49 protein-coding genes, 1 tRNA gene and 1 pseudogene (2 of these 51 only partly in view) are annotated in these 57,671 nt (G+C 68.8%); 3 read left to right on the top strand and 48 right to left on the bottom strand.

The window, feature by feature from the left end; translation table 11 throughout:
* The 14 genes from ELQ90_RS06560 to polA all read right to left on the bottom strand — a co-directional run.
* On the bottom strand, nucleotides 1-584 hold the 5' portion of the coding sequence (locus ELQ90_RS06560) for a phosphoglycerate kinase (RefSeq protein WP_128494469.1). It extends 631 nt beyond the left edge of the window; the window shows 584 of its 1,215 coding nt (coding positions 1-584); the start codon lies at nucleotides 582-584; its stop codon lies off the left edge, out of view.
* Nucleotides 585-591: 7 nt separating this feature from the next.
* Entirely contained in the window at nucleotides 592-1,596 is a 1,005-nt protein-coding gene (gene gap, locus ELQ90_RS06555) for a type I glyceraldehyde-3-phosphate dehydrogenase (RefSeq protein ID WP_128494468.1), read from the bottom strand.
* Nucleotides 1,597-1,741: 145 nt separating this feature from the next.
* Complete coding sequence (locus ELQ90_RS06550; RefSeq protein ID WP_128494467.1) at nucleotides 1,742-2,368, bottom strand: superoxide dismutase; 627 nt, start codon at nucleotides 2,366-2,368, stop codon at nucleotides 1,742-1,744.
* A gap of 120 nt (nucleotides 2,369-2,488) precedes the next feature.
* Nucleotides 2,489-3,469, bottom strand: coding sequence for a DNA-binding protein WhiA (whiA, locus tag ELQ90_RS06545; protein ID WP_128494466.1), 981 nt, complete (start codon nucleotides 3,467-3,469; stop codon nucleotides 2,489-2,491).
* Nucleotides 3,470-3,514: 45 nt separating this feature from the next.
* Nucleotides 3,515-4,393, bottom strand: a complete 879-nt coding sequence (gene rapZ / locus ELQ90_RS06540) for an RNase adapter RapZ (protein ID WP_128494465.1) — start codon at nucleotides 4,391-4,393, stop codon at nucleotides 3,515-3,517.
* Nucleotides 4,394-4,436: 43 nt separating this feature from the next.
* Nucleotides 4,437-6,344, bottom strand: a complete 1,908-nt coding sequence (gene uvrC / locus ELQ90_RS06535) for an excinuclease ABC subunit UvrC (protein ID WP_128494464.1) — start codon at nucleotides 6,342-6,344, stop codon at nucleotides 4,437-4,439.
* A gap of 2 nt (nucleotides 6,345-6,346) precedes the next feature.
* The gene (gene uvrA, locus ELQ90_RS06530; protein ID WP_128494463.1) at nucleotides 6,347-9,238 is read right to left on the bottom strand and encodes an excinuclease ABC subunit UvrA; all 2,892 of its coding nucleotides are present in this window, start codon (nucleotides 9,236-9,238) and stop codon (nucleotides 6,347-6,349) included.
* 131 nt (nucleotides 9,239-9,369) lie between these two features.
* The gene (gene uvrB / locus ELQ90_RS06525) at nucleotides 9,370-11,433 is read right to left on the bottom strand and encodes an excinuclease ABC subunit UvrB (RefSeq protein ID WP_128494462.1); all 2,064 of its coding nucleotides are present in this window, start codon (nucleotides 11,431-11,433) and stop codon (nucleotides 9,370-9,372) included.
* Nucleotides 11,434-11,475: 42 nt separating this feature from the next.
* Nucleotides 11,476-12,087, bottom strand: a complete 612-nt coding sequence (locus ELQ90_RS06520) for a pyroglutamyl-peptidase I (protein WP_128494461.1) — start codon at nucleotides 12,085-12,087, stop codon at nucleotides 11,476-11,478.
* Nucleotides 12,084-12,689 carry a dephospho-CoA kinase gene (gene coaE, locus ELQ90_RS06515; RefSeq protein ID WP_128494460.1) on the bottom strand — a complete coding sequence of 202 codons (606 nt, stop codon included), beginning with the start codon at nucleotides 12,687-12,689 and terminating at the stop codon, nucleotides 12,084-12,086. The genes ELQ90_RS06520 and coaE overlap by 4 nt, the downstream gene beginning before the upstream one ends.
* Nucleotides 12,690-12,692: 3 nt before the next feature.
* Nucleotides 12,693-13,349 (bottom strand): TetR/AcrR family transcriptional regulator, encoded by a 657-nt coding sequence (locus tag ELQ90_RS06510; RefSeq protein WP_166408872.1) that lies wholly within the window; start codon nucleotides 13,347-13,349, stop codon nucleotides 12,693-12,695.
* Between the two features lie 290 nt (nucleotides 13,350-13,639).
* Nucleotides 13,640-15,091, bottom strand: a complete 1,452-nt coding sequence (gene rpsA, locus ELQ90_RS06505) for a 30S ribosomal protein S1 (protein ID WP_128494458.1) — start codon at nucleotides 15,089-15,091, stop codon at nucleotides 13,640-13,642.
* A gap of 197 nt (nucleotides 15,092-15,288) precedes the next feature.
* A complete protein-coding gene (locus ELQ90_RS06500) occupies nucleotides 15,289-17,010 on the bottom strand; it encodes a DUF885 domain-containing protein (RefSeq protein ID WP_128494457.1) in 1,722 nt (573 codons plus the stop codon).
* Nucleotides 17,011-17,066: 56 nt separating this feature from the next.
* Nucleotides 17,067-19,721 carry a DNA polymerase I gene (polA, locus tag ELQ90_RS06495; protein ID WP_128494456.1) on the bottom strand — a complete coding sequence of 885 codons (2,655 nt, stop codon included), beginning with the start codon at nucleotides 19,719-19,721 and terminating at the stop codon, nucleotides 17,067-17,069.
* A 59-nt stretch (nucleotides 19,722-19,780) separates the two neighbouring features.
* Between polA and ELQ90_RS06490 the strand changes: the two genes are divergently transcribed.
* Entirely contained in the window at nucleotides 19,781-20,191 is a 411-nt protein-coding gene (locus tag ELQ90_RS06490) for a hotdog fold thioesterase (protein WP_128494455.1), read from the top strand.
* Between the two features lie 75 nt (nucleotides 20,192-20,266).
* On the opposite strand, the gene ELQ90_RS06485 is transcribed toward ELQ90_RS06490, so the two are convergent.
* On the bottom strand, nucleotides 20,267-20,872 hold the full coding sequence (locus tag ELQ90_RS06485) for an ANTAR domain-containing response regulator (protein WP_128494454.1): 606 nt from the start codon (nucleotides 20,870-20,872) through the stop codon (nucleotides 20,267-20,269).
* Nucleotides 20,873-20,909: 37 nt separating this feature from the next.
* On the opposite strand from ELQ90_RS06485, the gene ELQ90_RS06480 reads away from it, so the two are divergent.
* Both ELQ90_RS06480 and ELQ90_RS06475 read left to right on the top strand, forming a co-directional pair.
* Nucleotides 20,910-20,992 (top strand) — tRNA-Leu (locus ELQ90_RS06480).
* Between the two features lie 101 nt (nucleotides 20,993-21,093).
* A complete protein-coding gene (locus tag ELQ90_RS06475) occupies nucleotides 21,094-21,597 on the top strand; it encodes a hypothetical protein (protein ID WP_128494453.1) in 504 nt (167 codons plus the stop codon).
* A gap of 10 nt (nucleotides 21,598-21,607) precedes the next feature.
* Here the strand turns inward: ELQ90_RS06475 and ELQ90_RS06470 are convergent, their stop codons facing one another.
* The 33 genes and pseudogenes from ELQ90_RS06470 to aroB form a co-directional block, all read right to left on the bottom strand.
* Complete coding sequence (locus ELQ90_RS06470) at nucleotides 21,608-22,213, bottom strand: alpha/beta hydrolase family protein (RefSeq protein WP_128494452.1); 606 nt, start codon at nucleotides 22,211-22,213, stop codon at nucleotides 21,608-21,610.
* A gap of 97 nt (nucleotides 22,214-22,310) precedes the next feature.
* Nucleotides 22,311-23,744: a pyruvate kinase gene (gene pyk / locus ELQ90_RS06465; RefSeq protein WP_279432124.1), complete on the bottom strand. Its 1,434-nt coding sequence runs from the start codon at nucleotides 23,742-23,744 to the stop codon at nucleotides 22,311-22,313.
* Between the two features lie 64 nt (nucleotides 23,745-23,808).
* Entirely contained in the window at nucleotides 23,809-25,266 is a 1,458-nt protein-coding gene (locus tag ELQ90_RS06460; RefSeq protein ID WP_128494450.1) for a glutamate synthase subunit beta, read from the bottom strand.
* Complete coding sequence (gltB, locus tag ELQ90_RS06455; protein WP_128494449.1) at nucleotides 25,259-29,833, bottom strand: glutamate synthase large subunit; 4,575 nt, start codon at nucleotides 29,831-29,833, stop codon at nucleotides 25,259-25,261. Before gltB ends, ELQ90_RS06460 begins: the two co-directional genes overlap by 8 nt.
* Before the next feature lie 418 nt (nucleotides 29,834-30,251).
* Complete coding sequence (lgt, locus tag ELQ90_RS06450; RefSeq protein WP_128494448.1) at nucleotides 30,252-31,214, bottom strand: prolipoprotein diacylglyceryl transferase; 963 nt, start codon at nucleotides 31,212-31,214, stop codon at nucleotides 30,252-30,254.
* 54 nt (nucleotides 31,215-31,268) lie between these two features.
* Nucleotides 31,269-32,057, bottom strand: coding sequence for a tryptophan synthase subunit alpha (gene trpA / locus ELQ90_RS06445; RefSeq protein WP_128494447.1), 789 nt, complete (start codon nucleotides 32,055-32,057; stop codon nucleotides 31,269-31,271).
* On the bottom strand, nucleotides 32,054-33,265 hold the full coding sequence (gene trpB / locus ELQ90_RS06440; protein ID WP_128494446.1) for a tryptophan synthase subunit beta: 1,212 nt from the start codon (nucleotides 33,263-33,265) through the stop codon (nucleotides 32,054-32,056). The genes trpA and trpB overlap by 4 nt, the downstream gene beginning before the upstream one ends.
* A gap of 4 nt (nucleotides 33,266-33,269) precedes the next feature.
* Nucleotides 33,270-34,040 (bottom strand): indole-3-glycerol phosphate synthase TrpC, encoded by a 771-nt coding sequence (gene trpC / locus ELQ90_RS06435; RefSeq protein WP_128494445.1) that lies wholly within the window; start codon nucleotides 34,038-34,040, stop codon nucleotides 33,270-33,272.
* 4 nt (nucleotides 34,041-34,044) lie between these two features.
* Nucleotides 34,045-34,275 (bottom strand): DUF6704 family protein, encoded by a 231-nt coding sequence (locus tag ELQ90_RS06430; RefSeq protein WP_128494444.1) that lies wholly within the window; start codon nucleotides 34,273-34,275, stop codon nucleotides 34,045-34,047.
* Nucleotides 34,276-34,315: 40 nt separating this feature from the next.
* Nucleotides 34,316-34,909, bottom strand: a complete 594-nt coding sequence (locus tag ELQ90_RS06425) for a Trp biosynthesis-associated membrane protein (protein WP_128494443.1) — start codon at nucleotides 34,907-34,909, stop codon at nucleotides 34,316-34,318.
* A 4-nt stretch (nucleotides 34,910-34,913) separates the two neighbouring features.
* Nucleotides 34,914-36,443 (bottom strand): anthranilate synthase component I, encoded by a 1,530-nt coding sequence (locus ELQ90_RS06420; RefSeq protein ID WP_128494442.1) that lies wholly within the window; start codon nucleotides 36,441-36,443, stop codon nucleotides 34,914-34,916.
* Nucleotides 36,440-36,805, bottom strand: coding sequence for a phosphoribosyl-AMP cyclohydrolase (gene hisI, locus ELQ90_RS06415; protein ID WP_128494441.1), 366 nt, complete (start codon nucleotides 36,803-36,805; stop codon nucleotides 36,440-36,442). Before hisI ends, ELQ90_RS06420 begins: the two co-directional genes overlap by 4 nt.
* Nucleotides 36,805-37,566 (bottom strand): imidazole glycerol phosphate synthase subunit HisF, encoded by a 762-nt coding sequence (gene hisF, locus ELQ90_RS06410; protein WP_128494440.1) that lies wholly within the window; start codon nucleotides 37,564-37,566, stop codon nucleotides 36,805-36,807. The genes hisI and hisF overlap by 1 nt, the downstream gene beginning before the upstream one ends.
* A 12-nt stretch (nucleotides 37,567-37,578) precedes the next feature.
* Nucleotides 37,579-38,418, bottom strand: a complete 840-nt coding sequence (gene hisG, locus ELQ90_RS06405) for an ATP phosphoribosyltransferase (RefSeq protein WP_128494439.1) — start codon at nucleotides 38,416-38,418, stop codon at nucleotides 37,579-37,581.
* Between the two features lie 44 nt (nucleotides 38,419-38,462).
* Entirely contained in the window at nucleotides 38,463-38,726 is a 264-nt protein-coding gene (locus tag ELQ90_RS06400; RefSeq protein WP_128494438.1) for a phosphoribosyl-ATP diphosphatase, read from the bottom strand.
* The gene (rpe, locus tag ELQ90_RS06395) at nucleotides 38,723-39,418 is read right to left on the bottom strand and encodes a ribulose-phosphate 3-epimerase (protein ID WP_128494437.1); all 696 of its coding nucleotides are present in this window, start codon (nucleotides 39,416-39,418) and stop codon (nucleotides 38,723-38,725) included. Before rpe ends, ELQ90_RS06400 begins: the two co-directional genes overlap by 4 nt.
* Before the next feature lie 98 nt (nucleotides 39,419-39,516).
* Nucleotides 39,517-40,917, bottom strand: a complete 1,401-nt coding sequence (locus ELQ90_RS06390; protein WP_128494436.1) for an RsmB/NOP family class I SAM-dependent RNA methyltransferase — start codon at nucleotides 40,915-40,917, stop codon at nucleotides 39,517-39,519.
* Nucleotides 40,914-41,831, bottom strand: coding sequence for a methionyl-tRNA formyltransferase (locus ELQ90_RS06385; protein WP_128494435.1), 918 nt, complete (start codon nucleotides 41,829-41,831; stop codon nucleotides 40,914-40,916). Before ELQ90_RS06385 ends, ELQ90_RS06390 begins: the two co-directional genes overlap by 4 nt.
* The gene (locus ELQ90_RS06380) at nucleotides 41,828-43,777 is read right to left on the bottom strand and encodes a primosomal protein N' family DNA-binding protein (RefSeq protein WP_128494434.1); all 1,950 of its coding nucleotides are present in this window, start codon (nucleotides 43,775-43,777) and stop codon (nucleotides 41,828-41,830) included. Before ELQ90_RS06380 ends, ELQ90_RS06385 begins: the two co-directional genes overlap by 4 nt.
* Before the next feature lie 8 nt (nucleotides 43,778-43,785).
* Nucleotides 43,786-44,979, bottom strand: a complete 1,194-nt coding sequence (gene metK, locus ELQ90_RS06375; protein WP_128494433.1) for a methionine adenosyltransferase — start codon at nucleotides 44,977-44,979, stop codon at nucleotides 43,786-43,788.
* A gap of 161 nt (nucleotides 44,980-45,140) precedes the next feature.
* Nucleotides 45,141-45,398 (bottom strand): DNA-directed RNA polymerase subunit omega, encoded by a 258-nt coding sequence (gene rpoZ, locus ELQ90_RS06370; RefSeq protein ID WP_128494432.1) that lies wholly within the window; start codon nucleotides 45,396-45,398, stop codon nucleotides 45,141-45,143.
* An 81-nt stretch (nucleotides 45,399-45,479) separates the two neighbouring features.
* Complete coding sequence (gmk, locus tag ELQ90_RS06365; RefSeq protein WP_128494431.1) at nucleotides 45,480-46,403, bottom strand: guanylate kinase; 924 nt, start codon at nucleotides 46,401-46,403, stop codon at nucleotides 45,480-45,482.
* Nucleotides 46,400-47,227, bottom strand: a complete 828-nt coding sequence (gene pyrF, locus ELQ90_RS06360) for an orotidine-5'-phosphate decarboxylase (RefSeq protein ID WP_208020581.1) — start codon at nucleotides 47,225-47,227, stop codon at nucleotides 46,400-46,402. Before pyrF ends, gmk begins: the two co-directional genes overlap by 4 nt.
* Nucleotides 47,224-50,517 carry a carbamoyl-phosphate synthase large subunit gene (gene carB / locus ELQ90_RS06355; protein WP_128494430.1) on the bottom strand — a complete coding sequence of 1,098 codons (3,294 nt, stop codon included), beginning with the start codon at nucleotides 50,515-50,517 and terminating at the stop codon, nucleotides 47,224-47,226. Before carB ends, pyrF begins: the two co-directional genes overlap by 4 nt.
* Nucleotides 50,517-51,692: a glutamine-hydrolyzing carbamoyl-phosphate synthase small subunit gene (gene carA / locus ELQ90_RS06350; protein WP_128494429.1), complete on the bottom strand. Its 1,176-nt coding sequence runs from the start codon at nucleotides 51,690-51,692 to the stop codon at nucleotides 50,517-50,519. The genes carB and carA overlap by 1 nt, the downstream gene beginning before the upstream one ends.
* Nucleotides 51,689-52,204: a PH-like domain-containing protein gene (locus ELQ90_RS06345; RefSeq protein ID WP_128494428.1), complete on the bottom strand. Its 516-nt coding sequence runs from the start codon at nucleotides 52,202-52,204 to the stop codon at nucleotides 51,689-51,691. The genes carA and ELQ90_RS06345 overlap by 4 nt, the downstream gene beginning before the upstream one ends.
* Nucleotides 52,197-53,537 (bottom strand): dihydroorotase, encoded by a 1,341-nt coding sequence (locus ELQ90_RS06340; protein WP_128494427.1) that lies wholly within the window; start codon nucleotides 53,535-53,537, stop codon nucleotides 52,197-52,199. Before ELQ90_RS06340 ends, ELQ90_RS06345 begins: the two co-directional genes overlap by 8 nt.
* 1 nt (nucleotide 53,538) lies before the next feature.
* On the bottom strand, nucleotides 53,539-54,486 hold the full coding sequence (locus ELQ90_RS06335; protein ID WP_128494426.1) for an aspartate carbamoyltransferase catalytic subunit: 948 nt from the start codon (nucleotides 54,484-54,486) through the stop codon (nucleotides 53,539-53,541).
* A pseudogene (pyrR, locus tag ELQ90_RS06330) lies at nucleotides 54,486-55,028 on the bottom strand (bifunctional pyr operon transcriptional regulator/uracil phosphoribosyltransferase PyrR); the annotation flags it as partial. The gene ELQ90_RS06335 and the pseudogene pyrR, both read right to left, overlap by 1 nt.
* Nucleotides 55,029-55,213: 185 nt before the next feature.
* Nucleotides 55,214-55,627, bottom strand: coding sequence for a transcription antitermination factor NusB (nusB, locus tag ELQ90_RS06325; RefSeq protein ID WP_128494424.1), 414 nt, complete (start codon nucleotides 55,625-55,627; stop codon nucleotides 55,214-55,216).
* Complete coding sequence (efp, locus tag ELQ90_RS06320) at nucleotides 55,627-56,190, bottom strand: elongation factor P (protein WP_128494423.1); 564 nt, start codon at nucleotides 56,188-56,190, stop codon at nucleotides 55,627-55,629. The genes nusB and efp overlap by 1 nt, the downstream gene beginning before the upstream one ends.
* A 112-nt stretch (nucleotides 56,191-56,302) precedes the next feature.
* Nucleotides 56,303-56,740, bottom strand: a complete 438-nt coding sequence (locus ELQ90_RS06315) for a type II 3-dehydroquinate dehydratase (protein ID WP_128494422.1) — start codon at nucleotides 56,738-56,740, stop codon at nucleotides 56,303-56,305.
* A gap of 2 nt (nucleotides 56,741-56,742) precedes the next feature.
* A protein-coding gene (aroB, locus tag ELQ90_RS06310; RefSeq protein WP_128494421.1) for a 3-dehydroquinate synthase crosses the window boundary here: on the bottom strand, nucleotides 56,743-57,671 show its 3' portion. The gene runs 172 nt beyond the window's last position; 929 of the gene's 1,101 nt are visible here — the last part of the coding sequence; its start codon lies beyond the right edge, outside the window; it ends in the stop codon at nucleotides 56,743-56,745.

Genomic DNA, 57,671 nt, shown 5'->3' with positions numbered 1-57,671 from the left:
GTGTAGGGACGCTCGGGGTTCTCGGTCAGACGATCGAGGACCTCGAGCTCGGCGGCGATGAGCAGCCCGGCGGCGCTCGGCAGGGCCGATGCGAGCTCGAACACGCTCGCCTGCTTGCGGTGGACGACACCGAAGCCGTCCGAGACGAAGACGTCTCCGAACGCGGCGAGACGCTCGGCGAACGCGCGGCGCTCGTCCGCGTCCTTGCTCGTCTCGGCGGCGTTGAACCGGAGGTTCTCGAGCAGGGCGACGTCGCCGTCACCGAGACCGGCGACGGCTTCGGCGGCGGAGTCCCCCACCGTGTCGATAGCGAAGGCGACGGGCTTCCCGAGAAGTTCGCTCAGCCTCTGGGCGACGGGAGCGAGCGTGTACTTCTCGTCCGGCTCGCCGTCGGGTCGCCCGAGGTGGGAGATCACGACGACGCGAGCTCCCTGGTTGACGATCGCGTTGATCGTGGCGAGGGATGCCCGCACACGGCCATCGTCCGTGATGAGCCCGTCCTTCACAGGAACGTTGAGGTCACAACGGACGATGACGCGCTTGCCTGCGAGCGATCCCAGAGAGTCGAGGGTGCGCAGAGTCACGAGGAGCTCAGAGACGGTCTGCGACGTACTCGGTGAGGTCGACGAGACGGTTGGAGTAGCCCCACTCGTTGTCGTACCACGCGGAGAGCTTGACCTGGTTACCCAGGACGCGGAGGAGACCGGCGTCGAAGATCGACGAGTGCGGGTCGGTGACGATGTCGCTCGAGACGATCTCGTCCTCGGTGTACTTGAGGATGCCCTTGAGCGGTCCCTCGGCGGCCTCCTTGTAGGCGGCCTTGACCTCGTCGACCGTCACGGGCGTCTTCGTCTCGACCGTGAGGTCGGTGATGGAACCGGTGGGGATGGGCACGCGGAGCGCGAAACCGTCGAGCTTGCCCTTGAGCTCGGGGAGGACGAGGCCGATGGCCTTCGCCGCACCCGTGGAGGTCGGGACGATGTTGACAGCGGCGGCGCGCGCGCGACGGAGGTCGCTGTGGGGGCCGTCCTGCAGGTTCTGGTCGGCGGTGTAGGCGTGCACCGTGGTCATGAGACCGCGCTCGATGCCGAACTTGTCGTTGAACACCTTCGCGAGCGGCGCGAGGCAGTTCGTCGTGCAGGAGGCGTTCGAGATGATGTGGTGGTTCGCGGGGTCGTACGAGTCCTCGTTGACGCCCATCACGAAGGTGGCGTCCTCGCCCTTGGCGGGAGCCGAGATCAGGACCTTCTTCGCGCCGGCCTGGATGTGCTTGCGGGCATCCTCGGCGTTCGTGAAACGACCGGTGGACTCGATGACGATGTCGACACCGAGCTCCCCCCACGGGAGGTTGGCGGGGTCGCGCTCCTCGAAGACCTTGATGGACTTGCCGTCGACGGTGATCTGCTCTCCGTCGTAGTCGACCTCGGCGTTCAGTCGACCGGTGATCGAGTCGTACTTCAACAGGTGGGCGAGCGTCTTGTTGTCGGTGAGGTCGTTGACCGCGACGATCTCGAGGTCGCTGCCCTTGGCGAGGGCCGCGCGGAGGTAGTTACGGCCGATGCGGCCGAACCCGTTGATACCGATCTTTACTGACAAGAGTGACTCCTGTTTATGAGGCGCAATGCGCTGTTGTGCTGTCCGGGATGGACGGTGGTGAGTTCGGGACTCCGCGAGCGCCGCGTGGGGCGGGCGGAGAGGATCGGGCCGTCTCCACGGTGGAGCCCGGAGACGGCCCGATCGATTAAGACAGTACCAGCAGGCCGTTCGTCTTCTCACGAGCGGCGGTGAAGCGCGCCTGAACGTTCGACCAGTCGACGATGTTCCAGAAGGCCTTCACATAGTCGGCCCGCACGTTCTGGTAGTCGAGGTAGTACGCGTGCTCCCAGACGTCGAGCATGAGCAGCGGGACGAGACCGAGCGGGACGTTGCCCTGCTGGTCGAAGAGCTGGAAGACGCTGATGCGCTGTCCGATGACGTCCCAGGCGAGGACGGACCAGCCGGAGCCCTGCACGCCGAGAGCGGTCGCCGTGAAGTGGGCCTGGAAGGCGTCGAACGAGCCGAACGAGTCGTCGAGCGCCGCGGCGAGCTCGCCCGTGGGCTTGTCTCCGCCGTTCGGGGACATGTTCGTCCAGAAGATGGAGTGGTTCACGTGTCCGCCGAGGTTGAACGCGAGGTCCTTCTCGAGCTTGTTCACGTTCGCGAGGTTTCCGGTCTCGCGAGCCTCCGCGAGCTGGGCGAGGGCCGTGTTGGCCCCCGTGACGTAGGTCTGGTGATGCTTCGAGTGGTGCAACTCCATGATGCGTCCCGAGATGCTCGGTTCCAACGCACTGTAGTCGTAAGCCAGATCGGGAAGTGTGTATTCAGCCATCGATATCTCCTCTTTCCCGCCCTTCACCCGAGTCGGCGGAGGGCCTTTGAGCGACGAGTCGAGTCTACTCGCGCGTGTGGTCGCCGCTGCCGGGTTGAAACTCCCGCGACGACCGACCGGTCACAGGTCGTCGAGGTCCGCCGGCAGGTTCGCCGACGTGCCAGGAAGGCCGAGATCGGACGCTTTCTTGTCCGCCATGGCGAGGAGCCGCCGGATGCGACCGGCGATGGCGTCCTTCGTCATCGGCGGGTCCGCATGGTGGCCGAGCTCGTCGAGGCTCGCGTCGCGGTGGGCGAGCCGGAGGCGACCGGCGTAGGCGAGGTGCTCGGGCACGTCGTCTGCCAGGATCTCCATCGCGCGCTCGACGCGCGCGCACGCGGCGACGGCGGCTTGCGCCGAGCGGCGCAGGTTCGCGTCGTCGAAGTTGACGAGGCGGTTCGCCGTGGCACGGACCTCACGGCGCTGCCGCATCGCCTCCCAGGACGCGACGGTCTCCGCTGCACCCATGAGCGAGAGCATCGTGCTGATCGCCTCGCCGTCGCGGATCACGACGCGGTTGACCCCACGCACCTCACGTGCCTTGGCCGTGACGCCGAGGCGTCCGGCCGCTCCGACGAGCGCCATCGCCGACTCGTTGCCGGGACACGTCACCTCGAGAGCCGACGAACGGCCGGGGTCGGTGAGGGAACCGGCGGCGAGGAACGCACCGCGCCAGACGGCGGCGATCTCGTCGCGCGACCCCGTCGTGAGTCGGTTCGGGAGGCCCCGTACGGGCCGACGGCGCGCATCGAGAAGACCGGTCTGGCGTGCGAGCGTCTCGCCCCCTTCGATCACACGCACGAGGTAGTAGGGCGTGCGTCGCGATCCGGACGGCGACACGACGGACCCCTCGCTGCGCATCCCGTAGAGCTCGACGAGGTCACGCCGCACTCGCGTCGCCAGTTCCGGCGTCTCGAGTTCCGACTCGATCGCGATACGACCCGAGATGACATGGAGTCCGCCGCTGAATCGCAGGATCGACGCGAGTTCCGCGGCGCGCACCGAGGTGCGCGATTCGCGCACGCGGGTGAGTTCCGCTTTGACGTCCGTCGTGAGGGCCAATCTTCGTCCTTCGTTCCGTGTTCGTGTGGTCGCTTCGAGCGACCGTCATTCCCGCCCGAGGTCACGGTGGTTGAGCGTCACCGCGACTCCCTCGAGCTCCGAGAGCTTACTCGCGAGGTACTCCGTCATCGCGACGGAACGGTGCTTGCCGCCCGTGCAGCCGAGGGCGAGGACCGCATGCCGCTTGTTCTCCCTCTGGTAGCCGTCGAGAACGGGGACGAGTGCCTCGAGGTAGTGATCGAGGAACTCCGTCGCGCCGTCGCGGCTCAGGACGTACTCGCTCACCGGTTCGTCGAGACCCGTGAGCGCCTTGAGCTCCGGCACCCAGAAGGGGTTCGGCAGGAACCGCGCGTCCGCGACCATGTCCGCGTCGGGCGGCAAGCCGTATTTGAAGCCGAAGCTCATGATCGTGAGGTGGAGCGACGGCGCTCCCTCCTCCGAGAACAGGTCGCGGATCTTCGTCGCGAGCTGATGGATGTTGAGGTCCGAGGTGTCGACGACGATGTCGCTCGACTCGCGGATGGCCGCGAGTCGCCCGCGTTCGATCCGGATCCCGTCGACGACCGTTCCGGATCCCTGCAGGGGGTGCGGACGCCGAACGGCCTCGAAGCGCCGGACGAGCACGGCGTCCGAGGCGTCGAGGAAGAGGATGCGCACGTGCGCTCCCCCACGCATGCTCTGCACGATGTCCTGCAGGGCGGCGAAGAAGTCACGACCACGGACGTCGACGACGGCGGCCACTCGTGGGATCGCACCCTCGGCCCGCTCCGCGAGATCCGTGAGGGGGCGCAGCATCTGTGGCGGCAGGTTGTCGACGACGTACCAGTCGAGGTCCTCGAGGACGTTCGCAGCGGTGGATCGGCCGGCGCCAGACATGCCCGTGACGATCAGTACCTGCTGCGGCGTCGGAGGCTCCTCGACCATCCGTCACCTCGTTCCTTCAGCTCAGGTCTGAACGTCACCCAGCCTAGTCATTCCTCAGCCGGTCGTGGACGGCCGACGCGAGCTGCGGACCGATGCCCTTGACCTCGGCGATCTGGTCCGTGGTCGCCGCTTTCAACCGCGAGACGGACCCGAACGCCGTGAGGAGCTGCTTCACACGCGACGGCCCGAGCCCGGGGATCTCGCCGAGCACCGACGAGATGTCGCGCCGCCGACGCTGGCGCTGATAGCTGATCGCGAACCGGTGGGCCTCGTCACGCACGCGCTGGATGAGGAAGAGCGCCTCGCTCCCCCGCGGCAGGATCACGGGGAAGTCGCTGTCTGGCACCCAGATCTCCTCGAGCCGCTTGGCGATGCCCGCGAGGGTGATGCCCTCGACGCCGGACTCCTCGAGTGCGCGTTGCGCGGCGGCGACCTGCGGTGCGCCGCCGTCGACGAGCAGGAGCTGAGGCGGGTAGGCGAACTTCTTCGGCTTCGCGACGGCTTCGACCTCACCGTCGGCGAGAGGATCCGCCGGCGCCTCGGGCGCGTCCGGATCGGGAGCACCCCGCAGGTAGGCGAGGCGACGGGTGAGCACCTGATGGATCGAGTCGGTGTCGTCGGTCGACGAGGCGATCGAAAACCGTCGGTACTGGTCCTTCCGAGGAAGTCCGTCCTCGAACACGACCATGGAGGCGACGATGTTGGTGCCCGACAGGTGCGAGACGTCGTAGCACTCGATACGGAGCGGGGCTTCGTCCATGCCGAGCGCGTCCTTGATGTCACCCAGAGCCGACGATCTCGCGACGAAATCGCCACTCCTCCGCGTCTTGTAGAGCTGGAGCGAGTGCTTCGCGTTGACCACGGCCGTCTCCATGAGAGCGACTTTCTCACCGCGCTTCGCGACCTGGACCTTGACCTTGCCGCGGCCTCGCCGCTCACTGAGGAACGCCTCGAGTTCGACGAGATCGTCAGGCACGGCCGGAACGTAGATCTCCTTCGGGATCGACTCGCTGCCGGCGTCGGCGTAGACGCGCAAGAGGGTGCGCTCGACGAGTTCCGGCGTCTCGATGTCGAGCTCCTTGTCGACCGTCCACGAGCGGACACCCCGGACGCGACCGCCTCGCACGATGAACTGCTGGACGGCCGCCGAGAGCTCGTCGTGTTCGAAGCCGAAGAGGTCGGCGTCGACGCGGTCCGCGAGTACGACGGCGCTCTTCTCGAGGACGGCCTCGAGAGCGAGGAGCCGATCCCGGTAGCGCGCCGCTGCTTCGTAGTCCTGGCGTTCGGCCGCGGCCTTCATCTTCTTGGTCGCGTCGGTCGTGAACCGACGGTCGTGTCCGGACATGAACGCGACGAAGTCGTCGACGATCGCGCGGTGCTCCTCGATCGTGACTCGGCCGGAGCACGGTCCTCCGCATCGTCCGATCTGACCGGGGAAGCACGGCCGCCCCGACTGCATCGCCCTCTTGTAGCTCGAGTCCGAGCACGTGCGGATGGGGAACGCCTTGATCATGAGGTCGATCGTGTCGTGCACTGCCCAGATCTTCGGGTACGGGCCGAAGTACTTGGCGCCTCGGATCTTCGTGTTCCGCGTCACCATGACGCGTGGTGCTTCATCGCCGAGAGTGATCGCCATGAACGGGTACGTCTTGTCATCGCGGAACTTGACGTTGAAGGGCGGGTCGAACTCTTTGATCCAGGTGTACTCCAACTGGAGCGCCTCGATGTCCGAGCCGACGACCGTCCACATCACGCCCGTCGCGGACGTGACCATCCTCCGCGTGCGCTCGTGCAGAGTGTGCAGCGGTGCGAAGTAGTTGGAGAGCCTTGCGCGGAGGTTCTTCGCCTTCCCGACATAGAGCACGCGTCCGCCATCGCCCGTGAACCGGTAGACGCCGGGCTGCGTCGGGATCTCACCGGCCTTCGGCCGATAGGACCGTGGATCCGCCATCCTCAACCGGCCTTGCGGGTCAGTTCCCGCTCGGCGTCGAAGATCTCCTTGAGGAACAGTCCCGTGTGGCTCTTCTTGACCGTCGCGAGCTTCTCGGGTGTTCCCGTGGCGAGCACGCGTCCTCCCCCGGCACCGCCCTCCGGACCCATGTCGATGAGCCAGTCCGCCGATTTGATGACGTCGAGGTTGTGCTCGATCACGATGACCGTGTTGCCCTTGTCGACGAGGCTGCCGAGGACGAGCAGGAGCTTCCGCACGTCCTCGAAGTGCAGGCCCGTCGTTGGCTCGTCGAGGACGTAGACGCTGCGGCCGTTCGTACGGCGCTGGAGCTCCGTGGCGAGCTTGACGCGCTGCGCCTCTCCACCGGACAGGGTCGTCGCGCTCTGACCGAGACGGACATACCCGAGCCCGACATCCACGAGGGTCTTGAGGAAGCGGTGGATCGACGAGATGGGCTCGAAGAACTCCGCAGCCTCGGCGATCGGCATGTCGAGGACCTCGGCGATGTTCTTGCCCTTGTAGTGGACAGTGAGGGTGTCACGGTTGTAGCGCGCGCCGCCGCAGACCTCGCACGCGACGTAGACGTCGGGCAGGAAGTTCATCTCGATCTTGATCGTGCCGTCGCCCGAGCAGGCCTCGCAGCGCCCGCCCTTGACGTTGAAGCTGAACCGACCCGGCTGGTAACCGCGGGTCTTGGCCTCGACCGTCTCGGAGAAGAGCGTTCGGATGCGGTCGAAGACGCCCGTGTAGGTCGCGGGATTCGAGCGCGGAGTGCGACCGATGGGCGCCTGATCGACGTGGATGACCTTGTCGAGCTGTTCGAGACCGGTGACGCGTGTGTGCTTGGCCGGGACCTTGCGGGCGCCGTTGAGCTTGTTCGCGAGGACGCGGTAGAGGACGTCGTTGACGAGCGACGACTTGCCCGAGCCGCTCACTCCCGTGACGGCCGTGAACACGCCGAGCGGGAAGTCGACCGTGACGTTGCGGAGGTTGTTGGCCGACGCACCGACGACCGAGATCATGCGAGCGGGGTCGATCGGGCGGCGGCGCTCGGGCGTCTCGATGGACTTGCGGCCGGACAGGTAGTCTCCCGTGAGCGACGCGTGCTCCTTCACAAGCGAGTCGTAGTCGCCCGAGTGCACGACGGTGCCGCCGTTGACGCCGGCACCCGGTCCGATGTCGACGATCCAGTCGGCGGTGCGGATGGTGTCCTCGTCGTGCTCGACGACGATGAGCGTGTTGCCCAGGTCGCGCAGCTTGACGAGAGTCTCGATGAGGCGCCGGTTGTCGCGCTGGTGGAGACCGATGCTCGGCTCGTCGAGCACGTAGAGGACGCCCGTGAGCCCCGAACCGATCTGCGTCGCGAGCCGAATGCGCTGCGCCTCGCCGCCCGAGAGCGACCCCGCCGAACGGGCCAGGTCGAGATAGCCGAGGCCGACCTCGTTGAGGAAGTCGAGGCGGACCTTGATCTCTCGCAGCACCTGGGCGGCGATTTTGGCCTCGCGGTCGGTGAGTTCGAGCCTGTCCATGAAGGCCCGCGCGTCCTCGAGGCTGAGGAGCGAGACGTCGGCGATGTTCTCCCCGTGGACGAGCACGGCGAGAACCTCGGGCTTGAGCCGCTTGCCCTGGCAGACGGGGCAGTTGACCTCGCGGAGGTATTCGGCCCAGCGGCTGCGCTGCACGTCCGTCTCGGCCTGGAGATACTGCCGCTCGATGTACGGCATGACGCCTTCGAAGCCCGACGAGTAGCTCATCTCACGGCCGTAGCGGTTGCGCCACTTGACCTTGACCTTGAAGTTCTCACCCCGGAGCACGGCTTCCTGGACGCGCTTCGGCAGGTCCTTCCACGGGGTACTGAGGGAGAAATCGAGGTCGCGAGCGAGGCCCTCGAGGAGCTTTTCGTAGTACTGGTAGAGCCCCTTGCCCTGTGTGGTCCATGGGACGATGACGCCCTCGTCGATGCTCAGGGATACGTCGCCGAGCAGGAGCTCGTCGTCGACGGCCATCTTCGTGCCGAGTCCCGAGCATTCGGGGCATGCGCCGAACGGCGCGTTGAACGAGAACGTGCGTGGCTCGATCTCCGTGAGCTGGATCGGGTGGTTGTTGGGGCAGGAGAGCTTCTCGGAGAACGTCGTCGTGGCTTCCGGGCCCTGCTCGTCGACGAAGTTGATCTGGACGACGCCGTCGGTGAGCGAGAGAGCCGTCTCGAGCGAGTCCGTGAGGCGCGTGAGCGCGTCGGGGCCCGCGACGAGACGGTCGACCACCACGGAGATGTCGTGCTTGTAGGACTTCTTGAGGGTGGGAGGGTCGCTCAGCTGGACCGTCTCGCCGTCGACCACGGCGCGCGCGTAGCCCTTCGCCGACAGTTCCTGGAAGAGGTCGACGAACTCGCCCTTCTTCTGCGAGACGACGGGGCTCATCACCATGTAGCGGGTGCCGGCCTCGAGGTTCATGAGCTGGTCGGCGATCTGCTGGACGGTCTGCCGCTGAATGGGCTCGCCGCACACCGGACAGTGCGGAACGCCGATGCGCGCCCACAACAGTCGCATGTAGTCGTAGACCTCGGTGATCGTTCCGACAGTGGACCGCGGATTGCGGTTCGTCGACTTCTGGTCGATCGAGACCGCGGGGCTCAGTCCCTCGATGAAGTCGACGTCGGGGCGGTCCACCTGGCCCAGGAACTGGCGAGCGTAGGCGGAGAGCGACTCCACATAGCGGCGCTGGCCCTCGGCGAAGATCGTGTCGAAGGCGAGCGACGACTTGCCCGATCCGGAGAGCCCCGTGAACACGACGAGGGAATCGCGCGGAATGTCGAGATCGACGTTCTGGAGATTGTGGACACGGGCACCACGGACGCTGAGCTGCGCGCTCTGTTCTACTGGGGAAATCGACACCTCAAAAGTCTACGGGGACCCACTGACACTGGGTCCCGCCGAGCTCTCGCCGTCCGCGAACAGCGCGCCCGGCAGACCGTCACGCGGCGGGCACTGCTGTTGCGTTCCCGCCACGGACGGCGCTGGAACGACTACGCGTGCCCCGCCTTCTCCATCTGCCGCAGCTCACGCTTGAGCTCCGCGACCTCGTCGCGCAGGCGCCCTGCGAGCTCGAATTTGAGCTCGGCCGCCGCCGCGAGCATCTGACCGTTGAGGTCGGCGATGATCGCCTCGAGGTTGTTGGCGCCCTCTGCTGCGAGGCCCTCACGGCGCAGGTTGGGCGTCGGGCTCTTCTTCTTGCCCTCTCGACCCGCGAGCATTCGTGCCGTGTCCTCGCCTTCGCGCGCGAGCATGCCCGTGATGTCGGCGATCTTCTTCCGCAGCGGTGTGGGATCGATTCCGTGCTCGGCGTTGTACGCCAGCTGGCGATCGCGGCGACGATCGGTCTCCTCGATCGCGCGCTTCATCGAGTCGGTGACGACGTCCGCATACATGTGGACTTCTCCCGAGACGTTTCGAGCGGCACGGCCGATCGTCTGGATGAGCGAGGTCGACGAGCGCAGAAAGCCCTCCTTATCGGCGTCGAGGATCGCCACGAGCGACACCTCGGGAAGGTCGAGACCCTCACGCAGCAGGTTGATGCCGACGAGGACGTCGTAGACGCCGGCCCGGAGCTCGGAGAGCAGCTCCACGCGGCGGAGCGTATCGACGTCCGAGTGGAGGTACCGGACCCGGACGCCCGCTTCCGTGAGGAAGTCGGTGAGTTCCTCCGCCATCTTCTTCGTGAGGGTTGTGACGAGGACGCGCTCGTCTCGTTCCGCTCGAGCGACGATCTGCTCGAGGAGGTCGTCGATCTGGCCTTTCGACGGCTTGACCACGATCCGAGGATCGACGAGACCGGTCGGGCGGATGATCTGTTCGACCACGCCGTCCGCGATGCCCATCTCGTAGCGTCCGGGAGTCGCCGAGAGGTACACGGTCTGGCCCACACGCGACTTGAACTCGTCCCACGTGAGGGGACGGTTGTCCATCGCGCTCGGGAGCCGGAAACCATGCTCGACGAGCGTGCGCTTGCGCGACGCGTCTCCCTCGAACATCGCGCCGATCTGCGGAACCGTGACGTGGGATTCGTCGATGACGACGAGGAAATCGTCCGGGAAGTAGTCGAGCAGGCAGTTCGGCGCCTGGCCGGGTGCGCGACCGTCGATGTGACGCGAGTAGTTCTCGATGCCGGAGCAGAATCCGATCTGCTGCATCATCTCGAGATCGAAGTTCGTGCGCATGCGCAGCCGCTGCGCCTCGAGGAGCTTGCCCTGCTTCTCGAGTTCGGCCAGGCGCTCCTCGAGTTCGATCTGGATCGTCCCGATGGCACGCTGCATCGTGGCGGGGCTCGCCGCATAGTGCGTGGCGGGGAAGATCGAGACGGCGTCGAGCTTCTTGACGACGTCTCCCGTGAGCGGGTGCAGGGCGTAGAGGGCCTCGATCTCGTCGCCGAACATCTCGATGCGGATGGCGAGCTCTTCGTAGACGGGGATGATCTCGATGGTGTCGCCGCGCACCCGGAAGTTGCCGCGGGAGAAATCGACGTCGTTGCGGTTGTACTGCATGCCGATGAACGAACGGATGAGCCGGTCGCGGCCGATCGAGTCGCCGACGTGGAGGGCCACCATCGCCTCGAGGTACTCCTCCGCCGCCCCGAGGCCGTAGATGCATGACACCGTCGACACGACGACGACGTCGCGCCGCGACAGCAGCGAGTTGGTGGTGGAGTGCCGGAGCCGCTCGACCTCCGAGTTGATCGACGAGTCCTTCTCGATGAAGGTGTCCGTCTGGGGGACGTACGCTTCCGGCTGGTAGTAGTCGTAATAGGACACGAAGTACTCGACGGAGTTGTTCGGGAGCAGCTCGCGGAACTCGTTCGCGAGCTGGGCCGCGAGGGTCTTGTTGTGGGCGAGGACGAGCGTCGGGCGCTGCGTGGCCTCGATGAGCCACGCGGTCGTCGCGGACTTTCCGGTACCCGTGGCCCCGAGAAGCACGACGTCGGTCTCGCCCGCGTTGATGCGTCCTGCGAGTTCGGCGATGGCCGCGGGCTGGTCGCCGCTCGGCTTGTACTCGCTGACGACCTCGAAGGGGTTCACGGAGCGTGTCGGTTGCATACTCCGATTCTAAATCCTGCCACCGACACGGGGTCCGGTCGGCTACTGCTCCGTGCCGCGGCTCTCGTGACGGTCCACCGCGGTGTGTGCGGCCGCCTCGAGAATGGCGGTGAGACCTCTGACCGCCTCGACCGTGGGGAGCGCATCCACCGTGGGAACGTGGACGAAACCGCCCCTGACATCCGGGGCATCAGAGATCAGATGCATGAGGGCGAAGAAGACGTGGTTGCACACGAACGTGCCGGCCGAATTGGAGACCGAGGTCGCCACGCCGGCGCCCTCCGCCGCTGCCGTGCACGCCTTCACGGGCAGCGTTGAGAAGTAGGCCGAGGGTGCGCCGTCGACGACCGACGAGTCGATCGGCCGGTTCCCGGCGTTGTCGGGAATCCGGGCGTCATCGATGTTGATCGCGACCCGCTCGAGGTCCACGGTCGATCGACTCCCGGCCTCACCCACGGCGATCACGATGTCGGGGCGGTGCTCGCCGACGAGCGCCTCGAGTTCGCGGGGAGCATCGCCGAACACGCACGGGAGGATCGCCGTCACCACGTCGACCTCGCCGATTCGACGAGGAAGCAGCCTGACCGCCTCCTCGGAGGCGTTGACCGCTGAACCACCGAACGGCTCGAAACCGGTCACGAGGACGACGGTCACCGTCGGCCCGATCGCACGTCGTCCCAGAGCGCGTCGACCTGCGCGATCGTCTCCGCCATGGCGCCCGTCGTGTCGATCAGCACGTCGGCGATCGCACGCCGCGCCTCGTCGCTCGCCTGAGCGGCGACACGGCGCTCCGCCTCGACCCTCTCGAGCCCGCGCAACGTCACGAGTCTCTCCACTCGCGTCGCGGCGTCGGCGTCCGCGACGACCACGAGGTCGAACGAGTGGTCCACTCCCGTCTCGACGAGCAACGGCACGTCGTAGATCGCGATCGCGTCAGGCTCGGATCGTCCGATCTCGGCGAGCCGAGCCGCCGCGAGCCGACGCACCTCCGGGTGCACGATCGCGTTGAGCGCGGCGCGTGCCGCGTCGTCGGAGAACACGATCGCTCCGAGCGCTGGGCGGTCGAGAGCCCCATCCGCCGTGAGGACGGACGGCCCGAAGCGCTCGGCGATCGCCTGCAGTCCGGGAGAGCCCGGTTCGACCGCCTCCCGTGAGAGGACGTCGGCGTCGACGACGGACGCGCCGAGTTCCGCGAGCCGACGCGAGATGGTCGACTTCCCGGAGGCGATGCCCCCGGTGAGGGCGATGACCCTCATGGGTCAGCGGGCCGCGAGCTGCGTCTCGAGGTACGTGATCGCCACGTTGCGTGCCTCGTCGAGGAGCCACTCGTCACCATCCGGCTCCGCGTCGAACGCGAGCCGCTGGAGGGCGCGGGACAGCTCGATCGCAACGGCGACACGGGCGTTCCACTCGGCGTCTTCGGGGAGACCGAACTGCGCGAGCTGCCCGACGACGGCGTCGATGTACGAGGTCGACCGGAGGTTGTACTTCTCCTGGCTCTCCTCGTCCGCGAGCACGCGGTACTGCGTGGCGCGATAACCGGGCACGGTCCGGCGCGCGACGACATTCGTGTCCGTGAGGATCTCGAACGTCTCCTTCCAGGACGTCGGCTCTGCCGCGTCGAGTGCCTCGATGCACATCTCCACGTAGCGCTTGATCATGTAGTCGTACACGCCGAGCATGAGCGCGACACGATCGGGGAAGAAGCGGTAGACCGTTCCGATCGCCATCTCCGCGCGCTTGGCGACCTCGGCCGTCGTGACGCCGGCGTGACCCGTCTCGTCGATGATCTCGCCGCAGACGCGGAGGATGTTCTCGAGACTCAGCCGGCTTCGCTCCTGCTGCGGGCTGTTCCGGAGATCCGCGGACTCCGCGTAATCGAGCGCGAGGAACCGTCGCAATGGATCGACATTCACTAGGTTCTGGTCCTTCTCGTTGGTTCGAGTGGTGAGCACGGAGACCTCTGGGTGTGGGACGGCGGTACAGGCTCACCTTAGCATCAGCAGGTAACCCGACCGGCTCGTGCGACACGCCCACGACGCCGTCGATCTTCGGCGAGATGACGGCGGTCGGAGCTCGACATCGCCGCACAACGTCGAACGGTGCGGCACCCCTCGGGGTACCGCACCGTTCGTGTTGCTCAAATCACCGGGAGCCGCGCCAAATGCGGCGGGGTCCCGACGTTCTCAGGAGGAATCGTCCGTGCTCAGGAGTTGCTGGAGAGCTTCTCGCGGAGAGCGGCGAGCGACTCGTCGTCGGCGAGCGTGCCGGCTCCGGTCGACTCGCTCGAGAACGACGATCCGGTCGAGGCGCCCTCGTTCGAGGCCTCCTCGGAAGCGGCCGTGGCGACCTGGCGCTTGTGGGCCTCCCAGCGAGCCTGGGCTGCAGCGTAGTCCTGCTCCCACTTCTCGCGCTGGGCCTCGAAGCCTTCCTTCCACTCGTTCGTCTCGGGGTCGAAGCCCTCGGGGTACTTGTAGTTCCCCTGCTCGTCGTACTCCGTGAGCATTCCGTAGAGCGCCGGGTCGAACTCGGTGCCCTCGGGGTCGACGCCCTCGTTCGCCTGCTTGAGCGAGAGCGAGATCCGACGACGCTCGAGGTCGATGTCGATGACCTTGACGAAGACCTCTTCGCCGACCGACACGACCTGCTCCGCGAGCTCGACGTGCTTGCCCGAGAGCTCGGAGATGTGGACGAGGCCCTCGATGCCGTCCGCCACCCGGACGAACGCACCGAACGGGACGAGCTTCGTGACCTTACCCGGGGCGACCTGACCGATCGCGTGGGTACGGGCGAAGACCTGCCACGGGTCCTCCTGCGTCGCCTTGAGCGACAGGGAGACGCGCTCGCGGTCGAGGTCCACCTCGAGGATCTCGACGGTGACCTCCTGGCCGACCTCGACGACCTCGGACGCGTGCTCGATGTGCTTCCAGCTGAGCTCCGAGACGTGGACGAGACCGTCGACGCCGCCGAGGTCCACGAACGCACCGAAGTTGACGATCGAGGAGACGACGCCCTTGCGGACCTGGCCCTTCTGGAGGTTGTTGAGGAAGGTCGTGCGGCTCTCCGACTGCGTCTGCTCGAGCAGGGCGCGGCGGGACAGGACGACGTTGTTGCGGTTCTTGTCGAGCTCGAGGATCTTCGCCTCGATCTCCTGGCCGAGGTACGGCGTGAGGTCGCGGACGCGGCGGAGCTCGATGAGCGAAGCCGGAAGGAAGCCACGAAGGCCGATGTCGACGATGAGGCCGCCCTTGACGACCTCGATGACCGAGCCGGTGACGACACCGTCGGCGTCCTTGATCTTCTCGACGTCTCCCCAGGCACGCTCGTACTGCGCGCGCTTCTTGGAGAGGATGAGGCGGCCTTCCTTGTCCTCCTTCTGGAGGACGAGGGCTTCGACGGTGTCGCCGACGTTGACGACCTCGGAGGGGTCGACGTCGTGCTTGATCGAAAGTTCGCGCGAGGGGATGACACCCTCGGTCTTGTATCCCACGTCGAGGAGGACCTCGTCGCGGTCGATCTTCACAACAGTGCCTTCGATGAGGTCACCGTCGTTGAAGAACTTCAGAGTCTTCTCGACCGCGGCAAGGAAGTCTTCAGCAGAGCCGATGTCGTTGATAGCGACCTGCTTGGTTGCCTTTTCGGTCGTTGCGGTTGTCATGTAGTGGGTGCTCCAGTATTGGATGGATATCGGGCCCCGCACGTGAACCAGGGTGTTCGGTGTGCAGGGCAGGCGGATAGGCGTCGCGAGTGCGACATTCCATCATAGCTTTTCCCCGACCGGGTTCCAAGCGCCGCGGACGGCGGATTTCCGGGTGTGACGAGCGCCATCGGCCGGACCCGTCACACCCGACCGTCTCAACCGAGCAGAGCCGTCCGCAGGGTGTCGAGGCCGACACCACCGAGGTCGAGGGCGCGCTTGTGGAACGCCTTCATGTCGAAGGCCGCTCCCTCTCGCGCTCGTGACTCGTCGCGGATCTGCTCCCAGATGCGCTGGCCGACCTTGTAGGAGGGGGCCTGCCCCGGCCAACCGAGGTAACGGTTGACCTCGAAGCGCACGAAGCCGTCGTTCATGTTGACGTTGCGACCCATGAAGTCGAAGGCGTACTCGGCCGTCCACGGCCCCGATCCGTCGGGCAGCTGCTTCTCGAGGTGCACTCCGATGTCGAGGACGACGCGTGCGGCGCGCATCCGCTGTCCGTCGAGCATGCCGAGACGGTCCGCCGGATCGTCGAGGTAGCCGAGCTCCTGCATGAGGCGTTCGGCGTAGAGCGCCCAGCCCTCGGCGTGCCCGGACGTGCCCGCGAGTTGGCGGCGCCACGTGTTGAGCATCGCGCGGTTGTAGACGGCCTGGCCGAGCTGGAGGTGGTGGCCGGGGACACCTTCGTGATAGACCGTCGTGAGCTCGCGCCACGTGTCGAACTCCGTGACGCCCTCGGGCACGGACCACCACATCCGCCCGGGCCGCGAGAAGTCGTCGGACGGGCTCGTGTAGTAGATCCCGCCCTCCTGGGTCGGAGCGATCATGCACTCGAGGCGCTTGACCGGGTCCGGGATGTCGAAGTGTGAGCGCGACAGTTCGTCCACCGCGCGATCGCTCGTCTCCTGCATCCAGGTCCGGAGCGCGTCAGTACCCTGGAGCTTGCGGCTCGGGTCCCCGTCGAGGAACTCGATGGCCTCGAGCACGCCGGCTCCGGGCTTGATGAGATCGGCGATGGACTCCTGCTCGGCGACCATCCTCGCGAGCTCCTCGACGCCCCACTCGTACGTCTCATCGAGGTCGATCGTCGCCCCGAGGAACTTGCGCGACTGGATCGCGTAGATCTCGCGCCCGACGGCGTCCTTCTCCGAAGCCACCGGCTCGAGTTCGCGCGCGAAGAAGTCCGCGAGCTCCTGGTACGCCACGGCGGCTTCGCCGGCTCGACGCGTCAACTCGTTGGCGAGTGAGGCGGGAAGCTGACCGGCCTCGGGCGTGGCGTTGGCCGCGAGGCTCGAGAAGAAGCCGTCGCCGTCGGCGAGCTTCTTGGCCTGCTCGAAGACCTCGCGGACTTGCCGCTTTGCGGGGACGACCCCGCGCCGGATTCCCTCCCGGAGCGACTCGATGTAGCCGTCGACCGCGCCCGAGACGTTGCCGAGACGCGTCGAGACGGTCTCCCAATCGTCGACCGACGACGACGGCATGAGGTCGAAGACCTCACGGATGCCCTGGGCCGGGGAGGCGATGACGTTGACGTCGCGGAGGTGGAGGCCGGCGTCGAACTCCTCGAGATCGAGAGCCAGCGAGGCGCGGAGATCGGTCTTCGTGACCTCGTCGACGGCGTCGACGGCCGGGAGCGCATCGAGGGCTGCGATCGTCTTCTTCGCCGCCTCGGCGTAGGCCTCGTGGCCGGCCGGCGAGAAGTCGCCGTACCCGCCCGAGTCCGGCATCCCCCCGATCCACACCGCGACGAGGGGGTCGAGCTCCGCGAGAGTCGTGACCCACTGCTCGGCGACGGCATCGACCGCGGTCGGCGTGCGAACGGGCTCATGACCCGCTTGCGTGGTTCCGTCCGTCGCGGACGGCTGTGCGTTTTCAGTCATGCTCGCGAGCCTATGCCGGGAGCAGACGAGTGGGCAATCCGGGGGGAAAACCGGCGTCAGTGGGCCGCCGCGTCCCAGTTCTGGCCGTGACCGAGCTGCACCTCGAGGGGAACGGACAGCTCGGCCGCGCCGGCCATGCGCGTGCGGACGATCTCCTCGACGGTGTCGGCCTCCGCGCTGTCCACTTCGAAGATGAGCTCGTCATGGACCGTCATGAGCATCCGGGACCGCAGCCCCTGCTCGACGAGGTCATTCTCGACGCGGATCATCGCGAACTTCATGATGTCGGCGGCGGAGCCCTGGATCGGCGAGTTCAACGCGGCTCGCTCGGCATTGTCGCGCAGGACGCGGTTGGCACTCGAGAGCTCGGGGAATGGGCGCCGACGACCGAAGATCGTCGTCGTGTATCCGTCCACCTTGGCCTGGACGACGACGTTCCGCAGGTAGTCGCGCACCGCCCCGAATCGTTCGAAGTAGTCGGCCATGAGGACCTTCGCCTCCGACTGCTCGATGCGCAGCTGCTTCGACAACCCGAAGGCGCTCAAGCCGTAGGCGAGGCCGTAGGACATCGCCTTGACCTTCGTGCGCATGAGCGGCGTCACGTCGGAGGGGTCGACCCCGAAGATCCGCGAGCCGACGAACCGGTGCAGATCCTCCCCCGACCGGAACGCCTCGATGAGCCCTTCGTCGCCCGAGAGGTGAGCCATGATGCGCATCTCGATCTGCGAGTAGTCCGCGGTGAGAAGCGTGTCGTACCCCTCGCCGACGCGGAAGGACTGCCGGATGCGGCGCCCCTCCTCCGTGCGAATCGGGATGTTCTGGAGGTTCGGATCCGTCGACGAGATGCGGCCCGTCGTCGTGCCGCTCTGGACGTAGCGCGTGTGGATGCGACCGTCGTCGGCTATCGAGGCGTCGAGCGTCTCGACGATCTGGCGGAGCTTCGTGGCGTCTCTGTGCTGGAGCAGCAGGTCGAGGAACGGGTGCGGGTTGCTCGCCTGGAGGTCGGCGAGGGCGCCGGCGTCCGTCGAGTACCCCGTCTTGTTCGCCCGGGTCTTGGGCATGCCGAGCTGGTCGAAGAGGACCTCCTGCAGCTGTTTCGGAGAGCCCAGGTTGACCTCTCGACCGATTTCGGCGAAAGCGCGCTGAGCGAGGTCGGCGGCGCGCGCACCGAGGCCCGCGGAGAGATCGGCGAGCGAAACGTGGTCGACCGTCACCCCACGGAGTTCCATCGCCGCGATGACGAGCAGCGTGGGCATCTCGATGTCGCGCATGACGCCGAGCGAACCGGCGTCGAGAGCCGTCTCGAGGTGCGACACGATGCGACCGGTGAACCACGCCTCGGTGGCCACGGACGGCGCGTCGTCCGCCGGCACGAGCTGATTCGGGTCGGCGACGGGGAGCTCCTCGTCGAGGAGCTTCGTCGTGAGATCGGCGAGACTCGCCTCCTTGGCGCCCGGCGCGAGCAGCCACGCGCCGATCTGCGTGTCGAAGGCGAGGCCCGCGAAGGCGACGCCGACGCGCGCGAGCGCCTTCACTTGCGGCTTCGCGTCGTGCATGAGCTTCGGCGAGTCACTCGCGAGCCACTCCTCGAACGGCGCGTAGTCTGCGCCGCCCGGCTGCCACGACAGCAGGACGGTCTCAGAGTCGCTCGCGATGCCTGCGGCGACCGGGCGACCGTCGAGGAGCTCGATCCGGAGGCCGAGTCCCGCGGGGTTGGCCGCACCGGCTCGCGCGAGCCAGCCGCGCAGTTCCTCGTCCAGCAGTCGCTGGGGAGCCGGCGCCGAGATCCGGCGCGCCGTGACGGCGGGCTCGCCGCCGTCCATGCCCTCGAGCTTGAGCACGCGTTCGAGGAGCGTCCGGAACTCGAGGCGGCCGAAGACGTCGCGCACCTCCTGCTCGTCGATGGGACGCTTCTCGAGGGCCTCGATCTCGACACCCACCTCGACGTCGGTCACGAGACGGTTGAGGCGCCTGTTGCGGATGGCGTTCTCCTTGTGCTCGCGCAGGCTCTCGCCGACCTTGCCGGAGATCTTGTCGGCGTTCTCGAGGATGCCGTCGAGGCTGCCGTACAAGCCGAGCCACTTGACGGCGGTCTTCTCCCCCACCTTCGGAACGCCCGGAAGGTTGTCGCTCGTCTCGCCCACGAGCGCCGCGACCTCCGGGTACTGGTGTGGTTCGATGCCGTAACGATCACGGACCTTGTCCGGGTCGTAGCGCGTGAGGTCGGAGACACCCTGACGTGAGGGGTAAAGGAGCGTGACGTCGTCGTTGACGAGCTGAATCGTGTCGCGGTCGCCCGAGACGAGGAGCACCCGATACCCCTGCTCGCGGCCGCGGACCGCGAGCGTCGCGAGGACGTCGTCCGCTTCGAAGTCCTCGATCGAGATCGTGGAGATGTTCATCGCCTTGAGCGCGTCCTGCAGGAGCGGCACCTGACCGATGAACTCCGACGGCGTCTCACCGCGCGTGCCCTTGTACTCGGGGTATTCGCGGGTGCGGAAGCTGAAGCGGGAGATGTCGAACGCCACGGCGAGGTGGGTCGGCTTCTCGGCCTTCAGGAGGTTGATGAGCATCGCGATGAAGCCGTGGATGGCGTTCGTGTGCTGGCCGTCACGCGTCTGGAAACTGTCGACCGGAAGGGCGTAGAACGCCCGGAATGCGAGAGAGTGGCCGTCGATGACGAGGAGGGTAGGCTTTTCGTTGTCCGACACACGCCCAGCCTACAAGCCACCTCCGACGCTGCCCGGCGGGCCCCCACCGGGAGGCGACGATGGCCGAGAACGACGATTCGCTCGAGTATGTGACGAAGCGCGGGGCCGGTGCCCTCGCCGAGAAGATGGGGATCGAGTTCGTGGAGTTCGGTGTCGACCGGGCCGTCGCGACGATGCCCGTCGAGGGCAACACTCAACCGGCGATGCTCCTCCACGGCGGCGCCTACGTCGTCCTCGGCGAATCGCTCGGCTCGATGGCCGCGAACCTCTGGGCCGGGGCGGATCGGCTCGCCGTCGGGATCGACATCAACGCGACGCACACCCGATCGGCGACGTCCGGCCTCGTCACAGGCGTCTGCACACCCATCCACCTCGGCCGCTCGCTCACCGTCCACGAGATCGCCGTGACCGACGATCAGGGGCGGCGCTGCTCGACGATCCGCATCACGAATCTCATCAAGGATCGCTGACCGTTCACGACCGAGCCCCGAACGCGAGGAAGCCCCCGGCGATCCGCCGGGGGCTTCCTCGTGGAGTTGGCTCGACTACTTCTTGGCGCCGAGCTGTTCGATGATGGCCTGGGCGACGTCGTGCATCGTGAGGCGGCGGTCCATCGACGCCTTCTGGATCCATCGGAATGCCTCGGGCTCGGACAGGCCCATCTTCTCGTTGAGGAGGCCCTTCGCGCGATCGACGAGCTTGCGCGTCTCGAAGCGCTCGACCATGTCGGCGACTTCGGCCTCGAGCGTGATGATCTGCTGGTAGCGGCTGAGCGCGATCTCGATCGCGGGGAGCAGGTCGTTGGGCGTGAAGGGCTTGACCACGTAGGCCAGAGCGCCGGCGTCGGCCGCCTGCTCGACGAGCTCCTTCTGGCTGAAGGCCGTAAGCAGCACGACGGGCGCGATCTGCGCCTCCGTGATGCGGCGTGCGGCCGCGATGCCGTCGAGCTGCGGCATGCGCACGTCCATGACCACGAGGTCGGGACGCAGCTCCGTCGCGAGGGCGACGGCCGTCTCGCCGTCGCCGGCTTCGCCGACGACCTCGAATCCGTTGTCCCGGAGGATCTCGACGATGTCGAGGCGGATGAGGGACTCGTCTTCAGCGACGACGACGCGTCGTGGTGCTGATGCGGTTGCTTCGTGCTCGGTCACGGATCAATCCTACGGTAACGTGGTCGCGGTGTTGTGAGCCGGTGTGGCGGAACGGCAGACGCGGAGCACTCAAAATGCTTTGTCCGAGAGGGCGTGTGGGTTCGAATCCCACCACCGGCACGCTCGCAACCCGATAACCGGCACCGCCGACGACCGCCAGCGCGGGTCGCGGCCCCGTTGTGGGGCGCTCCACGGGGCGAGGAATCAGGAAAGATGGCGCGGTGGGTACACGAATCGTCTCCTCCCCCGAGGACATCCCCGATGGCTGGTACGTCATCGACGGCGACGTGGTGCGCCTCGATGACGCGGAGCCCGAGAATCCGAAGCGCGGCACTCCCACGCCGGGCGCGTCGCCGGCGGCGATCGTCGCGGGCTCCCACCGTTTCTCGATCGGTGACGAGATCGAGATGGCGAGCGGGGACGATCTCGACCGCGCCTTCATCCTGAGCGTGCGCGGCCTCTGGGCGTTCCTGCTGCGCGCCGTGGCGATCCTCGTGGGGATCGGAGTGCTCGAGGCGAGCGGGCTCCCCTGGCGTGAGGGCCTCGCACATCAGCTTCTCTGGGGAACCGCGGCTGCCCTTCCTCTCCTCCTCACGTTCCACCTGGTCTGGCGTCGCCTCACCCGCTCCCCCGACGGTCGTGTCACGCGCGCGATGGCCGGCCGATTGCGCGACGACTACGACCGGCAGCGCGGCGAGACGTCGTCGCCGGCCCTCGTCGACTGAGCGGTCCCGCTCACAGAGCCGGGAGGAAGCCGTCGATCGCGGCTCGTGCGAGCTCCATCTCCTTTGGACCGCCGTGTCCCTCCGTCTCGACGATGTGAAGACGACTCGCCGGCCACGCGCGGTGGAGGCGCCAGGCGGTGGCGACGGGACTACTCACGTCGTGACGCCCGTGGATGAGCACCGCCGGGATCGTCGCGAGCTCGCCGACGCGGTCGAGCACGCTGCGCCCCGCCGGAAGGAAGCAGTCGTGCGCCCAGTAGTGCGTCACGAGGGTCGCGAAGTTCTCCCGCGTCCGGTCGTCGTCGAACATCGGTCCGGGAGTGAAGCCCGGATCGAGGGAGACGTGGGTGGTCTCCCACTCCTCCCACGCGACGGCCGCCGCGGCCCGGACGGCGGGGTCCGGGTCCCGGAGTCGCCGAGCGAACGACTCGATCACCCGCTCCCGTGCGACTCCGCCCGCTGTGAGCCGCTCATGCGCCTCCGGGAAGAGCACCCCGACACCGTCGCTGATCCAGTCGATCTCGGCTCGGCTCCCGGAGGTGACGGCGGTGAGCACGAGCTCCGACACGGCCCCGCGGTGTTCGAGCGCGTACGCGAGCGCGAGGGTCGAGCCCACGAGACCGACCGGCGTCGGCCCGTCCCGCAGACGACGGAAGCCGCCGCGCGCACGGGATCGTGCGGGCGACGGCTTCGGTCGTGTGCGATGGGACGCCCTAGAGGACGTCTCCGACGTTGTGCACGCGCACGTCGTTGGTCGACCCGGGGATCCCGGGAGGGGAACCCGAGATGATGACGACCTTCTCGCCGTTCTGGGCGCGGCCCGTCGCGGAGAGGACCTCGTCGACCTGGGCCACCATCTGATCGGTGTGCGTGACGCGCGAGACGACGAAGGACTCGACACCCCAGTTGAGCGCCATCCGACGGCGGATGGCCGGGTCTGGCGTGAAGGCGAGGATCGGAATCGCGCTGCGCAAGCGGCTCATCCGGCGCACGGACTCACCGGACTCGGTGAACACGCAGAGGTACTTGGCCTCGACGAAGTTCGCGATGTCGACCGCCGCGAGCGTGATGGCCCCGGCCTGGGTGCGTGGCTTCGTCCCGAGGGCGGGTACGCGCTCGAGGCCGTGCTCCTCGGTCGACGACACGATGCGAGCCATCGTCTGAACGGTGACGACGGGGTACTTGCCGACGCTCGTCTCGCCGGAGAGCATGACGGCGTCCGCACCGTCGAGCACGGCATTCGCGACGTCGGAGGTCTCGGCGCGCGTCGGAACGGGGCTCGAGATCATCGACTCGAGCATCTGGGTCGCGACGATGACGGGCTTCGCGAGTCGACGCGCGATCTCGATCGCGCGCTTCTGGACGATCGGGACCGCCTCGAGAGGCAGCTCCACACCCAGGTCGCCACGGGCGACCATGATGGCGTCGAACGCCTCGGCGATGTCCTCGAGGTTCTCGACCGCCTGCGGCTTCTCGATCTTCGCGACGACGGGCACCTTCCGGCCCTCCTCCGCCATGATCTCGTGGACGCGGGTGATGTCGTCGGCATTGCGGACGAACGAGAGCGCGATGATGTCCGCGCCGAGGCGGAGGCCCCAGCGGAGGTCGGCCTCGTCCTTCTCGGACAGGGCCGGGACGTTCACGGCGACACCCGGAAGGTTGATGCCCTTGTTGTTCGAGACCGGACCGGCGACGACGACCTCGGTCGTGACGGTCGTGTCGTCGGAGTCGACGACCTTGACGCGCACCTTGCCGTCGTCGATGAGCAGGAAGTCGCCGGGAGCGACGTCCTGGGGCAGGCCCTTGAAGGTCGTGCCGCAGATGTCCTTGGTACCGAGGATGTCCTCGGTCGTGATCGTGAAGATGTCGCCGACGGCGAGCTCGTGGGGGCCGTCCGCGAACTTGCCGAGACGGATCTTCGGCCCCTGGAGGTCGACCAGGACGGCGACGGCCTTCCCGGAGTCGTCTGCGGCCTTGCGAATGTTCGCGTAGACGCCCTCGTGGACGTCGTAACTGCCGTGGCTGAGGTTCATCCGAGCCACGTCGACACCGGCATCGATGATGGCCCGGATGTTCTCGTAGCTGGAGGTCGCCGGACCGAGGGTCGCGACGATCTTTGCACGTCTCATGGGTGAGGTCTTCTCCATGGTTCTGCGCGGTGGCGCACTGTGGTGGCGGGACGGAGAGCCGAACGGCCGCTCCTCGGGAAGTCTAGAGGCTGATGGGACGGTCCGTCGGTCGCACCGGGAACGGCAGGCTCGTCTCGCCCTCGAGGTAGCGGTCGACCGCCGAGGCGGCCGCGCGGCCCTCCGCGATCGCCCACACGATGAGGGACTGACCGCGTCCCGCGTCACCCGCGACGAAGACGCCGGGCTCCGACGTCTGGTAATCGCCGTCGCGCTGGACGTTGCCACGGCCGTCGAAGGGGACGCCGAGCTGCGACGAGAGGTCCTCGGACTCGGGGCCCGTGAACCCGAGGGCGAGGAGGACGAGGTCGGCGGGGATCTCGCGCTCGGTGCCGCTCTTCGGGACGCGGCGACCGTCGACGAACTCGGTCTCGGCGACGCGCAGGGCGACGACCTCTCCCGCGTCATTGCCGATGAACTCCACGGTCGAGACGAGGAACTCGCGGTCACCGCCCTCTTCGTGGGCGCTCGCGACCTCGAAGAGGGTCGGCGTCATCGGCCACGGCTGCGCGTCGGTCCGGTCGGAAGCCGGCTGGCGCCCGATCGCGAGGTTCGTCACCGACGCCGCGCCCTGGCGGTGCGCGGTCCCGATGCAGTCGGCGCCGGTGTCGCCGCCACCGAGGACGACGACGTGCTTGTCCTCCGCCGTGATCTGCGACGGCACGGAGTCGCCGGCGCCGACCTTGTTCGCTTGGACGAGGTACTCCATCGCGAAGTGCACGCCGGAGAGGTCGCGGCCGGGGATCGGCAGGTCGCGCGGGACGAGTGCGCCCGTCGCGACGACGACCGCGTCGTACCGGCTGCGGAGGTCGGCCCACGAGATGTCGACGCCGATGTTCACGCCGGCGCGGAATCGCGTCCCCTCGTCCTGCATCTGCCGCAGGCGCTGGTCGAGGTGGCGCTTCTCCATCTTGAAGTCCGGGATGCCGTAGCGCAGGAGTCCGCCGATGCGGTCGTCGCGCTCATACACGGCGACGGTGTGGCCGGCGCGCGTGAGCTGCTGGGCGGCCGCGAGACCGGCGGGACCGGATCCCACGACGGCGACCGTCTTACCCGTGAGACGCTCCGGCGGGTGCGAGTCGACCCAGCCGTTCTGGAAGGCCTGGTCGATGATCGAGACCTCGACCTGCTTGATCGTCACGGCCGGCTGGTTGATGCCGAGCACGCACGCCGATTCGCACGGCGCCGGGCACAGCCGACCCGTGAACTCCGGGAAGTTGTTCGTCGCGTGGAGGCGCTCGATGGCCTGGCGGCCCTCGCCGCGCCACATGAGGTCGTTCCACTCGGGGATGAGGTTCCCGAGAGGGCAGCCCTGGTGGCAGAACGGGATGCCGCAGTCCATGCAGCGGCCGGCCTGGCGACGCACTTGCGACGGGTCGCCCTGCTCGTAGACCTCTTTCCAGTCCATGATCCGGACGGGGACCGGGCGCCGCGGGGGCAGCTCTCGTTCCCTGACCTTCAAGAAACCCTTGGGATCAGCCACCGGTCACCTCCAGAATCCGTCTCCACACGACGTCGCCGTCGGGGTCGAGCCCCTCGTCGACGGCGCTGCGGCGCGTCTCCAGGACGGCCGCGTAGTCGCGCGGGAGAACTTTCACGAATCGTTCCATTGTCGCGGGGTCGTCGAGGAGCCGTCGCGCGAGGGTCGAGCCCGTCTCCGCGATGTGCTTCTCGAGCAGGTCCGTCACGATCTCGACGTCGCCGGAGCCGAGCGGGAGGAGTGTCAGCTCTCCCGACTGCAGCGACTGCGTGTTCACGAGTTCCTCGTCGAGGTCGTAGACGTATGCCGTGCCGCCGGACATCCCGGCGCCGAGGTTGCGTCCCGTCCCGCCGAGGATGAGGGCGAGACCGCCCGTCATGTACTCGAGCGCGTGATCGCCGACCCCTTCGACGACCGCCGTGACGCCCGAGTTGCGGACGAGGAACCGCTCGCCGACGATGCCGCGGAGGAACATCGTCCCTTGCGTCGCGCCGTACCCGATGACGTTGCCGGCGATGACGTTCTCCTCGGCGACGAAGCCGCTGCCCTTCGCCGGACGGATGACGATCTGTCCGCCCGAGAGGCCCTTGCCGACGTAGTCGTTCGAGTCGCCCTCGAGGCGCAGCGTGATCCCGTTGGGGAGGAAGGCGCCGAACGACTGGCCGGCCGAGCCGTGCAGCGTCACGTCGATCGATCCTGCCGGCAGGCCGTGCTCGCCGTGCCGGACGGTGACCTCGTGGCCCAGCATCGTCCCGACGGCGCGCGCCGTGTTGCGGACGGGAAGCTCGATCGAGACCGTTCCGCCGTGCTCCAGCACGTCACGGCTGCGGTGGATGAGGGCGACGTCGAAGTGCTTCTCGAGCTCGTGGTCCTGCTCGCGAGCACCGCGGCGAGGTTCGTCGTCGTCGAATCGCGGTCCGACGAGGATGGGCGCGAGGTCGAGACCCGACGCCTTCCAGTGCTCGACGGCGCGATCGACGTCGAGGACCTCGTGGTGACCGATCGCCTCGTCGAGCGACCGGAAGCCGAGCTCGGCGAGGTACTCGCGCACCTCCTGGGCGATGAACTCGAAGAAGTTCACGACGAACTCCGGCTTGCCGTTGAAGCGGGCGCGCAGCTCGGGATTCTGCGTCGCGACACCCACAGGACATGTGTCGAGGTGGCACACGCGCATCATGATGCAGCCGGAGACGACGAGAGGGGCCGTCGCGAAGCCGAACTCCTCGGCTCCGAGCAGCGCACCGATGATGACGTCGCGTCCCGTCTTCAGCTGGCCGTCGACCTGGACGACGACGCGATCGCGCATGCCGTTCAGCATGAGCGTCTGCTGCGTCTCCGCGAGGCCGAGTTCCCACGGGGTGCCGGCGTGCTTGAGCGAGTTGAGCGGGCTCGCACCCGTGCCGCCGTCGTGACCAGACACGAGGATGACGTCGGAGAGCGCCTTCGCGACCCCGGCCGCGACAGCTCCGATGCCCGACTGGCTCACGAGCTTCGTGTGGATCCTGGCCTTCGGGTTCGCGCGCTTCAGATCGAAGATGAGCTGCTTGAGGTCTTCGATCGAATAGATGTCGTGGTGCGGGGGCGGCGAGATGAGGCCGACACCCGGAGTCGCGTGCCGCGTGCGCGCCACCCAGGGGTAGACCTTGCCGGGCGGCAGCTGTCCGCCCTCCCCCGGCTTCGCACCCTGTGCGAGCTTGATCTGGATGTCGTCGGCGTGCGTCAGGTACATGCTCGTGACGCCGAAGCGTCCCGATGCGACCTGCTTGATGCTGCTGCGACGCTCGGGGTCGAGGAGACGGTCGACGTCCTCACCGCCCTCTCCCGTGTTCGACTTCGCGCCGAGGCGGTTCATCGCGATCGCGAGCGTCTCGTGCGCCTCCTTCGAGATCGAGCCGTAGCTCATCGCTCCCGTGGAGAACCGCTTGACGATCGACTCGATCGGCTCGACCTCGTCGAGCGGGATCGAGGGCCGTGCGCCCTTCTTGAGCGCGAACATCCCGCGAAGCGTCATGAGCTCCTCCGCCTGGCCGTCGACCATCGCGGTGTACTCGCGGAAGATGTCGTACCGACGGGTCCGCGTGGAGTGCTGCAGACGGAACACGGTGTCGGGGTTGAAGAGGTGCGGCTGCCCGTCACGGCGCCACTGGTACTCGCCGCCGCTCGCGAGCCGCTCGTGTGCGACGACGGCGGCGTCCTCAGGGTACGCCGCGCGGTGACGCTCGGCGTTCTCCCGCGCGATCACGTCGATCCCGACACCGCCGAGCTTCGTCTCGGTGCCCGTGAAGTAGGTGTCGACGAAATCCTGGCTGAGGCCGATGGCCTCGAACGCCTGGGCGCCCGCGTACGACGACACGGTGGAGATGCCCATCTTCGACATGATCTTGAGGACGCCCTTGCCGAGCGCGTAGATCAGGTTCTTCACGGCCTTCTCGGGCGTGACGCCCGTGATCATGCCGGCGCGGACGAGGTCCTCGCACGACTCCATCGCGAGGTAGGGGTTCACCGCCGAGGCGCCGTAACCGATGAGCACGGCGACGTGGTGGACCTCCCGCACGTCACCGGCCTCGACGACGAGGCCGACCTTCATGCGGTTCTGCTCCCGGATGAGGTGGTGCTGGACCGCCGCGAGCATGAGCAACGACGGGATCGGAGCGAGCTCCTTCGTCGAGTCGCGATCGCTCAGCACGATGAACTGGCTGCCGGCCGCGATCGCTTCGTCGACCTCCGCACACATCTCCGCGATACGCTTCTGCATCGCCTCGGGACCGTCGTCGACGCGGTAGAGACCGCGGATCGTCGTCGTCGTGCGCGCGCCAGGGCGCGGGTCGATGTGCTGGATCTTGGCCAGTTCGTCGTTGTCGATGACCGGGAAGTCGAGGATGACCTGCTTGGCGTGCTCCGGTCCCCACGAGAGCAGGTTGCGCTCCGGTCCGAGCCCGGAGGACAGCGAGGTCACGACCTCTTCCCTGATCGAGTCGAGCGGCGGGTTCGTCACCTGGGCGAACTGCTGCACGAAGTAGTCGAAGAGCAGGCGCGGGCGCTTCGACAGGACAGCGATGGGCGTGTCGGATCCCATGGCACCGAGGGGCTCCGCACCGTTCTGCCCCATGGGCATGAGGAGGATGCGCACCTCCTCCTGCGTGTAGCCGAAGGTGCGCTGACGACGCGAGACGGACGCGGGGGTGTGCACGATGTGCTCGCGTTCGGGCAGATCGGCGAGGCGGATGCGACCCGACTCGAGCCACTCCCCCCACGGCTGGGACGCCGCGAGCGAGTCCTTGATCTCGTCGTCCTCGATGAGGCGCCCGGCCTCCGTGTCGACGAGGAACATGCGGCCAGGACGCAACCGTCCTTTGCGCTTCACGCGCGCGGGATCGATGTCGAGGACACCGGTCTCGCTGCCGACGACGACGAAGCCGTCGTGCGTCTCGAGCCAGCGTCCCGGGCGGAGCCCGTTGCGGTCGAGTGTCGCCCCGACGAGCGTCCCATCGGTGAACGTCAGGGCCGCCGGGCCGTCCCACGGCTCCATCTGCAGGGAGTTGAACTCGTAGAAGTCGCGGCGGCTCTTCGGGATGCCGGGCTGCTTCTCCCACGCCTCGGGGACCATCATCATCATGGCGTGGGGCAGTGAGCGGCCGGTGAGCGTCAGGAGTTCGAGGACCTCGTCGAACGACGCCGAGTCGCTCGCGCCGGGCGTGATGATCGGCAGGAGCGGATCGATGTCGCCGATGAGCTCCGACTCGAGCTGGGACTGGCGCGCGCGCATCCAGTTCCTGTTGCCCTCGACGGTGTTGATCTCCCCGTTGTGGGCCATCATGCGCAGAGGCTGCGCGAGCGGCCACGACGGGAAGGTGTTCGTGGAGTAGCGGGAGTGCACGATCGCGAGCTTCGAGGCGAACCGCTCGTCGGACAGGTCTGGGTAGAACGGCTCGAGCTGCAGCGTCGTCACCATCCCCTTGTAGACGAGCGTGCGGCTCGAGAGGGAGATGAAGTAGGCGCCGAGGGTGCGCTCGGCGCGCTTGCGCAGCCGGAACGTCTGCCGGTCGAGCGCGATGCCCGCTCGCGACTCGCCGTCGTCGCCCGTGAGCTCGCTCGCGAGGAACACCTGCTCGAAGACGGGCATCGCGGCGCGCGCGAGCTTGCCGAGGTTCTCGGGAGCGGTCGGGACCTCTCGCCAGCCGAGCACGCGGAGGCTCTCGTCCTCGGCGAGCTCGGCGATCCGCGCTTTGAGCGTCTTGCGCTCGTCGTCGTCCGTCGGGAGGAAGGCGATGCCGACGGCGTACCGGCCGACGGGCGGCAGCTCGAAGTCGGTGACAGCACGCAGGAAGTCGTCGGGGATCTGGGTGAGGATACCCGCGCCGTCGCCCGTGCCGGCGTCGGAACCGATGGCGCCTCGGTGCTCGAGGTTCCTCAACGCGTCGAGGGCGCCGTCGATGATGTCGTGGCCCGCCGTGCCGCGCAGCGTCGCGACCATCGCGAGACCGCACGCGTCCTTCTCGGCAGCGGGGTCGTAGAGGCCCTGCGCCTCGGGGACGAGGCTGAACTGGGAATACGGAGGGCGTGGAGCCATGGAGAAAACCGTCCTCACGAGGTCAAGGGGAGTGGGGGACGTCGCTGGCCCGTGTCGAGGTGGCGGAGTGTCGCCCCGCCGATGATCGGGAGCGTCGCGTGCGCCGGTCGGAAGTCCGTGCCGGTCGGCTCCCGTGAGCCCGGAGAGTTCCGGGCGCCCGACGAGATCGGGCTCGAATGTCGCCCGACCCGAGATGATCGGGCCGTGATGTTCTCACCGGTGAGGTGATCGACACCGGGGCGACACCGTTCGTATCGATGCGTGTGGTGCGTGATGGCTGGTGCTTGTGGCAGGGGGCTGCGGGACCGGTCGAGGCGTCTCCGTCGTCGTCTCGCCGATGTCGACGAGATCGTCGTCACCGCGAGTGAGAGTCTACCCCAGCGTCGAGGGGAGTCGTCCCCCGCCGCGACAGGGCGTCTCACGCGCGTCGGGAGGCCTCCGGTGCCGATGAGGAGGCTGCGCTCAGACGCTCGTCCTCGTCGACATCGACGTCGGGGTCGCTCGTGTCGACGAGCTCTCCCGTCGGTGCGTCGGGATCGACCCATTCGCGACCCGGGCGGTACGGCGAAGGCTCGAGGCCGACGTGTCGACGGCGCTGGACGACGTTGATGATGACGCCGAGGGCGACGGCCGCGATGGCAGCCCAGACGTTGACGCGCAACCCGAGGATGATCTCGCTCGGGTCGATGCGGATCGACTCCCACACGATGCGACCGAGCCCGTACCAGATGAGGTAGACGCCGAGGAGACGGCCCCACTGGAGCCGGAAGCGGCGGTCGAGGAACAGGATGACGGCCACGCCGACGAGGTTCCACACGATCTCGTAGAGGAACGTCGGGTGGAAGAGAGTGCCGGCCGGCAGTCCGACGGGCCACGCCGCGTTCGACTCCTCGATCTCGAGGCCCCACGGGAGCGTCGTCGGCTGGCCGTAGAGCTCGTGGTTGAAGTAGTTGCCCAACCGACCGAACGCCTGCGCGAGGAGGAGACCCGGCGCGAGGGCGTCGGCGAACGTCCAGAACCTCACGCCGGTCTGGCGGCTCGCGAGCCACGCACCGACGGCCCCGCCGATCAGGGCGCCGAAGATGGCGATGCCGCCCTCCCAGACCGCGACGACCTTCCAGAGTTCTGCACCCTCGAAGAAGTAGTCGTCCGGGTGGGTCAGCACGTGGAAGATCCGGGCCCCGACGATGCCGAGCGGGACGGTCCACAGCATGAAGTCGAAGATGACACCGGGCTCGGCGCCACGCGCCGTGAGGCGGCGGGACGTCACGGCTGCGGCGACGATGATGCCGAGCAGGATCCACAGCGCGTAGAAGTGGATCGTGAACGGCCCCAGCGTGATGCTGCTGACGTCTGGGCTGGGAATGCTCGCGTGCAACACGTCGGATACGCACCTTTCGATACGACGGAGTCGACCTCCGTCCGATGGGAGAGTCTAGCCGCGTCGAGCGGCGCCGGTCGCGAGCTCGGCCGCGACGGATGCGACGGCGTCGACACCGCCGCTCGAGAGCGCGGAGACGAGAGCGGAACCCACGATGGCGCCGTCCGCGTAGTCGAGGACTTCGCGCACCTGCTGGGCCGTCGAGATCCCGAGGCCCACACAGGCGCTCTGGGCTCCGGCGTCGCGCAGTCGCGCGACGAGACCGCGGGCCGCGGAGTCGACGTCGCTGCGCGCCCCCGTGATGCCCATCGTCGAGACCGCGTAGACGAAGCCCCTGCTGACCTCGACGGCGCGCACGAGGCGGGCGTCCGACGAGGAGGGCGCAGCGAGGAAGACGCGGTCGAGTCCTGTGCGTTCGGAGGCTGCGAGCCACTCCTCGGCCTCGTCCCGGATGAGGTCCGGAGTGATGAGTCCGGCTCCCCCGGCGTCGACGAGGTCGTCGGCGAAGCGCTCGACGCCGTACGACAGCACGGGGTTCCAGTACGTCATGAGCAGCACGGGCGCCGATACCTGATCCGTGATCCGGCGGACGGCCTCGAAGCCGTGGCTCAAGCGGAAGCCGCGCGCGAGCGCCTGCTGGGTGGCTGCTTGGATGACCGGTCCGTCCATGACCGGGTCGGAGTACGGCAGCCCGAGCTCGATGATGTCGACGCCGCTCTGCGCGATCGCGACGGCGGCGTCGACCGACTCGTCGAAGGTCGGGAAGCCGACGGGCAGGTACCCGACGAGCGCACCTGTGCCCGCGTCGACGCGCGTGCGGATGACGTCCGCGACGGCGCTCACGACTGCTCCGCCCCGGCGTCGATGAGATCGAAGTACCGACCGGCGGTCTCCATGTCCTTGTCGCCGCGACCGGAGAGGTTCACGAGGATGACGGCGTCTTGCCCGAGTTCGCGGCCGAGTTCCAGGGCTCCCGCGAGGGCGTGCGACGACTCGATCGCGGGGATGATGCCCTCCGTCCGGCTGAGCAGGCGGAGTGCGTCCATCGCCGCGGCGTCGGTGACGCCTCGGTACGTCGCGCGCCCGATGCTCGAGAGCCACGAGTGTTCGGGGCCGACGCCCGGATAGTCGAGTCCCGCGGAGATCGAGTGTGATTCGACGGTCTGGCCGTCCTCGTCCTGGAGGAGGAAGCTGCGGGCGCCGTGGAGGACGCCGGGGCGACCCTTCGAGATCGTTGCGGCGTGACGCGGTGTGTCGACGCCGTCGCCCGCGGCCTCGAAGCCGTAGAGCCCGACGGAGGTGTCGTCGAGGAAGGCGTGGAAGATCCCCATCGCGTTCGACCCGCCGCCGACGCACGCGGCGACCGCGTCCGGCAGGCGACCCGTGAGGGCGAGCACCTGCTCGCGCGCCTCCTCGCCGATGACCTTCTGCAGGTCGCGCACCATGGCCGGGAACGGGTGAGGCCCCGCGACGGTGCCGAAGATGTAGTTCGTGTCGCCGACGTTCGTCACCCAGTCGCGCATCGCCTCGTTGATGGCGTCCTTGAGGGTACGGGATCCCGTGGTGACGGGGATGACCTCGGCCCCGAGGAGGCGCATGCGCGCGACGTTGAGAGCCTGTCGCTCGGTGTCGACCTCGCCCATGTAGATGACGCAGTCGAGGCCGAACAGCGCGGCCGCCGTCGCGGTCGCGACACCGTGCTGGCCGGCGCCCGTCTCCGCGATGACGCGCGTCTTGCCGATGCGCTTCGTGAGGAGCGCCTGACCGAGCACGTTGTTGATCTTGTGCGAGCCGGTGTGGTTGAGGTCCTCGCGCTTGAGGATGATGCGCGCGCCGCCGGCATGACGGGCGAAGCGCTGCACCTCGGTGATGACCGATGGGCGACCGACGTAGTCCTTCAGGAGCGCGTCGAGCTCGGCGTGGAACGCCGGGTCGAGTTTCGCGAGCTCCCACGCCTCCGAGAGCTCGTCGAGCGCCTCGACGAGGGATTCGGGGACGTATCGTCCTCCGAACTCGCCGAAGTACGGACCGGTTTCGTCGCGTAGAGCCATGGGGTCACACCGCCAGGAAGGATTCGAGGGTGGAAACGGGATCGTTGGTCACGAGGGCCTCACCGATGAGGACGACGTCGGCACCCGCTTCGCGGTACGCCGCGACGTCGCTCGGCTGCGAGACCGCCGACTCAGCGACCTTCACGACGTCGGCGGGGATGGAGGGCGCGAGTTGCGCGAAGAGTGTCTTGTCGAGTTCGAAGGTGCTGAGATCACGCGCGTTGACGCCCACGAGGCGGGCCCCGAGGTCGAGAGCGCGGGAGAGCTCGTCGGCGCTGTGCGTCTCGACGAGCGTCGTCATGCCGAGCTCGGTCGACAGGACGAAGAGTTCGGAGAGCGTCTTCTGATCGAGCGCCGCGACGATCAGGAGGACGAGATCGGCTCTCGCAGCGCGCGCCTCGAACACCTGGTACGGCATCGAGACGAAGTCCTTGCGGAGGACGGGCAGCACGACGCGGTCGCGCACGCTCCGGAGGTCGTCGAGCGAACCCTTGAACCGGCGTCCCTCCGTGAGCACGCTGATCGCGCTCGCTCCCCCACGTTCGTAGTCGGCGGCGAGGCCCGCCGGATCGGCGATCTCCGCGAGATGACCGCGTGAGGGGCTCGCACGCTTGACCTCGGCGATGACCTTGACGCGATCGCCACGGGACAGCGCGGACAGAGCGTCGAGGGCGGGTGGGGCAGCGAGTGCCTGCGCCTCGACATCGGCGAGCGAGACCGCCTCCTGGCGGGCGAGTGCGTCCTGGGCTGCGCCGGCCGTCAGATCGGCCAGCATGTGGCTAGTGCTCCTTCGCGGAGTACTTGTCGCCGTACGCGCCGTAGCCCGCCTTCGACATGATGAAGCCGACGATCGCACCGATGAGGAGGAGACCGACGCTCGCCCAGACGAGGACGGGCATGTCGAGCCAGAAGAACAACGTGCCGAGGGCTGTGGCCACGAGCATGACCACGACGGCGGTCCAGGCTGCGGGCGAGTGTCCGTGTCCCGGCTCGGTCGACATGTCGCTCATTGCTCTCCTTCGTGAGTGGTTCGTGTGGAAGTCTACCGGGTCACCGGGTGGGGTCCTCGCCGCGGCTGAGGCCGTCCCAGCTGTCGACGGCGTCGAGCGGCGCACCGTCGTCCGCGTGCTCGAACCGCACGGCGTCGTACTTGCGCGACGGCCCCGGCCACCGGGACGACGTCACGAGGACGAGAACCCCGGCGACGGCGAGGAGGACACCGACGCCCGCGGCGACGGCCGGCCAGGCGGACACCGCGACGGAACCGACGACGTCCGCGACCGATTCGCGACCGGCGATCCCCGTCGCGGTGCTGACAGCGGACGTCGACGAGCCGACGGGGTCTGTGAGCGCGAGGATCCCCGAGAGCACGACGGAGGCGCCGATGAGGATCGTGAGCAGGCCGAGGACGACGCGGAAGCCGCGACCGGCGATGCTGAGGGCCGCACCGGCCGCGAGCCCGGCGAGGCCGAGGGCCGAGAGCGCGGGTGCCGCCGTCTCCCCCGTGACGACGACGGGCACGTCGGTCGCGCCGCCGGCCGTCACCTCGAGCACGAACCACTCGCGCGTCCAGGTGAGGAAGACGAGGCCTGACACCGCCAGGACGGCGACGATCGACAGGGACTTCAAACGGCGAGCTGTCACCGCGTCACCGGATCCGCGTCATGGCGTTGGCGACCGCGACGGCCCGGAGCGGGGCTGCCGCCTTGTTCTGCGACTCGAGGAACTCGCTCGCCGGGTCCGAGTCGGCGACGAGCCCACCACCGGCCTGGACGAACGCGGTCCCCCGCATGATCGTCGCGGTGCGGATCGCGATCGCGAGATCGACGTCGCCCGAGAACCCGAAGTACCCGACGACGCCACCGTAGACGCCGCGCTGCGCCGGCTCGAGTTCGTCGATGATCTCGAGCGCGCGCGGCTTCGGGGCGCCCGACAGGGTGCCGGCCGGGAAGGTCGCTCGGAACACGTCGAGGCTCGACGTATTCGGTGCGAGATCGCCCTCGACGCTCGAGACGAGGTGCATGATGTGGCTGAACCGCTCGACCCTCATGAACTCGGTGACCTCGACAGTTCCGGGAGTGCACACCTTGAGGAGATCGTTGCGCGCGAGGTCGACGAGCATGAGGTGCTCGGCCCGCTCCTTGGCGTCCGAGGCGAGCTCGGCCTCGAGCTCCGCGTCCTCCTCCGGGGTCGCACCCCGTGGTTTCGAACCCGCGATCGGATGTGTGAAGACGCGGCCGTCCTGCACCTTCACGAGAGCCTCCGGCGACGACCCCACGATGTGGAACGGCTCGCCCTCCGGCGTCTCGAGGCTCAAGAGGTACATGTAGGGGCTCGGGTTGAGGCTCCGGAGGATCCGGTAGACATCGATCGCGGACGCGTCGGTCTCGAGTTCGAACCGCTGCGAGACGACGACCTGGAAGATGTCACCCTCGCGGATGTAGTCCTTCGACGTCACGACGGCGTCGAGGAAGTCCTGCCGATCGGTGCGGTGATGCGGCTGGGCACGCGCGTCGAGATCGACGTTCGCAAGCCACGCCTCGGACGGTCCCGAGAGCTCGGCCTGCATCCGGTCGAGCCGACCCGCGGCCTCAGACCAGAGCGCGTCGGCGTCGGGACCGTCGCTCAGGACGTTCGCGATGAGCATGACGGTGCCCCGCCGGTGGTCGAGGACGACGAGGTCGGCCGCGAAGCTCACGGCCTGACCGGGCACGCCGATCTCGTCGACGGGACGGTTCGGGAGGTTCTCGATCTGCCGGATCGCCTCCCAGCCGATGAAGCCGACGAGGCCGCCCGTGAGCGGCGGATGCCCCGCGATCTTCGGGGTCTCCCAACGGGCGTGGAGGGATTCGATCGCCCGGAGCGGCTCCCGGGGGGCGTCGTCGCCGAGCGCGCGCGACGCCGACAGCCCGAGGTCGAGCCACACAGCGTCATCGCCGCTCTGCGTCAGCACTCCGAACGATCGGACGCCGACGAACGAGAACCGACTCCAGATCCCGCCCTGCTCGGCGGACTCGAGCAGGAAGGTGCCCGGTCGCCCCGCTGCGAGCTTCCGGTAGATGCCGACGGGCGTCTCGCCGTCGGCGAAGACCTCGCGGATGACGGGGACGACCCGGTGGGTCGACACGAGCGCGTCGAAGGCCTCGCGTGTCGTCGATCCGCTCATCGTCGCGGTCATGAGAGCGCCCCCGGGAATCCCTCCACGACCTCGACGGGATCGCCGTCGAAGCACGTGTGCGTGCCGGTGTGGCACGCAGCGCCGATCTGCTCGACCTGGACGAGGACGGTGTCGCCGTCGCAGTCGAGCGCGGCCGAGCGCACGTACTGCGCGTGGCCGGACGTGTCGCCCTTCCGCCAGTACTCCTGGCGTGAGCGCGACCAGAACGTCACGCGGCCCTCGGTGAGCGTTCGGCGGAGCGCCTCGGCGTCCATGTAACCGAGCATGAGGACCTCGTGAGAGTCCCACTGCTGGATGATCGCCGGAACGAGACCGTCGGGCGCGAACCTCACTCGGTCGATGACGGGTTGCACGTCGGTCATCAGCGGACTCCGATCCCCTCGTCTTTCATGGCGGACTTGACGTCCCCGATGGACAACTGCCCCGAGTGGAAGACGCTCGCGGCGAGCACCGCGTCGGCTCCCGCCCGGATCGCGGGCGCGAAGTGCGCCGGCTCGCCGGCGCCCCCCGAGGCGATCACCGGCACGGTGCTGACGGCGCGCATCGCCTCGATGAGTTCGAGGTCGAACCCGTTCTTGGTCCCGTCCGCGTCGATCGAGTTGACGAGGAGCTCGCCGGCACCCCGCTCGATCGCCTCTCGCGCCCACTCGAGGGCGTCGATGCGCGTGACGGTGCGACCGCCGTGGGTCGTCACGACGAATCCGGACGGCGCACTCCCCGCCCGCGTGACGTCGAGCGACAGCACGACGACCTGGGCCCCGAACCGGTCGGCGATCTCGCCCACGAGGTCGGGTCGACGGATGGCGGCTGAGTTCACACCGATCTTGTCGGCTCCCGATCCGAGCAGTCTCGCGACGTCCTCGGCGGAGCGCACACCTCCGCCCACGGTGAGGGGCACGAAGACCTGCTCGGCCGTGCGCGTGACGACGTCGTACGTTGTACCCCGGCTCTCCACGGTCGCGGTGACGTCGAGGAAGGTGAGTTCGTCGGCGCCCTGCTCGGCGTACCGGGCGGCGAGCTCGACGGGGTCGCCGGCGTCGGCGAGGTTCTGGAAGTTGACGCCCTTGACGACGCGGCCGTCCGCCACGTCGAGGCAGGGGATGACGCGTACGGCGAGAGACATCGCGTTCGCTCCCTACAACCGCGCCGCGTGGATGGCGCTCACGAGGATGGCCCGCGCACCGAGCTCATAGAGCTCGTCCATGACGCTGTTCGTGTCCTCACGACGGACCATGACGCGCACGGCGACCCACTCGGGGTCGCGGAGCGGGGAGACCGTCGGCGATTCGATCCCGCGGGCGATCGCCGTGGCCTGCTCGAGGAGCGCGACGGGGAGGTCGTAGTCCATGAGCACGAATTGACGCGCGACGAGCACGCCCTGGAGGCGGCGCAGCAGCGTCGGCAGGCCCGTGGGCGCCGACGGGGACGAGATGAGGACGGCACTCGATCGCAGGATCACCGGTCCGAAGATCTCGAGCCCGGCGTTGCGCAGCGATGACCCCGTCTCGACGACGTCGGCGACCGCGTCGGCCACGCCGAGCTGGACAGCGGACTCCACGGCGCCGTCGAGCCGGACGAGAGTCGACGTGACGCCGGCCTCGGCGAGGAAGTCGCCGACGAGACCCGGATAGCTCGTCGCGAGTCGCTTGCCCTCGAGGTCGCTCAGGTCGGAGAACACACCGGTCGGGCCGGCGAACCGGAAGGTCGAGCGGGCGAAGTCGAGCTCGGCGACCTCCGTCGCCTCGCTGTGCGAGTCGAGGAGCAGGTCGCGGCCCGTGATGCCGACATCGAGGGCGCCGGAGCCGACGTACGTCGCGATGTCACGCGGTCGGAGGTAGAAGAACTCCACGTCGTTGCGGGAGTCGATGAGGTGGAGGACCTTCGGGTCCTTCCGGACGGCGTAGCCGGCCTCGTCGAGCATGAGGGCGGCCGTCTCGGCCAGCGAGCCCTTGTTGGGCACTGCGATTCGCAACATTCGAGAACTTTCATCGGGGACAACGGGTGACGGCGAGGACCTCGTCACAGATGTCGGTAGACGTCCGCCGTCGTGAGCCCCTTCGCGAGCATCATCACCTGCAGGTGGTAGAGCAGTTGGGAGATCTCCTCGGCCGTCTCCTCGTCCGACTGGTACTCGGCGGCCATCCAGACCTCGGCGGCCTCCTCGACGATCTTCTTGCCGATCGCGTGCACGCCGGCGTCGAGCTCGCGGACGGTGCCGGAGCCCTCCGGTCGGGACAGCGACTTCTCGCTCAGCTCGGCGAAGAGGTCGTCGAAGGATTTCACTCCGCCAGCCTACCGGCAGAACGTGACTCCTCGGCGCGGGCGTCGTCCGCCAGGCGGCGCAGTTCCGCGATGCGCGCGGCGGGATCGTCGCCCCCGAACACCGCGGATCCGGCGACGAAGACGTCGGCACCGGCGGCGGCGGCGATCCCGATGGTGTCTGTGGAGATCCCGCCGTCGACCTGGAGGTCGAACGCGAGGCCGCGGCGCTCCCGGATGTGCGCGAGCGAGCGGAGCTTCGGCATCACCTCGGGCATGAAGGACTGACCGCCGAAGCCCGGCTCGACCGTCATGACGAGGACGAGGTCGAACTCGGCGAGGTCGTCGACGATCGTCTCGATGTGCGTCCCCGGCTTGAGGGAGATGCCTGCGCGAGCACCCCGCGCCCGCAGCTCGCGAGCGAGTTCGACGGCATCGGCAGCGGCCTCGGCGTGGAAGGTGACACCGGCCGCGCCCGTCGCGGCGTACTCGGGAGCCCACCGATCGGGGTCGTCGATCATGAGGTGGACGTCGAGCGGCACCGGCGAGACGTCCTGGATGCGACCGACCATCTGGAGACCGAACGTGAGGTTCGGGACGAAATGGTTGTCCATGACGTCGACGTGCACGGAGTCGGCGGTCGCGATCGTCGCGAGCGCCGCCTCCATGTTGACGAAGTCGGCAGACAGGATGCTCGGGTTGATGCGGGCCGTCATGCGTCCCAGCCTAAACGGCTCCCTCGTCGGCGATCGTCACTGCGAGCGCAACTGCGCGATCGTCGCTGCGCTCACCCTGCGGGGTCGCGCGGCGATCGTCACGCCTCGACGGCGAGGAGCGAGAGGAACATCGCATCGGTCGCGTGTCGGTGCGGCCACAATTGGGCGCTGAGGCGGGAGTCGTCCCCGCCGAGGTCGAGATCATCCCCCGCGATCCCGCGGAGCACCGCTCCGGCGTCGAGCTCGGTGACGCGACCGGCGGACCGCCGCACGGCCGTCGACACGACGGCTCGCGTCTCCGCGAGGTGCGGAGAGCACGTGACGTAGGCGACGAGCCCTCCCGGCTTCGTCGCGGCGATCGCGGCGTCGAGCAGTCGGGCCTGGAGGTCCGCGAGCTCCGGGACGTCACGCGGCTGCTTGCGCCAGCGCGCCTCCGGACGACGACGCAGCGCCCCGAGGCCCGTACACGGAGCGTCGAGGAGCACGCGGTCGTACCGGCCGGGATGGGATTCGCCGATCGTCGTGCCGTCACCGACCCGCACGGGGACGTCGAGCGGAACCGCTGCGAGAGCACGACGCACGAGTTCGGCCCTCGCGGGCACGAGCTCGTTGGCCTCGAGCCCTGCACCCGCCGCGAGGGCCTCGGCCGCGAGGATGGCGGTCTTCCCGCCGGGCCCTGCGCACAGATCGAGCCACCGCTCTCCCGCCCGCACGGGCCGAGCGCGCGTGAGGGCGAGCGCGACGAGTTGCGACCCCTCGTCCTGCACACGGATCCGGCCGCCGGAGGCGGTCACGGCGTGCTCCGGGTCTCCGCCGTCGCCCGTGAAGCCGACCGGGGAGAACCGGTTCGGAGACGCGTCGTCCGGTCGCGAGGCGAGGCCGGGGAGCGCCGCGAAGTTGACGGCGGGCGCGAGGTTGTCGGCGTCGAGGAGGGCGTCGAGCTCGGCTTCCCGCCCCTCGGCTGCGAGTGAGCGGCGGAAGGCCCGGACGACCCACTCCGGATGGGAGGCGAGGACAGCGCGGCGCTCGTCCGCGTCCGGCGCCGACTCCGCGACGTCGCGCAGCCACTCCTCGGGGGAACGGCGCGTGATTCCCCGGAGGACACCGTTCGTGAAGCCGACGGCCGACCGGGACGCGTAGCGCCGCGCGAGCGCGACCGACTCGTTCACGGCCGCGTGGTCGGCGACCCTCATCCCGAGGATCTGGTGCGCTCCGAGCCGCAGGATGTCGAGGACGGTGGGGTCGATCCGGTCGACGCTGCGGCCGGCCGCGATCGAGATCACCCGGTCGTAGTAGCCGCGCATCCGCAAGGTGCCGTAACAGAGCTCGGTCGCGAGGCCCGCGTCGGCCCGATCCAGTCCCGCTGACGTGATCGCCCCCGGGAGGAGGAGGTTCGCGTACGCGTCCTCGTGGCTCACGGACGAGATCACCTCGAAGGCGACGACCCGCGCGGGCTGGATCCGTTCGTCGGGGCGCTGCCGCCGGATGTCGCCGCTCATGATGCGATCAGTCCTTCCACGGTCGTGAGACCGCGCCACCAGTCGGCGGCGTCCATGTCCTTCTTCCCCGCCGGCTGGACCCTGACGAGTCGAACGGGTGTCGAGCCGGTGCCGACGAGGACGTTCCTTCCGACGGCGGTCATCGCGCCGACCGCCAGCGACGGCGCGTCAGCCGGCGCGTCACCGACCGCAGTGACCTTCAGGCGCACGCCGCCGACCGTCGTGTGGGCACCCGGCTCGGGGGTCATCCCGCGGATGTGCGCGACGACGTCCTCGGACGGGAGCCGCCAGTCCACGCGAGCGTCGTCGACCCCGAGCTTCGGGGCGAAGCTCGGCTCTCCGGTCTGATCGGTCGGGCGCTCGCCGCGGGCGATCGCGGCGACGACGGAGACGACGTCGTCCGCACCGGAACGGGCGAGCTCGTCGAGCAGGTCTCCCGTCGTCTCCTCCCCCGTGAGCGGGCGCTCCCGACGCGACCACACCGGGCCGGCATCGAGTTCGGGGACGAGCTGGAACACGGTCGCTCCGGCACCGGAGCGGTGCACGATCGAGTGCTGGACGGGAGAGGCACCACGCCACGCGGGGAGCGCCGAGAAATGCAGATTGATCCACCCGTGGTCCGGCCCGCTGAGGAGCGGCTCCCGCACGAGGCCCCCGAACGCCACGATGACCCCGAGCTCGGGTCTCGTCGCGAGGATCTGCTCGGTCGCTGCCGCGTCGAGTCGCGCGGCGCGAACGACAGCGAGGCCGCGCTCCTCCGCTGCGGCCGCGACGGGCGACGGGGTGAGCACGCGCCGCCGGCCGACCGGCGCGTCAGGGCGGGTCACGACCGCCGCGATCTCGTGTCCGGCTGCGACGAGGGCGTCGAGCGTCGGCACAGCGGTGATCGGGCTTCCAGCGAAGACGATCCTCACGTCCACACCTCCGGGTCGTCGAAATGGAGCCGCAGCGACGGCACGGCACGTTGGGGTCGCCCCGCGACGGGGCGCCGCCGCGCCGTCGCGTTGCGGATGAGGACGGCGCGGAGCTCGCGGGCGACGTCCGCCCCGACGCGGTAGTCGAAGCGCACGATCGATCGTACGCCGCCCTCGTCGACCGGCGTCGGGCCGAGGACGTCGCGGATCGCGATGCCGTCGAGCGCCTCGACGGCCGCGGCGACGGCGTCCACCGGCCCCGTCACCGTCGCCGTACGGACGGACGGCGGGAAACCGAGCGTGCGCCGGTCCGCGAGCTCGCGAGCGGCGAAGCTCGCATGGTTCCACCCGGCGAAGGCCTGGGCGAGGGGGCCGGACACTCCGGCGAGGACGACGGGAGCTCGTGGGGCGGCGAGGGCCGCGGCGTTCGACCACCACCGCAAGGCGTCCTCGGCGATCGTGAGCGACTCACGCGCGAGCATGCGCTCGCCGTCGAGGAGCAGGACGGCGCGGTATCCGCCGGCCGCGACGGGCTCGGCACCACGCGTCGCGACGACGAGGGCCGGGGTGTCGGGGAGTGTCAGCACCCGGTGCTCGCCGTCGGCGACGATCACGCGGGCGCCCGGGAACGCCCTCCCGAGTTCCTCGGCCGTCCGGCCGCTGCCTCGGGACACGAGCCGGAGGGACGTGCCATCGCACACGTCGCATCGCCACGGCGCCGCGACCGCGCCGCAGACGCCGCACTGCGGCGCCTGACCGCGCCGGCGCACGCCGAGCGGGCCGTGACAGCGCGCACACGTGGCCGCCGTGCCGCACGACGCGCACGCGACCACGGGAGCGTAGCCCGGGCGGGCGACCTGGACGAGCACGGGGCCCGCCGCGAGCCCCTCCCGCGCGAGCGCCCACGCCGTTGCGGGGATGCGGGAGCTCGCCTCCCCCGGCGGGTCCTCGGCGAGCACGACGCGCGGACGGACCGACGGCGACGGCGAGACGGGCGTCAGGTACTCGAGCTCGACGAGCCGCTCGGCGTCGACGCTGCGCGCGTGCGACAGGAGCACGAGCGCGGCTCCCGATTGGGACTGTCGGACGAGGGCGACGTCCCGCGAGTGGGCGTACGGCGCGAGCGGCTCGCGGTGGAGCGGATCGCCGTCGTCGACGACGACGACGAGACCCAGCCGTGACGCCGGGGCATAGAGCGCCGAGCGGTTGCCGATCACGATGTGGGGCCCGTCCCCGAGGGACGCGAGGAAGGCGCGGTAGCGCTCGGCGGGCGGCTGGGCGGCGTCGAAGCGCAGGACGATGTCGGCGACACCGATCGCGGAGAGGGCAGCCTCGAGCTGGTCGAGGTCGCGATGGTCGGGGACCGACACGATCGTCTGCCGACCGCGCGCAGCGGTGTTGGCGGCGAGACGAGCCGCCGTCACGGCCCAGGACCCGACCGAACCGCCGTCGGGCAGGCGGGCGAGCGTCGGCACGGCGTCGAGAGCGAAGCGCCCTCCTCCAGCGATCCCCTCGTCGAGGTCAGCTCCGGCGTAGCCCGCGGTCGGCACCGCTCCGACGGGCGACGGCGGCACGGACGGAGAACCGGCGGCGACATAGGCCTTCTCGACGCGCACCTGTCGCTTCGGGACGGCGAGCCGCAGCACGTCGCTCGCGGTGCCCGCGACCCGATCGGCGACGGCTCGCGCGAGCGTCCACACCTCGGTCGAGAGCACCGGGACCGTCGAGACGAGGGCATCGAGGGGGCTCAGGGCGCCGCCGTGCTCCGACTCGTCGGCGACCTCGACGACGAAAGCGTCGGCGACGCGGCCGGCGGTGCGCAGCGGCACGCGGACCCGGACGCCGGGGACGACCCCCTCCATCTCGCGGGGGACGGCGTAGTCGAAGAGGTGATCGAGTTGCGGGAGGGGCGAATCGATGACGACGCGCGCGACCGGGGCGGCCACACCGCCCCCTAGAGTCCCGCTGCGGCCCGCAGGTCGTCGACGCGGTCCGTGCGCTCCCAGGTGAAATCGGGCAGCTCGCGACCGAAGTGACCGTAGGCAGCCGTCTGGGCGTAGATCGGGCGGAGGAGGTCGAGGTCCTCGATGATGGCGGCGGGCCGCAAGTCGAACACCGAACGGATGGCCTCGACGATGCGCTCCTCCGGGACGGCGTTCGTTCCGAACGTCTCGACGTACAGACCGACGGGAGCGGCGGCGCCGATCGCGTACGCGACCTGCAGCTCGAGGCGTTCGGCGAGACCCGCGGCGACGGCGTTCTTCGCGACCCACCGCATGGCGTAGGCCGCCGAACGGTCGACCTTCGACGGGTCCTTGCCGCTGAACGCTCCCCCGCCGTGACGGGACGCTCCACCGTAGGTGTCGATGATGATCTTGCGGCCGGTCAGGCCCGCGTCGCCCTTGGGGCCGCCGATGACGAACGTGCCGGTCGGATTGATGAGGAACCGCGTGTCGGACGTGTCGAGGTCGAGCTGCTCGAGCACGGGGCGGATGACGTGCTCGGCGACGGCGGCACGCACGTCGGCCGTGGAGACGTCGGCCGCGTGCTGGGTGGAGAGCACGATCGTCTCCACGGATCGCGGGACCGCGCCCTCGTACCCGATCGTCGCTTGCGTCTTGCCGTCGGGCCGCAGGAACTCGAGCTCGCCGCTCTTGCGGACCGCGGAGAGGCGCTCGGCGAGGCGGTGGGCGATCCAGATGGGGATCGGCATGAGCTCGGGGGTCTCGTTCGTGGCGTACCCGAACATGATGCCCTGGTCGCCGGCGCCCTGGGCGTCGCGAGCGTCGACGCTCGACTGCTCGCGCGACTCGAAGGCGGAGTCGACGCCTTGCGCGATGTCGGGCGACTGCTGCCCGATCGAGACAGAGACGCCGCACGAGGCGCCGTCGAATCCGGTCTCCGACGAGTCGTAGCCGATGCCCGTGACGACGTCGCGCACGATCTGGGGGATCTCGACGTACCCGTCGGTCGAGACCTCTCCCGCCACGTGGACGAGTCCCGTCGTCACGAGCGTCTCGACCGCGACGCGGCTCGCCGGGTCGACCGTGAGGAGCGCGTCGAGGATGCTGTCGGAGATCTGGTCGCAGACCTTGTCCGGGTGTCCTTCGGTGACGGATTCGGACGTGAAGAGGCGACGCACGGTCATGGAGGACTCCAGAGTGAAAGGTTCGATGCTCGACGATCTGATCGACGGCCCCAGTCTGCACCGGACCGCCGACACCGCGGCCCGGCCGACGCCGTCCGGATCACGCGGGGTGGTGACGAACGAACGGCCGGCTCCCGATGGGGCCGGCCGTTCCGGTGATGCTATTCCGCGAGCTGGCGGACGGTGAGCTTGTCCTCGTTGATCTCGCGCATGGCGACCGAGAGGGGCTTGTCGTCGACGTTCGAGTCCACGAGCGGGCCGACGTTGTCGAAGAGGCTGCCCTCGTGCAGGTCGGCGTAGTAGTCGTTGATCTGACGGGCTCGCTTGGAGGCGAAGATCACGAGAGCGTACTTCGAGTCGACCTTCGAGAGAAGCTCGTCGATGGGCGGGTCGATGATTCCTTTTTGGCGATCGGCCATGGTTCTTTCACACTCCTGGTGCGCTTGTTCGTGAGCGGATGGATCGAGCGTTCTCCGGAGGAGAAGCGTGCTCGGAAGCGATCAACGCGAGGTCGCGGATCCGCGGGTCACCAACAAGTCTACGACCTCGGCGGCCGCAGTGCCCACGTCGGAGTTCACGACACGGTGATCGAACTCGTCCTGCGCGGCGAGTTCGATGTGCGCGGTCTCGAGTCTCCTCGCCTGTTCGGCCTCGTCCTCGGTCCCCCGACCGATGAGCCGGCGTACGAGTTCGTCCCACGACGGCGGCACGAGGAAGACGAGCGTGGCCTCCGGCATATGCCGCCGGACCTGACGGGCGCCCTGGATGTCGATCTCGAGGAGGACGCTGTCTCCGCGCGAGAGCGCCTCGTCGATCGGTCCCCTCGGCGTGCCGTAGCGGTGCGAGTTGTGCACCGTCGCGTACTCGAGGAGCTCGTCCTGCGCGATCATGCGGTCGAACTCCTCGTCGGTGACGAAGTAGTAGTTGACGCCCTCGACCTCTCCCGGCCGCGGCTTGCGCGTCGTCGCGGAGACGCTCAGGAGGACGTCGGGGTAGTTGTCTCGGATGTACGACGCGACGGTCCCCTTGCCGACGGCCGTGGGACCCGCGAGCACGACGAGGCGGCTGCGGCGACGCGCGCGATTGACGGATTCGCGATCGGCGAGGAAGGCCTTGAGCTTGCGGCGCTGGTGCACGCCCAGGCCGCCGAGCCGCTTCGACGGCGAGATGCCGAGCTCGCTCATGATGCGCGGGAGCTTCGTCTGACCGATCGCGGGAACACTCAGGAGCAGGTCGGTGACACGCAAGCGGCCTTCGACGCCGACCGGATCGGAGACCGCGGCGTCGAGGACGTCGACGGCCGAACGCGTCCCTCCCGCCACGGCGGCCTTGACCGTCGCGCGAGCGCGCCGCGCCGCCACGGCGGCACGAGAGGCGGCGGTGCGGTCGACTTCCGGCGGTCGACGTCCCGAGTCCTGCGTCACAACGTTCCTCTCACCTCTGCCGCCCGCTCGGAGATCGCGTGTGCGATCCCCGTGGGACCGCTCGACAGCAGGCTTCGTGATTCGCTTACGATAACGCCCTCGGAGAGGTTCCCGTAAATCTCCCGCGCCCTGGCCGTGTCGGCGCCCTGATGACCGAAGCCCGGCGCGAGGACGGGTAGTGGCCTCGCCACGTCGCCGAGGCCCGCAGCTGCGAGATCGACGGTCGCGCCGATGACCACACCGATGGGTCCGAACGGGTCGCCCGTCGTCGCGTTCCAGTCGGCGACGTCGTCGAGCACGCGGCGCGAGACCGGACGACCGTCGGCCGTTCGCGCCGCCTGCACCGAGGCACCGGCGGGGTTCGAGGTCGCGGCGAGGACGAATGCTCCCTTCCCGACACGAGCCGCCGCCGCGAAGGTGTCGGCGAGGTCGGCGACGCCGAGGTAGGGGTTGAGGGTGAGCGCGTCGACCTCGAGCGGGCCGCCGACCTCGAGCCATGCGCCGGCGTACCCGGGCATGCTCGAGCCGATCTCGCCGCGCTTGACGTCGCCGATCACGAGCAGGCCTGCCGCCCGCGCCGCGGCGATCACCTCCTCGAGTGCCGCGAATCCCGCCGAGCCGAAGCGCTCGAAGAACGCCACCTGCGGCTTGACGATGCCGGCGGCCCCCGTCGTCGCCTCGACGACGCGCAAACCGAAGTCGCGCACGCCCGAGGCCGACACGGGCAGACCCCACGCAGCGAGCAGGCCATCGTGGGGGTCGATCCCCACGCAGAGCCGACCGTTCGACGCGAAGGCCGCGGTCAGTCGATCACCGAACGTCACACGCGGGCCTCGCGTTCGAGCTGGTACTCCTGCAGGCTCGTCACCTGGAAGCCGTCGCGGATGGCGCCGAAGGACGCGACGGCTGCCGTGAGCTGGGCGATCGTCGTGAACAGCGGCTTGTCCGCGGCCACGGCGGCCGCGCGGATCTCGTAGCCGTCGGCGCGCGCGGACCGCCCCGACGGGGTGTTGATGACGATGTCGACCTCGTTGCGGTTGATGAGGTCGACGATCGACGGTTCGCCGACGACGGACTCGTCGCCCTCGCTGAACTTGCGCACCTGCCGCGTCGTGATGCCGTTCCGACTCAAGACCTCGGCGGTGCCCTCCGTCGCGAGGATCGTGAACCCGAGTTCCTGGAGCCGCAGCACGGGGAGAACGATCGACCGCTTGTCACGGTCGGACACCGACACGAAGACCGTGCCCTCGAGCGGGAGGCCGCCGTATGCCGCCTCCTGGCTCTTCGCGAAGGCCGTCGGGAAGTCGCGGTCGATGCCCATGACCTCACCCGTCGAACGCATCTCCGGTCCGAGCACCGAGTCGACGATGTCGCCGTTCTTCGTGCGGAAGCGCTTGAAGGGAAGCACGGCCTCCTTGACGGAGATCGGCGAGTCCATCGGGACGCGCGAGCCGTCGACGGCCGGCAGGAGACCGGATCCGACCAGTTCGCGCACCGTGGAGCCCGTCATGAGCAGCGACGCCGCCTTCGCGAGGGGGATGCCGAGGGCCTTCGAGACGAAGGGGACCGTGCGGGACGCGCGCGGGTTCGCCTCGAGGACGTAGAGGATGCCCTGCGCGATCGCGAACTGCACGTTGAGCAGGCCACGCACGCCGACGCCTTGCGCGATCTGGAGGGTCGCCTCGCGGACGCGATCGATCTGCGCCTTACCGAGGGTGACCGGCGGGAGCGTGCAACTCGAGTCGCCCGAGTGGATGCCCGCCTCCTCGATGTGCTCCATGACGCCGCCGACGTAGAGCTCCTCGCCGTCGTAGAGAGCGTCGACGTCGATCTCGATCGCGTCGTCGAGGAAGCGGTCGACGAGGAGCGGGTGCGCCGAGTCGACGATGCCCTGGTCCGCGATGCGGTGGAAGTAGTCCTCGAGCGAGGCGCTGTCGTAGACGATCTCCATACCGCGCCCGCCGAGCACGAAGCTCGGGCGCACGAGGACGGGGTAGCCGATCCCCTCGGCGATCGCGACGGCTCCGGCGAAGTCGACGGCCGTGCCGTTCTTCGGGGCGAGCAGGCCCGCCGCATCGAGGATCGCGGAGAAGGCGCCGCGCTCCTCGGCGAGGTCGATCGCCTCGGGCTGGGTGCCGAGGATCGGGACACCGGCCTCCTTGAGACCGTTCGCGAGACCCAGCGCCGTCTGGCCGCCGAGCTGCACGACGACGCCGACGAGTTCGCCCGAGAGGCTCTCGGCGTGGATGACCTCGAGGACGTCCTCGAGCGTGAGCGGCTCGAAGTAGAGCCGGTCGCTCGTGTCGTAGTCGGTCGAGACCGTCTCCGGATTGCAGTTGATCATGATCGTCTCGAAGCCCGCCTCGGAGAGGGCGAACGACGCGTGCACGCACGAGTAGTCGAATTCGACGCCCTGACCGATGCGGTTCGGTCCTGACCCGAGGATGACGACCTTCCGGCGGTCGCTCGGGGCGACCTCCGTCTCCTGGTCATAGCTCGAGTAGTGGTACGGAGTGAGGGCGGGGAACTCGCCGGCGCACGTGTCGACCGTCTTGTAGACGGGGCGGACGCCGAGGATGTGCCGGACCTCGCGCACCTCCTTCTCTCCGAAGCCGCGCAACTGGCCGATCTGCACGTCGGAGAAGCCGTGGTCCTTAGCGACGGTGAGGACGGCGGTGTCGAGGACGGGGGCCGATCGCACATAGTCCGCGACCTCGTTGATGAGCACGATCTGGTCGAGGAACCATGGATCGATCTTCGTGGCCTCGAAGGCCTCCTCGACGCTCGCCCCGAGCCGGAGTGCCTGCTGGACGAGCACGATCCGGCCGTCGGTCGGCGTGCTCGCGAGCTCGAGCAGCTCGGCGGCCGATCGCGTCTCGTCGCCCCAGTGGAAGCTCGACCCCTTCTTCTCGAGCGAGCGCAGTGCCTTCTGGAGCGCCGTGGCGTAGTTGCGTCCGATCGCCATCGCCTCGCCGACGCTCTTCATGGTCGTCGTGAGCGTCGGGTCAGCGGCGGGGAACTTCTCGAACGCGAAGCGCGGCACCTTGACGACGACGTAGTCGAGCGTCGGCTCGAAGCTCGCCGGGGTCACCTTCGTGATGTCGTTCGGGATCTCGTCGAGGCGGTAGCCGATCGCGAGCTTCGCGGCGATCTTCGCGATCGGGAAGCCCGTCGCCTTCGAGGCGAGGGCACTCGAGCGCGAGACGCGCGGGTTCATCTCGATCACGATGACACGGCCGTTCGACGGGTCGACGGCGAACTGGATGTTGCAGCCGCCCGTGTCGACGCCGACGGCACGGATGATGTCGATGCCGATGTCGCGGAGGTTCTGGTACTCGCGGTCCGTGAGCGTGAGCGCCGGGGCGACCGTGATCGAGTCGCCCGTGTGCACGCCGACGGGGTCGACGTTCTCGATCGAACAGACGACGACCGTGTTGTCGGCGGTGTCGCGCATGAGCTCGAGCTCGTACTCCTTCCAACCGAGGATCGACTCCTCGAGGAGGACCTCGCTCGTCGGGCTCTGGTGGATGCCGTCGCCGACGATCCGGCGGAGCTCCTCCTCCGTGTACGCGAAGCCCGAGCCGAGGCCACCCATCGTGAAGGACGGGCGGACGACGAGCGGGTAGCCGAGGTCCTCGGCGTACGACACGGCCTCGTCGACGGAGTGCGCGATGTAGGAGCGGGCGACGTCGGCACCCGCGTCGAGCACGAGCTGCTTGAAGACCTGGCGGTCCTCGCCCTTCTGGATCGCCTCGAAGTTCGCCCCGATGAGCTCGACGTCGTACTTCTCGAGGATGCCGTGGTCGTGGAGCTGGATAGCGGCGTTGAGCGCGGTCTGGCCCCCGAGCGTCGGGAGGATCGCGTCAGGGCGCTCCTTCGCGATGATCGTCTCGATGACCTGCCACGTGATCGGCTCGACGTAGGTCGCGTCGGCGAAATCCGGGTCGGTCATGATCGTCGCGGGGTTGGAGTTGACGAGGATGACGCGGACGCCCTCCTCGCGCAGGACACGGCACGCCTGGGTCCCCGAGTAGTCGAACTCGACGGCCTGGCCGATGACGATCGGGCCCGATCCGATGACGAGGACGCTGTTGATGTCGTCGCGCTTGGGCATTAGTTCTGCTCTCCCGTTGAAGTGGTTTCGTCCCGCCGTGCGATCACGAGGTCGCGGAAGCGGTCGAACAGGTGGTTGGCGTCGTGGGGTCCGGCAGCCGACTCCGGGTGGTATTGCACGCTGAACGCCGGGATGTCGAGGCACCGCAGCCCCTCGACGACGTTGTCGTTGAGGGAGTAGTGGCTGACCTCTGCGCGGCCGAAGCCCTCAGGCGAGTCGTGCACACCCTCCACCGCGAGGTCGACGGCGAAGCCGTGGTTCTGAGAGGTGATCTCGACGCGTCCCGTCGTCTTGTCGAGCACCGGCTGGTTGATGCCGCGGTGGCCGAACGGGAGCTTGTAGGTCGGGAAGCCGAGCGCGCGACCGAGGAGCTGGTTGCCGAAGCAGATGCCGAAGTACGGCACTCCGGCCCGCAACGACTCGCGGAGGAGCTCGACGTGGGCGTCGGACGCCGCGGGGTCTCCCGGGCCGTTCGAGAAGAACAGGGCGTCGGGGTTCAGCGCCTTGACCTGATCGGCCGTCGCGCTCTGCGGGAGCACCTCGACGTCGAAGCCGCGCTCCGAGAGGTAGTGGAGCGTCGACTTCTTGACGCCGAGGTCGAGGACGGCGACGGTTCCGATCCGCTCGCCCGACGCGGCGACCCGGTACGGCTCCCCCGTCGAGACGTCGCCCGACAGGTTCCGTCCGCGCATGTCGACGCCGCGGCGCACGAGGTCGAGCTGCTCGGCCGTCGAGAGCGTCGCCTCGTCGCCGGAGAAGATGCCGGCCTTCATGGCTCCGGCAGCGCGGATGTGTCGCGTGACCGCGCGGGTGTCGATGCCGGCGATGCCGACGACGCCGTCCCGTTCGAGCTCGTCGTCGAGCGAGCCCTGGGCGCGGAAGTTGGAGACCACGCGGGAGGGGTCGCGCACGACGTAGCCGGCGACCCAGATGCGGGCGGACTCGCGGTCCTCGGTGTTGACGCCCGTGTTGCCGATGTGCGGCGCTGTCTGGATGACGATCTGGCCCGCGTAGGAGGGATCCGTGAGCGTCTCCTGGTAGCCGGTCATTCCCGTGGCGAAGACGACCTCGCCGAGGGTGCGACCGACGGCGCCGTACGCTCGGCCGGAGAAGCGGGTGCCGTCTTCGAGGACGAGGACGGCCGGTGGGCCGGGGACGAAGCGGTTGTCGCTCATGATGATGACTCACTCTCGGTGGGTACTGGGGGACGGGGGACGATGACGCGCTCGAGGTCGGCGACCACGGTGCGCTGATCGGCGTCGAGGACGCGGACGAACGAGTCGCACGCGACGCCGGAGATGCTCCAGGAGAGTCGGACGAGGCCATCGGACTCGACGACGCGGTCGATCGCGACGTTCGTGGTCGAGACGGCCGTCAGGCTCTCGGAGGGGATGAAGGCCGGGCGCTCGCCAGGAATCGCGAGGACGAGCCCGGACGGGGCGATCGACAGCACCCCACGCGCACGGAAGCCGAGGCCTCGGACGGCGAGCCGCTCGAGCGGCCGACCGGCCTCTGTCGTCGCGACGTACAGCACGTCGACGGACTCCGCCGGGACGTACGACTCCGGGACCTGCGGCACGCCGAGCCCCGCGTCGCGACGGACGCGCGCTCGCCAGGCGAACCACATGAGGGAGAGGAGAGCCGCGAGGACGACGACGACGATGACGCCCGGTAGGACCTTATCCACGACCGACCACCGCCCGCTGCCCGGCGAGGACCTCGTCGTGGGGCCGCAACGCGCCGTCGAGCACGGTCGGCACGCCCCGGTGGAACGTCGCGACGACACGACCGGGCAACTGCCGACCGACGTACGGCGAGTTCGCGCTCTTCCCGGCGAGGTCGTCGACGTCGAAGGTCCGCGAGGCCGTCGTGTCGTAGAGCACGACGTCGGCGCGGGACCCGACCGTGATCGGGGCACCGACGCCGTCGAGCCGTCCGATGCGCGCGGGGGCCGACGAGAGGACTCGGGCGACGTCCGCCCAGTCGAGCAGGCCCGTCTCGACCATCGCGGAGTGCACGACGCTCAACGCCGATTCGAGACCCACCATGCCGTTCGCGGCCTCGGGCCACGCGCAGTCCTTGTGCTGATCCGGGTGCGGCGCGTGGTCGGTCGCGACGATGTCGATCGTGCCGTCGGCGAGGCCCTCGCGCACGGCGGCGACGTCCTCGGCGGAGCGCAGCGGCGGGTTGACCTTGAACCGCGCGTCGTAGCTCTCCGCGAGGTCGTCCGTGAGGAGCAGGTGATGCGGGGTGACCTCGGCCGTGACGGCGATGCCGCGTGCCTTGGCCCACCGGATGATCTCGACGGAACCGGCCGTGGACACGTGGCACACGTGCAACCGGCTCCCGACGTGCTCGGTCAGGAGCACGTCGCGCGCGATGATCGCCTCCTCGGCGACGGCGGGCCAGCCGGCGAGGCCGAGGCGCGTCGACACCTCGCCCTCGTTCATCTGGGCGCCGACGGTGAGGCGCGGCTCCTGGGCGTGCTGCGCGATCGCGCCGTCGAACGCCTTCACGTACTCGAGCGCGCGGCGCATGAGCAGCGGATCGCTCACGCAGAAGCCGTCGTCGGAGAACAGGCGGACGCGCGCCCGCGACGACGCCATGGCGCCGAGCTCGGCGAGCCGCTCCCCCGCGAGTCCCGTCGTCACGGCCCCGATGGGCTGCACCGTCGCGTAGCCGGAGGCCTCGCCCAGGGCGAGTTCCTGTTCCACGAGGCCGGCGGTGTCGGCGACGGGAGAGGTGTTCGCCATCGCGAAGACCGTCGTGAAACCGCCGGCGGCCGCGGCGCGGGTTCCCGTCAACACGGTCTCGCTGTCCTCGTAACCGGGCTCTCGCAAGTGGGTATGCAGGTCGACGAGCCCGGGGAGCGCCTGGAGGCCGGCCGCGTCGATCACGATCGCATCGACGGAATCGAGACCGTCTCCGACTCCCACGACGAATCCATCGGCGATCGCGATGTCGGCCGTCGATCCGTCGGGCAGCGTCGCTCCGCTGAGGAGGAAGGAAGAGTTCGACATGTCAGTCCTCACGTTCGCCGGAGAGCAGGAGATAGAGCACGGCCATTCGCGCGGAGACACCGTTCGCGACTTGCTCGCGTACCGTCGATCGAGGCGAGTCCGCGGCGCGCGAGGAGATCTCGAGTCCGCGGTTCATCGGTCCGGGGTGCATGACAATCGTATCCGGGCCGAGACGGGCGAGGCGCTCGTCGTCGAGTCCCCACCGCCTCGAGTACTCGCGCGGGTTCGGGAAGAACGCGTCGTTCATGCGCTCCGACTGGATGCGGAGCATCATGACGACGTCGGGACCCGTCGCGAGGGTCGCGTCGAGGTCGAACGACACCTCGGCCGGCCACCCCTCGAGGTGGTTCGGCACGAGGGTCGGCGGACCGACGAAGACCGTCCGCGCCCCGAGGGCCGAGAGCAGCCAGACGTTCGAGCGCGCGACGCGCGAGTGCAGGATGTCGCCGACGATCGCGACCGTCACGCCATCGAGGGCACGCCCGCGGCTCGCCGATCCGTGCAGGCAGCGGCGGATGGTGAACGCGTCGAGGAGCGCCTGGGTAGGGTGCTCGTGCGTCCCGTCGCCTGCGTTCACGATGCCGGCGTCGATCCATCCGCTCGCAGCGAGGGTGTGCGGGGCGCCGGACGCGCCGTGGCGGATGACGACGGCGTCCGCCCCCATCTCCTCGAGCGTCTGCGCGGTGTCCTTGAGGCTCTCGCCCTTGGACACGCTCGAGCCCTTGGCGCTGAAGTTGATGACGTCGGCCGAGAGCCGCTTCGCCGCGGCCTCGAACGAGATGCGCGTGCGCGTCGAGTCCTCGAAGAAGAGGTTGACGACGGTCTTGCCGCGGAGGGTCGGGAGCTTCCGTACCTCGCGCGTCTGCGTGTCGGCCATGTCCTCGGCGACGTCGAGGATGTGGATGGCGGCGTCGCGCGAGAGGTCGCGGGTCGAGAGCAAGTGGCGCATCAGACGCCGCCCTGCTCGATCGTCACGGATTCCTCGCCGTCGACGTCCTCGAGGCGCACGAAGATGCGCTCGCTCGGCGACGACGGGAGGTTCTTGCCCACGAAGTCGGGCCGGATCGGCAGTTCCCGGTGGCCCCGATCCACGAGCGCGGCGAGTCGGACGGCGCGGGGCCGACCGATGTCGCCGATCGCGTCGAGCGCTGCGCGGATGGTGCGTCCGGAATACAGGACGTCGTCGACGAGGACGACCGTCGCACCATCGAGGCCGCGAGCCGGAATGGACGTGGGCGACGGCGCGCGAGTGGGGTTCCGCGAGAGGTCGTCGCGGTACATCGTGACGTCGAGCGATCCGACGGGGACGCCGGTCCCGGAGATCTCCGAGACGAGACGGGCCACGCGTCGCGCGAGGACGACTCCCCGCGTGGGGATGCCGAGGATGACGAGATCGTCTGGTCCACGATTGGACTCGAGGATCTCGTGAGCGATGCGGGTCAGCGCCCGCGAGATGTCAGCATGCTGCAGCACGACCCGTGCGCTCATGTCCGACTCCCTTCTCCGCCTCTCCGGACGGTGTTAAAGGTTGTCTCGTTGCTGTCTCCGACCCTATCAGGATCAGGAGGACGGCTTCCCCGCTTCAGCCGCGTGCCCCGTCCACCGGTCGAAGGCGGCAGTTCCGCGGCGAGGGCGCCCGTCGTACATGTCGCCCTCGTTCGGGTGTAGCTCTGTCGTCAGGAGGCCTGTTGCGCGATCCGGCCGAGCAGCCCGTTGACGAAACCGGGCGAGTCGTCCGTCGAATACTCCTTGGCGGCCTCGACAGCCTCGTCGATGGCGACGCCCGTCGGGATCTCCACGTTGAAGAGGACCTCCCACACCCCGATGCGCAGGATGGCCCGGTCGATCGCGGGCATGCGCTCGAGGGACCAGCCCTGCGAGAACGTCTCGATCTGCTCGTCGATCTCGACCTGATTCTCGATGACCCCGTCGACGATGTCGCGCGCGTACAGCCACGACGCGGCTCGATCCGGTTCGCTCGCGGCCCGACCGGCCTCGGCGGAGAGAGCCTCGGCCGGCGTGATGCGGCGGACGTCCGCCGAGTAGAGGATGTCGAGAGCGCGCTTGCGCGCCTTCGTGCGGGCTCCCACTAGTCGGTGACCCGGCCCAGGTAGTCGCCCGTCCGCGTGTCGACCTTGACGCGAGTGCCGGTCTCGAGGAACAGCGGAACCTGGATCTGGTAACCGGTCTCGACGGTCGCGGGCTTCGTGCCTCCGGTCGAGCGGTCGCCCTGGAGCCCCGGCTCCGTGTAGGTGATCTCGAGGACGACAGACGCGGGCAGCTCGACGTAGAGCGGGTTGCCGTTGTTCATCGCGACGGTGGCCATCTGATTCTCGAGCATGAAGTTGGCGGCGTCGCCCACGATCTCCGCCGGAACGGTGATCTGGTCGTAGTCGCTCGTGTCCATGAAGACGAAGCCGGAGCCGTCGTTGTAGAGGTACTGGTAGTCGCGGCGGTCGACGTTCTCGGTCTCGATCTTCGCGCCGGCGTTGTACGTCTTGTCGACGACCTTGCCCGTCATGATGTTCTTGAGCTTCGTGCGGACGAACGCGCCGCCCTTACCCGGCTTGACGTGCTGGAACTCGATGACGGACCACAGCTGTCCATCGATGTTGATGACGACGCCGTTCTTGATGTCAGCGGTAGAGGCCATGGGGATGTCCGTTCGATACGCGGTCAGGAGGCTGCGGTCGTGAACCGCGGAAGGGCCGGAGTCGGCCAGCTGCCGAGTCTACCGGCACGACCTCCCCCGGACCAACGCGGCCTCAGGACGAACCGACCACCTGGAGGAGCGCGAGCCGGTAGGAGTCGAAGCCGAAGCCCGCTATGACACCGCTCGCGACGCCGCTGATGACGCTCGTGTGCCGGAACGTCTCCCGCGCGTGGGGATTCGAGAGATGCACTTCGATGAGCGTGCCCCCGGGTTTCGTGACGAGGGCCGCCGCGTCTCGGAGTCCGTAGCTGTAGTGGGTGAAGGCGGCCGGGTTGAGGATCACGGGCGCGCCGCTGTCCGCGGCTTCGTGCAACCAGCCGATGAGCTCGCCCTCGTCGTCGGTCTGGCGGAGGTCGATCGTCCAGCCGGCCGGTGCTGTCGCCGTGAGTTCCGCGCGGAGCGCGTCGAGGTCGGCGGAGCCGTAGACGTCCGGCTCCCGGCTGCCCAGTCGACCGAGGTTCGGGCCGTTGAGGACGAGGACTGTCGGCATGGCTACGAACCTACCTCCTGCCAGGCCGTGAACAGGAGCGACTGGTCCGGCCCGGTCAACACGGTGGGGCGAGCGATGTCGTCGAGGACGATGAAACGCAGCAGCCCGGCTCGCGCCTTCTTGTCGCGCTGCATCGTCGCGAGCAGGGTGTTCCAGCGCCCGACCGGGTAGTCGATCGGCAGATCGAGCGACGACAGCACCGAGCGGTGCCGGTCCACGACGGCGTCCGAGAGCGGACCGGAGAGCCGGCCGAGCTCCGCGGCGAACACCATGCCGATCGCGACGGCCGCTCCGTGCCGCCACTGATACCGCTCGGCGTGCTCGATCGCGTGGCCGAGGGTGTGACCGTAGTTGAGGATCTCGCGTCGGCCCTGCTCGGTGAAGTCCTCGCTCACGACGGCGGCCTTGAGGGCGATCGAGCGCTGCACGACCTCGAGGAACTCGTCCGTGCCAGGGTCCGTGACGCGCGCGACGTCGGCCTCGATGACCTCGAGGATGCGCGGGTCCCCGATGAAGCCGCACTTCACGACCTCCGCGAATCCCGCGAGGATCTCGTTGCGGGACAGCGTCGACAGCAGATCGAGGTCGGCGACGACCGCGGCCGGCGCGTGGAAGGCGCCGACGAGGTTCTTGCCCTCGTTCGTGTTGATGCCGGTCTTCCCGCCGACGGCCGCGTCGACCATGCCGAGGACGGTCGTCGGGATCTGCACGAGCCTCACCCCGCGGAGCCACGTCGCCGCGACGAATCCCGCGAGGTCGGTCGTGGCGCCTCCTCCGAGGCCGATGACCGCGTCGCTGCGCGTGAAGTCGGCCTGACCGAGGATCTGCCAGCAGAACGCGGCGACCTCGACGCGCTTGCCCGACTCGGCGTCCGGGATCTCCGCCAGGAGCACCTCCAACGAGGAATCGAGGAGTCGCTCCCGCAGACGGG

It is taken from the genome of Labedella phragmitis (genome assembly GCF_004078635.1).
GTDB lineage: Bacteria > Actinomycetota > Actinomycetes > Actinomycetales > Microbacteriaceae > Labedella > Labedella phragmitis.
This window is presented reverse-complemented; position numbering and strand designations above follow the sequence as displayed.

Excerpts from the sequence above, each read along its gene's own strand:
- ELQ90_RS06550 (WP_128494467.1), bottom strand. The coding sequence starts at position 2,368 with ATGGCTGAATACACACTTCCCGATCTGGCTTACGACTACAGTGCGTTG.
- rapZ (WP_128494465.1), bottom strand. The coding sequence starts at position 4,393 with ATGGTCGAGGAGCCTCCGACGCCGCAGCAGGTACTGATCGTCACGGGC.
- uvrC (WP_128494464.1), bottom strand. The coding sequence starts at position 6,344 with ATGGCGGATCCACGGTCCTATCGGCCGAAGGCCGGTGAGATCCCGACG.
- uvrB (WP_128494462.1), bottom strand. The coding sequence starts at position 11,433 with ATGCAACCGACACGCTCCGTGAACCCCTTCGAGGTCGTCAGCGAGTAC.
- coaE (WP_128494460.1), bottom strand. The coding sequence starts at position 12,689 with ATGAGGGTCATCGCCCTCACCGGGGGCATCGCCTCCGGGAAGTCGACC.
- rpsA (WP_128494458.1), bottom strand. The coding sequence starts at position 15,091 with ATGACAACCGCAACGACCGAAAAGGCAACCAAGCAGGTCGCTATCAAC.
- ELQ90_RS06500 (WP_128494457.1), bottom strand. The coding sequence starts at position 17,010 with ATGACTGAAAACGCACAGCCGTCCGCGACGGACGGAACCACGCAAGCG.
- ELQ90_RS06490 (WP_128494455.1), top strand. The coding sequence starts at position 19,781 with ATGGCCGAGAACGACGATTCGCTCGAGTATGTGACGAAGCGCGGGGCC.
- pyk (WP_279432124.1), bottom strand. The coding sequence starts at position 23,744 with ATGGAGAAGACCTCACCCATGAGACGTGCAAAGATCGTCGCGACCCTC.
- gltB (WP_128494449.1), bottom strand. The coding sequence starts at position 29,833 with ATGGCTCCACGCCCTCCGTATTCCCAGTTCAGCCTCGTCCCCGAGGCG.
- trpB (WP_128494446.1), bottom strand. The coding sequence starts at position 33,265 with ATGGCTCTACGCGACGAAACCGGTCCGTACTTCGGCGAGTTCGGAGGA.
- trpC (WP_128494445.1), bottom strand. The coding sequence starts at position 34,040 with ATGCTGGCCGATCTGACGGCCGGCGCAGCCCAGGACGCACTCGCCCGC.
- ELQ90_RS06430 (WP_128494444.1), bottom strand. The coding sequence starts at position 34,275 with ATGAGCGACATGTCGACCGAGCCGGGACACGGACACTCGCCCGCAGCC.
- ELQ90_RS06420 (WP_128494442.1), bottom strand. The coding sequence starts at position 36,443 with ATGACCGCGACGATGAGCGGATCGACGACACGCGAGGCCTTCGACGCG.
- hisI (WP_128494441.1), bottom strand. The coding sequence starts at position 36,805 with ATGACCGACGTGCAACCCGTCATCGACCGAGTGAGGTTCGCGCCCGAC.
- hisF (WP_128494440.1), bottom strand. The coding sequence starts at position 37,566 with ATGTCTCTCGCCGTACGCGTCATCCCCTGCCTCGACGTGGCGGACGGC.
- hisG (WP_128494439.1), bottom strand. The coding sequence starts at position 38,418 with ATGTTGCGAATCGCAGTGCCCAACAAGGGCTCGCTGGCCGAGACGGCC.
- rpe (WP_128494437.1), bottom strand. The coding sequence starts at position 39,418 with ATGACGGCCCGCATCAACCCGAGCATCCTGTCTGCCGACTTCGTCAAC.
- ELQ90_RS06390 (WP_128494436.1), bottom strand. The coding sequence starts at position 40,917 with ATGAGCGGCGACATCCGGCGGCAGCGCCCCGACGAACGGATCCAGCCC.
- metK (WP_128494433.1), bottom strand. The coding sequence starts at position 44,979 with ATGACCGTGCGTCGCCTCTTCACGTCCGAATCCGTCACCGAAGGACAC.
- rpoZ (WP_128494432.1), bottom strand. The coding sequence starts at position 45,398 with ATGGCCGATCGCCAAAAAGGAATCATCGACCCGCCCATCGACGAGCTT.
- carB (WP_128494430.1), bottom strand. The coding sequence starts at position 50,517 with ATGCCCAAGCGCGACGACATCAACAGCGTCCTCGTCATCGGATCGGGC.
- carA (WP_128494429.1), bottom strand. The coding sequence starts at position 51,692 with ATGAGCGACAACCGCTTCGTCCCCGGCCCACCGGCCGTCCTCGTCCTC.
- ELQ90_RS06340 (WP_128494427.1), bottom strand. The coding sequence starts at position 53,537 with ATGTCGAACTCTTCCTTCCTCCTCAGCGGAGCGACGCTGCCCGACGGA.
- ELQ90_RS06335 (WP_128494426.1), bottom strand. The coding sequence starts at position 54,486 with ATGCGCCACTTGCTCTCGACCCGCGACCTCTCGCGCGACGCCGCCATC.
- efp (WP_128494423.1), bottom strand. The coding sequence starts at position 56,190 with ATGGCCTCTACCGCTGACATCAAGAACGGCGTCGTCATCAACATCGAT.
- ELQ90_RS06315 (WP_128494422.1), bottom strand. The coding sequence starts at position 56,740 with ATGCCGACAGTCCTCGTCCTCAACGGCCCGAACCTCGGTCGACTGGGC.